This is a genomic window from Comamonas aquatica NBRC 14918, assembly GCF_000739875.1.
Taxonomy (GTDB): Bacteria; Pseudomonadota; Gammaproteobacteria; order Burkholderiales; family Burkholderiaceae_C; genus Comamonas; species Comamonas aquatica.
Window position 1 is genome coordinate 112,004 of record NZ_BBJR01000021.1, and the last position, 55,814, is coordinate 167,817.

A 55,814-nucleotide genomic window follows, 5' to 3' on the forward strand; every position below is an offset into this window, starting at 1 on the left:
AGCGCGGGGTGGACCGCTTTGCCGGCATCGCCTGGCAGCCCAACGCCCAGGGCGTGCCCGTGCTGGAGGGGGCGCTGGCCACCTTCGAATGCCGCGCGCGCAGCCAGTACCGCGAAGGCGACCACTTGATCCTGGTCGGCGAGGTGCTGGCCTGCCGCCACGCGGCCCACGCCACGCCGCTGCTGTACCACCGCGGCCGCATGCAGGACTGAGCGTCCCTGACCCCTCTCTATAAAAAAACCGCAGCACCCGGGACCGGGTCTGCGGTTTTTTTGCTGTGGGCTGGGCGGGGCGGGTCAGCGCACGGCTTCGGGCAGTTCGATCTTCACTTCCAGCACTTCCAGGTTGTCCTGGCGCTCCAGCTGGACCTTGATGTCCTCGGGGTTGATGGAGACGTACTTGGACACCACGGCCATCAGCTCGCGCTGCAGCGCGGGCAGGTAGTCGGGCTGCCCGCTGCCACCGCCCACGCGTTCGCGGGCCAGGATGATCTGCAGGCGTTCCTTGGCGACGGAGGCAGACTTTTTCTTCTCCCCCAGCAACATAGAAATGATGGACATGGCTGCTTACCTCCCGCCAAAGATGCGCTTGAAAAATCCGGGCTTTTGCGCATCGGTGAAGCGCATGGGGCGCTCCTCGCCCAGAAAACGCGCCACCACGTCCTTGTAGGCTTCCGACACGTCCGAGCCGTCCATGTGCACGGCGGGCACGCCCTGGTTGGAAGCCTGCAGCACGGTCTCCGATTCCGGAATCACGCCGATCAGCGGGATGCGCAAGATGTCTTCGATGTCCTGGATAGACAGCATCTGCCCATCTTCGACACGGTTGGGGTTGTAGCGTGTGATCAGCAGGTGCTCCTTCACGCCCTGGCCGCTGACCGCCTTCTCGGTCTTGGAGCTGAGCATGCCCAGGATGCGGTCCGAGTCGCGCACCGAGGAGACCTCGGGGTTGGTCACCACCAGCGCCTCGTCGGCGTAGTGCATGGCCATCAGCGCGCCGCTTTCGATGCCGGCGGGCGAGTCGCAGATGATGAACTCGAAGCCCATGCCCGCCAGATCGTCCAGCACCTTCTTCACGCCTTCCTGCGTCAGCGCTTCCTTGTCGCGGGTCTGCGACGCGGCCAGTACGAACAAGTTGTCGCACTGCTTGTCCTTGATCAGGGCCTGGTTCAGGTTGGCCTCGCCATGGATCACGTTGATCAGGTCATAGACCACGCGGCGCTCGCAGCCCATGATCAGGTCGAGGTTGCGCAGGCCGACGTCAAAGTCGATCACCGCCGTCTTGTGCCCGGACAGGGCCAAGCCGGACGCAAAGCTTGCACTCGTGGTGGTCTTGCCTACGCCACCTTTACCAGAGGTCACTACGACGATTTTGGCCATGTTCAAAGGGTTCCTTCGCGAAGAATCTTGTTCGGATAGACGTTCAACGGGCGTCCTGGGATGGTGCTCATGCTAAACGCATTGGCTCGATCACCAGCTTTTCACCCTCTAATCGGGCTTGGGCCGGCTTGCCGGCGATGTCTTTGGGCAGGTCGGTCTCCAGCGCCCGGTAGTTGCCGGCGATCGACAGCAGCTGCGGCTCCATGCAGGTGCTGAAGATGCGGGCCTCAGTGTTGCCGCGCGCACCCGCCACGGCGCGCCCCCGCAAGGGCGCATAGACGTGGACATTGCCGTCGGCGATGACTTCGGCGCCGTAGCTGACCACGGCCATGACCACCAGGTCGGTGCCGCGCGCATAGACCTGCTGGCCCGAGCGCAGCGGCTTGTCCACGATCAGCGCGTTCGGCGCGGGCGCCGGCACTTCGCGCACCACCTCGACCTCCACCGGCACCTCGCGGATGACTTCCACCTCGCGCACCTCCACCGCCGTGGGCTTGGCACGCGCCGGTTGGGCGTCCGGGGCCGGCATCAGGCCTGCCGCATGGGCGGCCGCCATCTGCGCGGGTGAGCCGCCGCAGACCGCCACCGGCAGGGTGCGGTGGCGCTTGAGCGCCTTGATCAGCTTGGGAAAGTCGATGTCCTCGGTGCTGTCGCGCACATGCTGCAGATCGATCAGCACCGGGTCGTTGTCGAAGAAATCGGGGTCGTCCGCCAGGCGCTGCGCCAGGTCCCGGGTCAGGACGGCCACTTCGGTGTCCCGCAGCGCCACGGCCATCACGGGCAACTGGGCACTTTTGAGGTCAAAGCTGGAGCGGGCGGTGCCCTGCGAGTCAACGGCCATGATGGGGAGTACGGTTAGGGGAAGGGGCGCGAACTCAAAACGCGCCAAGTGTACCCCGCCAGCCTGCGCCCAGACCGTGCCCCCGGGGGCACGGCCAGGCCGCGGCGGGGCGGCCGGCGTCTCAGACCGCGGCGCTGGCGGGCACTTGCTTGCGCTGCGCGTAGCGCACAAACCAGTCCAGGCTGCCCGGATTGGCCATGGTGTCCGGGTTCACCACCTTGGCCAGGGGCTGGCCCAGGAGCAGCTTCTTGATCGGCAACTCCTGCTTCTTGCCGGTCAGGGTGCGCGGGATCTCGGCCACCTGCAGGATCTCGTCGGGCACGAAGCGCGGTGACAGCGCCTGGCGGATGGCCGCGGCGATCCGGGCCTGCAGCGCATCGTCCAGCACCAGGCCGGCGCGCAGCACCACGAACATGGGCATGAAGCTCTCGCGCCCCAGGTACTCCAGGTCCACCACCAGGCTGTCCAGCACCTCGGGCAGGGCTTCGACGGCGCTGTAGATCTCGCTGGTGCCCATGCGCAGGCCGTGGCGGTTGATGGTGGCATCGCTGCGGCCATAGATGGTGCAGCCGCCGTGCGGCGAGACCTTGAGCCAGTCGCCGTGCCGCCAGACGCCGCCCATCGCGGCCGGGCCATCGCCGCCGCCGGGCTGGCGGCCGTGGCCGGCGGGGTACATGTCGAAGTAGCTGCCCAGGTAGCGCTGGTTGCCGTCGTCCCCCCAGAAATACAGCGGCATGGACGGAATCGGCTGGGTGCAAACCAGTTCGCCCACGGCGTCGGTCACGGGCTCGCCGGCCTCGTTCCAGGCCTCCACCGCCGCGCCCAGCATGCGGCACTGCATTTCGCCCGTGTACTGCGGCAGCTCGCGGTTGCCGCCGATGAAGGCGCCGCAAAAGTCGGTGCCGCCGGACAGGTTGTTCCACCAGATGTCCGGCGTGCCCAGGCGCGCGAACTGCTGCGTGCCCCAGGCCTGCACATCGGGCGCCAGGGGCGAGCCGGTGCTGCCCAGGCCGGTGATGCGCGACAGGTCACCGCACTGGGCCAGGTCCAGGCCGGCCTTCATGCAGTTGGCATAGAAGGCCGCGCCAGCCCCAAAGCTGGTGACACGGTGGCGGGCCGCAAAGCGCCACAGCACGCCCCAGTCCGGCTGGTCCTTGCTGCCGCCGGGGCTGCCGTCGAAGATCACGCAGGTGGTGCCGCCCAGCAGGCCGGCGACCTGGGAGTTCCACATCACCCAGCCGGTGGAGCTGTACCAGTGGAAGCGTTCGCCCCAGCTCTCGGGGTCGTAGCTGCAGCCCACATCGTTGTGCAGGGCCTTCATGGCCAGAGCCACCAGCATGATGCCGCCGTGCCCGTGGACGATGGGCTTGGGCAGGCCGGTGGTGCCGCTGGAGTAGACGATCCACAGCGGGTGGTCGAACGGCAGCCACAGCGGGGCAAACGCCTGCACCGCGGCATCGTCGCGCGCCAACACCTCATCCCATCTGCGGCTGTCGGCCACCGGCTGGGTGGCGTGCGGCGTGCGCAGCACCAGCAGGTGCTGCACGCTGGGCAGCTGGGCGCGCAGCTCGCTGGCGATCTGGCCCCGGTCCATGGACTTGCCGGCGTAGTGCACGCCGTCCACGGCGATCAGCACCTTGGGGGCGATCTGCTTGAAGCGGTCCAGCACGGCCGCCGTGCCCATGTCGGGGGCGCACACGCTCCACACGCCACCCACACTGGCCACGGCCAGGAAGGCCACGATGGCCTGCGGGATGTTGGGCAAGTAGGCGGCCACGCGGTCGCCGGGCTGCACGCCCTGGGCCTGCAGGTGCAGCGCCAGCGCGGCCACCTGGCGGCGCAGCTCGGGCCAGGACAGCTCGGTCACCTGACCCTGTTCGTTGTCGGCCACCACGGCCGGCATGCCGGCCGCGTGCGCGGCCTCCACATGGCGCAGCACCTGCTGGGCATAGTTCACCTGCGCGCCGGGAAACCATTGCGCCCCGGGCATCACGTTGCGCCCCAGGGCCGCGCTGTGCGGCGTGGGCGACTGCACCGCGAAGTAGTCCCACACGCTCTGCCAGAAGGCATCCAGGTCCGTGACCGACCAGCGCCACAGCGCGTCATAGCGGTCGAAGTGCAGGCCGCGGTGCTGGGCCAGCCAGTGCTGGTAGCGGCGGATCTGGGGCGTGCGCGGCACGGCGGCGGAAGGCGTCGATGTAAGCATGCGGTCAGCGTAGCGAGCGCCCCCCGGTCCCGCCATGCCAGCAGCCCGGATTGACAAACGGCGGGTGACGACCGTTGGTCAGGCCGCTGCAGAAGCCGCACCCACCCCATGCTATTGACGCAGTACAAGCTCGGGCCGCCCCAAACCGACGCACAATGGACGCTGCCCTTTGCCAGGGCACGCCCCAGACCGGGTCACAATTGGCCCACTTTCACCGTGATAGCACCCATGTCCATGCACACCGATGTCCTCATCGTCGGCGCAGGCCCTGCCGGCCTGTCGCTCGCCATCTCCCTGGCCCACGCAGGCTTGCAGGCCACGGTGCTGGAACTGCAGGGCGAATCCCAGCTGGCCCAGCCTTCCCCCGACGGTCGCGAGATCGCCCTGACCCACCCCAGCGTGCAGACCCTGCAGCGCCTGGGCACCTGGGCGCGGCTGGCCGACCACGAGATCGGCAGCATCCGCGAGGCCATCGTGCACGATGGCCCGGTGGGCCAGCGCTCCACCCTGGACATCGTGGCCGCCGGCAGCGGCACCGACTACCTGGGCCGCATCGTGCCCAACCACGCGCTGCGCCGCACCGCCTGGGAAGTCGCCAGCAGCACCGAAGGGGTGCGCATCATCACCGGCGCGCGCGTGACCCAGGTGCGCACCACGCCCACCCACGCCGAGGTGCACTACACCACCGAGGACCAGGGCGTGCGCGTCGACGCCGAGCCGCTGCAGGCCCCGCTGGTCGTGGCTGCGGACAGCCGCTATTCGGCCGTGCGCCGCATGCTGGGGGTGGGCGCGCAGATGACCGACTTCGGCCGCAGCGTCATCGTCTGCCGCCTGAGCCACACCCAGCCGCACGAGGACAAGGCGCACGAGTGCTTTGGCTACGACCGCACCCTGGCCATCCTGCCCGTGCAGCCCGACCCCGCCACCGGCGAGCTGCTGTGCTCGGCCGTGGTGACCACCGACTCCGCCGACGCGCAGCAGTTGATACAGCTGTCGCCCCAGGAGTTCGCCGCCCACGTGCAGCACCACTTCCAAAGCCGCCTGGGCGACATGCAGCTGGTGGGCGAGCGCCACATCTACCCGCTGGTGGCCACCTATGCCCACCGCTTCAGCGGCGACCGCTGGGCCCTGCTGGGCGATGCCGCCGTCGGCATGCACCCGGTGACGGCGCACGGCTTCAACCTGGGTCTGTCCGGCGTGGAACGCCTGACGGCCGCCATCGTCTCCGCGCGCGGCGCGGGCCACGACTGGGGCCAGGCCGGCGTGCTGGCCAGCTATGCCCAGGGCCACCACCGCCATGCCTGGCCCATCTTCCAGGGCACGAACACGGTGGTGAAGCTGTTCACCGACGCGCGCCCCATGCCGCGCCTGGTGCGCCAGGCGGTGATCCAGGCCTCGCGCCGCATCCCGCCGATCAAGGCCGCCATCGTGGCCCAGCTCACCGGACGCAGCCCCTGGACCCTGCTGGCCGATCAGCTGCGACGGCCACCGTTTTTTCCGCGCAACAGCCGTTGACGGGCGCCACTCAAAAACATGAGTGGCTTGCGCTGATGCTGGGCGGGTTTCGTGCCGAAAACACATTGAAACCCAGCTGCAACGAGCGCCAACAGCTCCTAAAAATAATGCCTTGCGCCGAGCGCCCTGGCACGCCGTCTGCTTGACCCCGGCAGACAGGCGCGCAGGGCTGCCTGGCGCGGGCATGTCGTGCGTGCGGGAAAGCCTCTAACATCGCGCCAGCAATTTTTACGGAGCAATACAAATGGGAATGTTTTCCTGGACTGAAAAGTCCCCCGCCGTGCTGCAAAACGGCGGCGTGATCGGCCCCGACGAGCGTCTGCCCTGGGCGCAGACCGGTCTGATGGGCATCCAGCACGTGATCGCCATGTTCGGCTCGACGGTGCTGGCCCCCATCCTGATGGGCTTTGACCCCAACGTCGCGGTGCTGATGAGCGGCATCGGCACGCTGATCTTCTTCCTCATCACCGGCGGCCGCGTGCCCAGCTACCTGGGCTCGTCCTTCGCCTTCATCGGCGTGGTGATTGCCGCCACGGCCTATGCGGGCCAGGGCGCCAACGCCAACATCGGCCTGGCCCTCGGCGGCATCATCGCCTGCGGCCTGGTCTACACCCTGGTGGGCGTGATCGTGCACCTGGTGGGCACCGGCTGGATCGAGCGCTTCATGCCCCCGGTGGTGACCGGCGCGGTGGTGGCCGTGATCGGCCTGAACCTGGCGGCCATCCCCGTCAAGAACATGGCGGCCAACAACTTCGAAGCCTGGATGCAGGCCGTGACCTTCGTGTCCGTGGCCCTGGTGGCCGTGTTCACCAAGGGCATGCTGCAGCGCCTGCTGATCCTGATCGGCCTGATCATCGCCAGCATCGTCTACGCCGTGCTGACCAACGGCCTGGGCCTGGGCAAGCCCGTGGACCTGGCCGGTGTGGCCAACGCCGCCTGGTTCGGCCTGCCCACCTTCCACGCCCCGGTGTTCAGCGCCAACGCGATGCTGCTGATCGTGCCCGTGGTCATCATCCTGGTGGCCGAGAACCTGGGCCACATCAAGGCCGTGACCGCCATGACCGGCAAGAACCTGGACCAGTACATGGGCCGGGCCTTCATCGGTGACGGCGTCGCCACCATGGTCTCCGGCGCGGCCGGCGGCACCGGCGTGACCACCTATGCCGAGAACATCGGCGTGATGGCCGCCACGCGCATCTACTCCACCGCCGTGTTCCTGCTGGCCGCCGTGCTGGCCGTGCTGCTGGGCTTCTCGCCCAAGTTCGGCGCACTGATCCAGGCCATCCCCCTGCCCGTGATGGGCGGTGTGTCCATCGTGGTGTTCGGCCTGATCGCGATTGCCGGCGCCAAGATCTGGGTCGACAACAAGGTGGACTTCTCCGACACCAAGAACCTGATCGTCGCCGCCATCACCCTGATCCTGGGCACGGGCGAATTCACGCTGAAGTTCGGCGAGTTCGCACTGGGCGGCATCGGGACCGCCACCTTCGGCGCCATCCTGCTGTACGCCCTGCTGGACCGCGCCCGCAAGTCCTAAGGCCTGGGCAGCCGGGGCGGCCCGCCCGCCCTGCATCCCCTGCACCGGTCTGCCCCTGGCAGACCGGTTTTTTTATGCCGATGCTGCACCGCAGCAACCGATAGGTGTTTACCCTAATCTTCGTTGTGCGTGCGCACACTCTCTTTGAAACTCAATAAAAACAAGGTGCTGCTCGCAGCTTTGACAAAGCGGGCCACGCTGCAACCAAGGGTTAACACTGATACCATCGACGCCGGAGATTCGGGCCCACGGAGATGTACGCAGGCCAAGAAGCCGGACACCCCCGCAGGCGATCCGGCCCGGACGCACGGCGCCCCCTGCACACCTCTGTCGCCCTCGAAAAGCCGCCTGCCCAGGCGGCTTGTTTTTGCAAAGTTGGAGAAACCTCGATGAGCCTGGCAGAGCGCGTGCGCTACCCCCAATTCCACAACCGCATCATGACGGCCGAGGCCGCCGCGGCCCTGATTCCGCACGGCGTGAACGTCGGCATGAGCGGCTTCACCGGGGCGGGCTACCCCAAGGCCCTGCCCCAGGCGATTGCGGCCCGCGCCAAGGCCGAGCATGCCGCCGGCAAGCCCTACAAGATCAACGTCTGGACCGGTGCGTCCACCGCCAGCGAATGCGACGGCGTGATGGCCGAAGCCCACGCCCTGGGCCAGCGCCTGCCCTTCAACACCGATCCGACCGCGCGCAAGGCCATCAACAGCGGCGAGATCGACTTCATCGACATGCATCTGTCCCACGTGGCGCAGCATGCCTGGTTCGGTTTCCTGGGCCACATGCACGTGGCCGTGGTGGAAGTGCTGGGCGTGACCGCCGACGGCCTGCTGATCCCGTCGACCGCCGTGGGCAACAACAAGACCTGGCTGGAGATCGCCGACCAGGTGATCCTGGAGGTCAACACCAAGCCACCGGCCAAGATGGAAGGCATGCACGACATCTACTACGGCACCGCCATCCCGCCGCGCCGCATGCCCATCAACATGACGCATGCCGACCAGCGCATCGGTGACCAGTACCTCAAGGTCGACCCCAACAAGGTCATCGCCGTGGTGGAAACCAACAAGGGCGACCGCGACAACGTGTTTGCCGCGCCCGACGCCAACTCCAACACGATTGCCGCCTCCATCATCGACTTCCTCGCGCACGAGATGCAGATGGGCCGCCTGCCCAAGGAGATGCTGCCCATCCAGTCGGGCGTGGGCAATGTGGCGAATGCCGTGCTGGCCGGCCTGCTGACCGGCCCGTTCGAGAACCTGCTGGGCTTCACCGAAGTGCTGCAGGACGGCATGCTGGACCTGCTGCGCGCGGGCAAGATGAGCAAGGCCTCGGCCACGTCCATCTCGCTGTCTGCGGCAGCCTACAAGGACTTCGAGGACCACATCGACTTCTACCGCGAGCGCATCATCCTGCGCCCGCAGGAAATCTCCAACCACCCCGAGCTGGTGCGCCGCCTGGGCATCATCGCCATGAACTCGATGATCGAGGCCGACATCTACGGCAACATCAACTCCACCCACGTCATGGGCACGGGCATGATGAACGGCATCGGCGGCTCGGGCGACTTCGCGCGCAACGGCTACCTGTCCTTCTTCGTCACGCCCTCGGTGGCCAAGGACGGCAAGATCAGCTGCATCGTGCCCATGTGCTCGCACGTGGACCACACCGAGCACGACACGCAGATCATCGTCACCGAACAAGGCCTGGCCGACCTGCGCGGCCTGTCGCCCAAGCAGCGTGCGCGCGTGATCATCGACAAGTGCGCGCACCCGGATTACCGCGACCAGCTCAACGACTACTTTGACCGCGCCCGCGCCCAGGGGGCCCAGCACACGCCGCACCTGCTGACCGAGGCGCTGAGCTGGCACCAGCGCTTCATGGACACCGGCGACATGCGCGTCTGAGCCACGCCGCGCCCACAAAAAAACCAGCTGCAATGCAGCTGGTTTTTTTAGGGATGTGCCCCGCTGAAAAACGCTTTTCAGCCTAGGCCATGGTGACCGCAATGAAGGCCAGCAGGAACATCATGGCCGCGCCCACCAGGGGCAGGACCACGGGAATCACGGGCACCACCGCTTCGACCGCATCTTCGGGCGGCTGGGGCGTGGCGGGATCATGGGACTCGTGCATGGGCGCAACCTCCTCACTGCAAAGCGTTGAACAAGGGCCGTCGCCGTCCAGGCGACCGGCACCGGTCCATTCTAGGCAGCCGGCCCGGTGCGCGCGCACTGGCTAACCCTGAGGCCGCGCCGCGCTGAAAAGGTCTTTACAGCCGCACGGCCTCCATGCCGGCCGCGCGCAGCGCCTGCAGCACCTGCTCCACATGCGCCTGGTTGCGCGTTTGCAGCACCAGGTCGATGTCCACGTTCTGCGCCGCCAGCAGGGTGAAGGCGCGCTGGTGGTGCACCTCCTCGATGTTGGCGCCGGCCTCCGCCACGGTGGCGGTGATCTGCGCCAGCACGCCGGGCACATCGCGCGCGCTGACGCGGATGCGCGCCAGCCGGCCCGAGCGGGCCATGCCCCGCTCGATGATGGCCGCCAGCAGCAGCGGGTCGATGTTGCCGCCCGACAGGATCAAGCCGATCTTGCGGCCCTTGAACTGCGCACCATGGCGCAGCAGGGCCGCCAGGCCGGCGGCGCCCGCGCCTTCGACCAGGGTTTTCTCGATCTCCAGCAGCATCAGCACGGCCTGCTCGATGTCGCCCTCGTCCACCAGCAGCAGCTCGTCGACCAGCTCGCGCACCACCTCGCGCGTGATGGCGCCGGCCGTCGCCACGGCAATGCCTTCGGCGATGGTGGAGGCGCCCATGGGCAGGTCGCGGCCCTGCACGGCGTTCAGCATGGACGGGAAGCGCTGCGTCTGCACCCCGACCACGCGGATGTCGGGCTTGAGCGCCTTGGCCGCCGTGGCCACCCCAGCGATCAGGCCGCCGCCGCCCACGGACACCACCAGGGTGTCCAGGTCGGGCTGCTCGGCCAGCATCTCCAGCGCCAGCGTGCCCTGGCCGGCGGCCACGCCTTCGTCGTCGAAGGGGTGCACAAAGGTCAGGTTCTGCGCATCGGCCAGCGCATAGGCGTGCTGGCGCGCGGCCTCCAGCGTGTCGCCGTGCAGCACCACCTCGGCGCCAAAGCCGCGCGTGCGCTCCACCTTCACGCCGGGCGTGAAGCGCGGCATGACGATCACCGCCCGCACCCCCATGCGCTGGGCGTGGTAGGCCAGGCCCTGGGCGTGGTTGCCCGCGCTCATGGCGATCACGCCGCGCGCCTTTTCCTCGGCGGTCAGCAGCTGCAGGCGGTTGCAGGCGCCACGCTCCTTGAACGAGGCCGTGAACTGCAGGTTCTCGAACTTCAGGAACACCTGGGCACCGACGATGTGCGAAAGCGTTTGCGACTCCACGCAGGGCGTGCGCAGGATGTGGTCGCGCAGGCGGGAGGATGCGGCTTGGATATCGGAATAGGTCAGCATGGTCTGCACATTCTGGCGCAAGCCCCGGCGGCATGGCGGCGTGGGGCGGGCAAAAAACTTTTCAGATTCAGGAGCATTTGGCGCGCGCATGGCCTGCACTTCAGGCATGAAACAGCCTGAAAGGCAGACTGCACGCGCGCCAGCCGCTGCATTCTTTTCAGTACGGCAGCGCGCGCTGCAGGATGGCGGCGCTGTCCAGCCCCTGGACCGGGCTGGCGCCCAGCACCCCGCCGCTGGCGCAAGGACCGCAGCGCGTGGCGATGAAGGCATCGGCCACCGCCGCCGGGGCATGGCGGCGCAGCAGGCAGGCCTGTGCCACCAGCACCAGCTGCTGCACCCAGTGGCGCGCCTGCGCCTCCATCGCGTCGGGCGCCTGGCGCAGGGCCCGCTGCAGCCCCTGCGCCAACGCATGCACGGCCGCGTGCAGCGGGGCATCGCCGGCCGCCTGCTGCTGCAGGTCGTGCAGCAGCAGCGCGGCGGCCTCCGGCTCGCGCGCCAGGGCGCGCAGCACGTCCAGGCACATGATGTTGCCCGCGCCTTCCCAGATCGAATTCACCGGCGCTTCGCGCAGCAGGCGCGGCATGACGCTGGTCTCCACATAGCCGTTGCCGCCCAGCACCTCCATGGCCTCGGCCACGCAGGGGATGGCCCGCTTGCAGACCCAGAACTTGGCCGCCGGCGTCAGGATGCGCTTCCACGCGCGCTCCAGCGGCTGGGCGTCATGCTCAAACGCCTGGGCCAGGCGCATGCCCAGCGTCATCGCGGCCTCGCTCTCCAGCGCCAGATCGACCAGCACGCTGCGCATCAGCCCGTGCGTGGCCAGCGACTGGCCGAACGCCTGGCGCTGGCGCGCATACGCCAGGGCCTGCACGGTGGCCGTGCGCAGCATGGCGGCACTGCCCAGCACGCAGTTCAGCCGCGTCTGGGACGCCATCTCGAGGATGGTGGGAATACCGCGCCCGACTTCGCCGATCAGCAGGCCCCAGGCATCCTGGAATTCCACCTCGCTGCTGGCATTGCTGCGGTTGCCCAGCTTGTCCTTGAGCTGCAGGATGCGGATGGCGTTGCGCGTGCCGTCGGGCCGCCAGCGCGGCACCCAGAAGCAGCCGATGCCGTCGTCCGGCGCCACGCGCGCCACCACCAGGTGGGCGTCGCTGGTCGGCGCCGAGAAGAACCACTTGTGCCCGCGCAACCGGTAGGCACCACCACGCCCGCCGGTGCCCAGGGGCGTGGCCATGGTGGTGTTGGCGCGCACGTCCGAGCCGCCCTGCTTTTCCGTCATGCCCATGCCCACCCACAGCGCCGTCTTCTCGGCCAGCGGCACATCGCGCGGGTCGTGGCTGCGGCTGAACAGCCCGGCCTGCACCTGGGCCCACAGCGCCGGTTCCCGGCGCAGCAGCGGGATGGCGGCCGTGGTCATGGTGGCCGGGCACAGCGTGCCCTGCTCCACCTGACCGTGCAGGTAAAAGCCCGCGGCCCAGGCGCTGAAGCGGCCGGGCTGCGCGGTGTCGAACGGCAGGCCGACCAGGCCCTGCTGCCGGTACAGCGCCAGCAGCCCATACCAGGCCGGGTGGAAGTCCACGCGCTCGTCCAGCCGGCCGCGCGCATCGAAGCGCTGCAACTGCGGGCCGTGGCGGTTGGCCTGCTCCGCCAGCGCCCAGGTGGCCGGCTGGCCCAGGGTCTGGGCATAGGCATCCAGCTGGGGCCACCAGGCCTGCGCCCCGGCGCGGCGCAGGGCGTCCTGCAGCGCCGGGTCGGACTGCAGCAGGTGGTAGTCGCGCAATTCATCCACCTGGTTGTGGATGTCGTGGGTGTCCCAAAGGTGCATGGCCGCTCCCGCGCTGTGGAGCGACCAGTCTAGAAGCTGCAAGGCCGGCGCAGCACCGGGTGAACACCAGCCCCGGGGGGCGCCGATCTTCAGCGGCTGGCGCCCACCACGCGCAGCACTTCCTGACCATAGGCTTCGAGCTTTTTCGCCCCGATGCCGCTGATGCCCTGCAGGGCTTCCAGCGTCTGCGGGTTGCGCTCGGCAATGCCGGCCAGCGTGGCGTCGTTGAAGATGACGTAGGCCGGCAGGTCGTGGGCCTTGGCCACTTCCGAGCGCCAAGCCTTGAGGTTGATGAAGCGCGCCTGCGCATCCGGCCCCAGGTGCATGGCCGCCGCGCTGGTGGTGGCCCCGCGCTTGCCGCCGCGGCTGCGCGTGGCGGCCACGGATTCGCGCAACAGCACCTGCACATCGCCGCGCAGCACGGCGCGCGACTGCGGCGTCAGCGTGAGCGTGTCGAAGACGTGGCCGCTGTTCTCGCTGGTCACCTTGTGCAGGCCGAGGGCGCCGGTGGCCAACAGCTGGCGCATCACGCCGCGCAGCTGCTGCTCGGAATAGTCCTTGCCGATGCCGAAGGTGGAGATCTTGTCGTGCAGGAACTGCGTGACCTTGTCCGTCACCTTGCCGCGCAGCACGTCCATGATGTGGCCCGCACCAAAGGTCAGCTGGCTCATCTCGTGCACGCGGAAGATGGTGGACAGCAGCTTGCGCGCGGCGTCCGTGCCGTCCCAGATGGCGGGCGGGTGCAGGCAGTTGTCGCAGTTGCCGCAGGGCTCGGACGCTTCCCCGAAGTACTGCAGCAAGCGCACGCGGCGGCAGTCCGTGGCCTCGGCCAGCGTCAGCAGGGCATCGAGCTTGCCGCGCAGCACGGCCTTGAAGGCCTCTTCGGCCCCGCCCTCGTCGATCATGCGGCGCTGGTTGACCACGTCCGAGATGCCATACGCCATCCAGGCCTGGGCCGGCAGCCCGTCGCGCCCGGCGCGGCCGGTTTCCTGGTAGTAGCCCTCGATGTTCTTGGGCATGTCGACGTGGGCCACAAAGCGCACATCGGGCTTGTCGATGCCCATGCCGAAGGCGATGGTCGCCACCATGACGATGCCCTCTTCGCGCAGGAAGCGGTTCTGGTGCAGCTGGCGCATCTCGGACGGCAAGCCCGCGTGGTAGGGCAGCGACTGGATGCCGTTGTCCTGCAGGGTCTGCGCCAGCTCTTCCACACGGCGGCGCGACTGGCAGTAGACGACGCCGGCCTCGCCCTCGTGCTCGTGCTTGATGAAGCGCATCAGCTGGTGCGTGACGTCCTTCTTCTCGACGATGGTGTAGCGGATGTTGGGCCGGTCGAAGCTGCTGACGAACTGGCGCGCGCCTTCCAGGTGCAGGCGCTCAACGATGTCGGCCCGCGTCAGCGCATCGGCCGTGGCCGTCAGCGCGATGCGCGGCACGCCGGCATAGCGTTCGTGCAGCACCGACAGGGCGCGGTATTCGGGCCGGAAATCGTGGCCCCACTGGCTCACGCAGTGCGCTTCGTCGATGGCGAACAGGCCCAGCTGGCCCTGGGCGAACAGGTCGTCCAGCAGGCCCAGAAAACGCGGCGTGACCAGGCGTTCGGGGGCCACGTACAGCAGGTTCAGCTTGCCGCACTGCAGCTGCCACTCGACCTCCTGGGCCTGGGCGTAGTCCAGCGAGGAATTCAGGTAGGCGGCCTCAACCCCGGCTTCGTGCAGCGCACCGACCTGGTCGTGCATCAACGCGATCAGCGGCGAGACCACGATGGCCACACCGTGGCCCTGCTGCTGGCGCACGATGGCCGGGATCTGGTAGCACAGGCTCTTGCCGCCGCCCGTGGGCATCAGCACCAGGGCATCGCCCCCGTCCGTCACATGTTCCACGATGGCCTGCTGCGGCCCGCGAAAGGCGGCATAGCCAAAGATATCGTGCAAGACAGTGTGAACGGCGGACACTAGACAATCCCAACAGGCGGTGAAACAAAACGGCGGCCAGGCAGGGGCCGGCCGCGTATTGTGCGCTGCACGACGCCCCGGCGGCGGCGCGCCTGGCTTTGACCTTCATCCACCCGCCGTGCGCTTTGGGGTCTTGACTGACAGCCTGGTACGGAGACTGTTCCGAAGAATGGAGCATCGGGATTGCACCCTTTGCGGAGGTCTGTATGGCACACATTCGACACTGGCTGGCCCTGGCATGCCTGGCGGGCGGCCTCCCCGTGCTGGCACAAACTGCCCCCAGCCCCCCATCCCCCACGATGTACCTGCAGGCAGGCGCTGGCGAGGACAGCAGCCAGGCCCTGGTGCTGGGCGTCACGCTGCCGTGGAAATCCTGGTCCTGGCCGCTTGGCGGGGGGCTGGTCCGCGGTCACTGGGACCTGTATGCCGGCGCCTGGTCCGGGCGGGATCTGGCCCAGGACCGTTTCCACACGGCCGTCATCGGCGCCGGGCCCAGCCTGCGCTGGCGCGGGCGGCAAGGAGCGTCGCCATGGTTCCTTGAGGTGGGCACCGGCCTCATGGTGTCCCACAAACACTTCTACGCCAGCGATGAGCGCATGGCCACGCGCTGGAACTTTGCCTCCCACCTCGGGCTGGGCATGAACTGGGGCCCGCGCCAGGAGCACGAACTCTCGCTGCGCCTGCAGCACGCCTCCAACGCCGGCGCCAAGGAACCCAACCCGGGGGTCAATTTCCTGCTGCTGCGCTACGCCCACGCGTTCTGAGCGCGGCCGGTCCACGGCGGCGGGCTGTCGCCTAGCCAACAGCACCGCCTTCCGCAACGCCGCATCATGCGGCGTTGTCTATTTGCAAGGATGTGAACATGGCCCTCTGGCTCAAACCCGCGATTCTGGAAGAGATCAACGCCCGCAGTGCCGACACCGCCGTGGCCCACCTGGGCATCGAGATCACCGAGGTCGGCGACGACTACCTGGTCGGCCGCGTGCCGGTGGACCACCGCACCAAGCAGCCTTTCGGGCTACTGCACGGCGGCGTCAGCGTGGTGCTGGCCGAAACCCTGGGCTCCATCGCCGCCTTCCACGCCAGCCCCGAGGGCCACCTGGCCGTGGGCCTGGACATCAATGCCAACCACCTGCGCTCTGTGCGCAGCGGCTGGGTGACTGGTACGGCACGGCCCGTGCACATCGGCAGGACCACCCAGGTCTGGCAGATCGACATGGTGGACGAGCGCGGCCAGATGAACTGCGTCTCGCGCATCACCATGGCCATCCTGCCGCCCAAGGACTAAGTCCGGGCCCAATCCTGCGGGCCCCTGCGCCAGCACAGACCGAGGCCCCGCCCGCCGCAGTGCTCCGTGCTCAATGCACGCCAACCGTCTCGGGGGCGTAGGCGCGCTGCACCAGGGCCTGGGCCAGCACCCAGGCGGGATCGACCAACGCCCGCCCCTGCGCCTGCGGGGCCTGCGGCAGGGCCAGCGGAATTTCCGTGCACCCCATGATGACCGGCACGTCCCCATGCCGCTGCAGCATCTGCCCCAGCACCGCGCCCAAACGCTGTTCGGCCAGGGCCATGTGGCCGCTCTTCACGCCCTGGTAGATGCCCTCCATGAGCTGGGCCACACCCTGGGCATCGGGCACCAGGGGCTGGACCCCGCAGGCACGCAGGGCCAGGTCGTACAGCCCCGTCTGGTAAGTGCCCGCCGTGGCCAGCACGATGGCCTGGCGCGCCCCCAGGGCCTGCACATGGCGCGCGGTCTCCTGCGCAATGTGCAGGATGTGCAGCTGCGGAAACAACGCCTGCAGTTGGGCATGCCAGGCATGGGCCGTGTTGCAGGCCATGGCGATGCTGGCCACGCCCAGGGCCGCCAGCCGCCCCACCCCCTGCTGCATGTGCAGGGCCGGCCCCGTCGGCGCCTGCGGATCGCCCAGCAGCGCCTGCGAGCGGTCCGGAATCGGCATCTGCACCAGCCAGTGCTCCGGAAAGGCCTGGTCGCGGACCTCCTGGCCCTGCGCCCGCAGATGGCTGCTGCAGGCCTGCACGAAGAGGCGCACGAAGTCGGCGCCTGCCGCCGGCCCCATGCCCCCCAGAATCCCCACCGCGCGCGGTGGGCTCCATCCCCCAGCGGCCATGGTCAGAACGCAGCCTTGTCGCTCAAGTCGCTCAGGTTCTGCTTGAGCTGCGTCGACATCGGCAGGCCCAGCGCGGCATTCACCGGCGGGATGGGCTGCATGAACCACTTGTCGTACAGCTGCGTGAACTGGCCGGACTTCATCAGATTGCTGATCACACCATCCACCAGCGCCTTGAACTTGGGGTCGTCCTTGCGCACCATGCAGGCATAGGGCTCCACCTGCAGGGCCTGGCCCACCACCTCGTAGTCGGCGGGGCTGCGCGAGTTGGAGATCAGGCCGAACAGCAGGATGTCATCCATGCCGAAGGCCGCAGCGCGGTCGTTCTGCACCAGCAGGAAAGCGTCGGCGTGGTCCTTGGGCGTGACCATCTCCAGCTCCCACTTGTGCTCGGCATTCGCCTTGCGCAGCACCTGCAGGTTGGTGGTGCCGGCGGTGACGGCCACGGTCTTGCCCTTGAGGTCGGCATAGTCCTTGATGCCGGCGCTCTTCTTCACCAGCAGGCGGGTGCCGGTGTAGAAATGGTTGATCGCGAAATCCACGTCCTTGGCGCGCGTGGTGTTGTTGGTGGTGGAGCCACACTCCAGGTCGACCGTGCCGTTCATCAGCAGGGGAATGCGGTTCTGCGACGTCACCGCCTGCCAGTTCACCTTCAGGTCGCTCTTGCCCGTGGCTTTCTTGACGGCCTCGACCACGGCGTTGCTGATGTCCACCGCCATGCCCACCGGCTTGCCCTTGTCCAGATAGCTGAACGGCACGGAGGATTCCCGGTAGGCCATGGTGATCTGGCCGCTCTGAGCCACCTTGGCCAGGGTGTCGGCGTGTGCGCCGGCAACAGCGGCCAGACCCAGGCTGGCGCAGAGCAATGTGGAGCGAAGTTTCATGCTGTTCCTCTCAAGTGGCGGAAGTGGCTGCGAATGTGCAGGGCCAGTGTAGGAACGCGCTGCCGCCTTGTGCGATGCCAATCGACGGTGCACCCATGCCGGATATTTATGCTTTCCTCAGGGTTTCCCCAAGACAGGGCGGACTGTGTGTCGCGGCGGTGCAGACCGCCCGTTTGCGGGCATCCGGTCACTGCCGGCACGTCGCACACCCATAACCTGGGCGCATACCCCAGAAACAAAACGCCATGGCCGCACTCCCGCCCCCGCCCCTACAGTCGGCACCACAGGGAGAACAAGACATGCATGTGTGTATCGTGGGGGCGGGCATTGTGGGTTTGACGACGGCGTACGCCCTGCAGCAGGCGGGCTACCAGGTCACGGTGCTGGAGCGTGCGGCGCAGCCGGCCATGGGCGCCAGCGGCGGCAATGGCGCGCAGTTGAGCTATTCGTACGTGCAACCCCTGGCCGACCCGGGCATCTGGGCCAGCCTGCCCAAGCTGCTGCTGGACCCCGATTCGCCGCTGCGCTTTCGCCTGCAGGCCGACCCGCGGCAGTGGGCCTGGGGCCTGCAGTTCCTGGGCGCCTGCAACCGCCGCACCTCGGCCGCCAGCACCCAGGCCTTGCTGCAGCTGGCCACCGAAAGCCGCCTCGCCTTCGAGGCGCTGCAGGCGCGCGAGCAACTGGACTGCGACCACGCCACGCCCGGCAAGCTGGTGCTCTACCCGACCCAGGCCAGCCTGGATGCTGCGGCGCGCCAGGTGGCGCTGCAGGCCCGCCTGGGCGGGGCCGCGCAGCACCTCGTCAGCGCCGCCGAGGCCGCACGCATCGAGCCCGCCCTGCACCACTACGCCGCGCACATCGCTGGGGCCGTGCACACGCCCAGCGAGAGCGTGGTCGATGCGCGTGCGCTGTGCGAGCAGCTGGCCCGCGTGCTGCAGGCGCGCGGCGCGCAGCTGCGCTGGAACACCGAGGTGCTGTCACTGGCGCGCACGCACGACCGCATCACCGCCGTGCACACCGCGCAGGGGCCGTTGCAGGCCGACCACGTGGTGCTGGCCAGCGGCTGGGAAAGCGCCGAGCAGGCGCGCCGCGTGGGCGTTCGTATCCCGGTCTATCCGCTCAAAGGCTACAGCATCACGCTGGATGCCTCGGCCCAACCCGAGGCCGCGCCCCGCGTCAGCGTGACCGACACGCGCCGCAAGGTGGTGTTTGCACGCCTGGGTGATCGCCTGCGCGTGGCTGGCATGGTGGAGATCGTGGGGGCCGACACCGCCGTGCACCCGGCCCGCATCCGCAGCCTGCAGCAGTCCACGCAGGCCGTGCTGCCGCAGTTGCGCCACGGCGACGCGGTGCAGCCCTGGACCGGCATGCGCCCGGCCACGCCCACGGGCCTGCCGATCACCGGCCGCGCCGCCGGCGGGCCGCGCCGCCGGCGGGCCGCGCAACCTGTGGCTGCAGACCGGCCACGGCGCCCTGGGGCTGACGCTGTCCTTCGGCTCGGCCCAGCGCCTGGTGGCCGCACTGGCCCAGGCCTGAGGGACGGTCCTAGAGCAGCTCGCGCAGGGCCTTGCGCATCTCCTGCGTCATGGCGCGGGCCAGCACCGAGCTGGGCCGCTGCGCCAGGTGCAAGGCGTTCACGCTGACGGTGATGCGCGGCAGCAGGGGCAGCACGTGCACCTTGCGCCGGTCGGCCGCCGAGGCCGTGCAGCCATCCACGATGGCAATCCCCAGGCCGTATTCCGCCATCGACAGGGCGGCGTGGTAGGTCTGCACCGTGACCACGGGCGACAGGCCCACGCCGTGCTCGCGGCAGGCCTGGTTGATGCGCATGCCCAGCGGGTCGCGGGCGTCCAGCGCCACCACCGGCAGGTCGGCCAGGTCCTGCAGCGCCATGCCCGCCGGCTTGATGCGCGAAGGCGGCAGCAGGCCCTTGGGCACGATGCAGTGCATGTCCACCTCGGCCAGGGATTCGCGCTCCAGCGCGTGCTGGCCGGCGGAGCTGATGACGAAGCCGACATCGGCCTCCTGCAGCAGCAGGCCGGACACCACCTGGGGCGTGTGCAGGGCCTGCACCGTGACCTGGACCTGGGGGTATCTCTGGCGGAAACCCGCGACGGCGTGCGGCAGCACCTCGCGGCTGAGGGCGAACACCGTCAACACCTGCAGGCGGTCGGTGACGGCGCCGTGGCGCAGGCCCGCAGCCAGGCGCTGCACCTCGTCCAGCTGCTCGTACAGCTTCTCGACATGCGGGAACAGGGCCATGGCCTCGTTGGTCGGCGTCAGCCGCCCGCGGGCGCGCTCAAACAGGGCGAAGCCCAGCTGCAGCTCGGCGTGCTGCAGGGTGCGGCTGACGGCGGGCTGGGTGACGTTGAGCAGCCGCGCGGCCGCGCTGACGCTGCCCGTCTGCATGACGGCATTGAACACCTCGATGTGACGTAAACGCATCCCCGGGCTCCTTGTTGCGGCCCTGTGATTCTTGTCGATCTGCGGCCTGCACCGCGCAACCGCTTCAACAAAAAGAGCAGCTGGCGATGGTCAGAATTGGTTTGCAAAGCTTTTTCAATTCACAACCCTCACTCAGACAGCGCCAGCAGCTCACTTTTTCAGTTCGAAGCTCACTCGCTATCGTCCCGCATCTGCGCCAGGCGCTCGCTCTTCCAGTACACATCGTCGCCGCCGTCCACGCGGTTGAGCACGCGCGCCAGCACGAACAGCAGGTCCGACAGGCGGTTCAGGTACTGGCGCGGCGCGGCGCGCATGGCCTCCTGCTCCTGCAGGGCCACCACATGGCGTTCGGCGCGGCGCGCCACGGTGCGGCAGACATGGGCCTGCGACGCGGCGCGCGTGCCGGCCGGCAGGATGAACTCCAGCAGCCGCGGCAGCTGCGCGTTGTAGTGCGCCAGGGCCGTGTCCAGGTGCAGCAGCGCGTCGTCCTTGAGCAGCTCGTAGCCGGGCATGGACAGCTCGCCGCCCAGGTTGAACAGCTGGTGCTGCACCTCGACCAGCAGCGCGCGCACGTCGTCAGGCAGCGGCTCGCACAGCAACAGGCCGATGTGGGAATTGAGCTCGTCCACATCGCCCATGGCATGCGGGCGTCCGCTGTGCTTGGACACCCGGGTGTTGTCGCCCAGACCCGTGCTGCCGTCATCCCCGGTGCGGGTGGCGATTTGTGTGAGGCGATTGCCCATCCGAAAAACTCCTGCATGAACGCCCCGGCCGGGGCCTTGCCGCGATTGTGCGTTACATAGCGCAGGCAGATGTTCACCCGGGAAACAGCCTGCAAAAAGCGTGGACATGCCCTGGCGCCCACGGTGCAATGCAAGCCTGTTGAACTTTCCCAGGAGCCTTGCCATGCCCACCAGCCGGCGCCAACTGCATGCTTTCGATGTGCGCAGCGTACTGCTGTTCGCCAGTCTGACCCTGGGCGGCACCGCCGCCGTGATGGCCCAGAACCAGGGCACGCCCCCCGCCAAAACCGCCAGCACCACAGCCACGACCACCACCACGGCCACGCTGGCCATCACCCCGACGGCCGTGTTCAAGCGCGCCGACCGCAACCGCGACGGCCAGCTCTCGCGCGAGGAGGCCGAGCACCTGCCCAGCGTGGCCGCGCAGTTCGACCAATGGGACCGCGACGGCAACGGCCAGCTGTCGCTGCAGGAGTTCCTGCAGCACACCCAACCTGCGCGCTGAGCGGCGCCTGCGGCCCGGCGCCCAGGCCGCCCCAGGGCCCCCGCTTGGCGAGTGCGGCCCCAGCCGATGGCGGGCGCAGCGCCTGCGGTGCCGGTGGTATTCTTTTGCCCCTGTCTTGGAGTCCGCCACATGAATGCCCCCACCGCCCCCGCCCACCTGCAACCCCGCGCCATTGCGCCCGCGTTTCTGGAGGCCCTGGCGGCCCGCTTCGGCAAGCAGTGCTCCACCGCCCAGGCCGTGTGCGAACAGCACGGCCGTGACGAAGGCTCCATCCAGGCCCCGCCGCCCGTCGCCGTGGTCTATGCCGAAAGCACGCAGGATGTGGCCGATGCCGTGCAGCTGGCCGACCAGCACACCGTGCCGGTGATCGCCTACGGCGCCGGCTCCTCGCTGGAAGGCCATCTGCTGGCCGTGCAGGGCGGCATCAGCATTGACGTCAGTCGCATGAACCGGGTGCTGCGCGTCAACGCCGAGGACATGACCGTCACCGTGCAGCCCGGCATCCTGCGCAAGCAGCTCAACGACGCCATCAAGGACCAGGGCCTGTTCTTCCCCATCGACCCCGGGGCCGACGCCTCCATCGGCGGCATGACCGCCACGCGCGCCAGCGGCACGAATGCCGTGCGCTACGGCACCATGCGCGAGAACGTGCTGGCGCTGGAGGTGGTGACCGCCAGCGGCGAGGTGATCCGCACCGGCAACCGCGCCAAGAAAAGCGCCGCCGGCTATGACCTGACGCGCCTGATGGTGGGCAGCGAAGGCACGCTGGGCATCTTCACCGAGATCACGCTGCGCCTGTTTCCGCTGCCTGAAGCGGTGAGCGCCGCCGTGTGCTCCTTCCCCACGATTGCCGACGCCGTGCACACCGTCATCCAAACCATCCAGATGGGCGTGCCGATCGCGCGCGTGGAGCTGGTGGACGCCGCCACCGTGGCCATGGTCAACAAGCACAGCCACCTCACGCTGCGCGAGGAACCGATGCTGCTGATGGAGTTCCACGGCTCGCCCAACGGGGTGAAGGAACAGGCCGAGCTGGTGCAGGACATTGCGGCCGAATTCAACGCCCAGGGCTTTGAATGGGCCGACACGCCCGAGGAGCGCACGCGCCTGTTCACCGCGCGCCACAACGCCTACTTTGCCGGCATCCAGAGCCGCCCCGGCTGCCGCTCCATCACCACCGACACCTGTGTGCCGATCAGCCGTTTGGCGGACTGTTTGCTCGAGTCGATTGATGAAGTCAACGCCAGCGGCATTCCTTACTTTTTGGTCGGCCACGTGGGTGACGGCAACTTCCACTTCGGCTACCTGATCGACCCCGACAGCGCCGACGAGCGCGCCCGCGCCGAAGACCTGAACCACCGCCTGGTGCGCCGCGCCATCGCCATGGAAGGCACCTGCACCGGCGAGCACGGCATCGGCATCCACAAGCAGGACTTCCTGCGCGAGGAATGCGGCGACGGCGCCATTGCCATGATGCGCGCCATCAAGCTGGCCCTGGACCCCAAGCAGATCCTGAACCCGGGCAAGATCTTCACGCTGTAAGCGCAGCCCACCGCCGCTTGGCGGTCGAGGCCCAGCGTGCAACCGCAGACCGGACACCCGGTACGGCAAGGCAACGACGTACCGCGGGTGGCGTGATCCGCTCCAAAAATCAAAGCGGCTCGCGCTGGTCATCGCTGGATTTCAAGTTGTTTTTCTTTTGAAATCCAGCAGGGACAAGCGCTAACCGCTACAAAAAAAGGCCGCGATTGCGGCCTTTTGTGTTGGTGGGGTGAAGCAATGGTGCTCAGGCTGTGGCCTGCGCCGCCATGCGCTTGTGGTGCAGTTGCACGCCGACCGCACTGGCGGCCAGGACGCTGACGGCCAGGGCCAGCGAGGCGCCAAAGAACACCTGGCTGTGCAACTGGTGGTCCATCATCCAGCCAAACATCGGCGCCGCCACGGCAAAGCCCGAGTCCAGGCCCGAATACACCGTGCCGTAGACGCGGCCCGTGGCCCCGGCCGGCGTGGCGCGCTTGATCAGCATGTCGCGCGAGGGGCCGGCCAGGCCGTGACCGAAGCCCGCCACCGAGGCCACCACCAGCGCCAGCGAGCCCGGCAGCCAGCCCGTGGCCACCAGGGCCAGGCAGGCAGCGGCCAGCAGCAGGAAGGTGGCGATGATCTTTTCCAGCCGCTGCGTGCGCTGCGCCAGAAAGCCGCCGCCAACCATGCCCACGGCACCGCACAGCATGAAGCCCGTGACCACCAGGGCGGTCTGCGTCAGCGGCAGGTCGTACATCAGGTGCAGGACGGTGCTGGCGAAGTTCTGAATGGCGCTCAGCGCCACGGTGCTGAAGAAGAAGAAGGCGAAGCACATCCACACGGCGGGCAGCTTCAGGTAGGCGAACGGGCTCTCGCCCGAGGCGGCCGCCGCCGCACGGGCCTTGGCGTTGCCTGCGGCGGTATCAAAGGCCCGGTCGTCCAGCCAGCGGCGGTTGCACCACATGGTGACCAGCACGCTGGCGGCAAACAGGGCGCCGCAGACGCAGGCGATGCGCCACGATCCGGTCCAGGTGGTGATGCCCATCATGAACACCGGGGCCATGGCCCAGCCGATGTTGCCGGAGATGCCATGCACCGAGAACGCATGGCCGATGTTCTGCGCCGTGACGCGCTTGTTGAGGATGGTGAAGTCCACGGGGTGGAAGGGTGCATTGCCCAGACCGGCGAAGAACGAGGCCGCCAGCAGCATGGCGTAGTTCTGCGCGGCCGCCGCCATCAGGCCGGCCACGACAAAGCTGCTCAGCGCCGCCAGCAGCACGCGCTGCGCACCCACCTTGTCGACCAGGAAGCCCGACAGCATCTGCCCCACGCCCGAGACCACGAAGAACAGCGACACCATCGCGCCCAGCTGCGAGTAGCTGGTGTCGAAGTCGGCGATCAGCCAGGGGAACAGCGGCGGCAGCAGCAGGTGGAAGAAGTGCGAAGAACCATGAGCCAGGCCCACCAGGCCAATGGTGCGCGCGTCGCGGCGCTCGGGGGCAGCTGTTGCAATCTCGGAAGCAGTCATGCGTCGCATCTTAGGCAGCAGGAGCGCGGCAGGTATGCGATAGTCGGCCAAAAGCTATCGCAAAACTGCCAACCACGCACCATGTCTGCCCACTTTGTGCTGCCACCGGCCGCCGCCGGCGTGAACCCCCACCGCCACGCGCGCACGCTGGCGCAGATTCCGCTGCTGGACCCGGTGCTCTACCAGCCGCATGCACAGCGCCCCGTGCGCTCCAAGATGCGCGAGCTGGACCGCGACACGCTGATCATGCCGCACGCCCACGCCTGGGCGCAGCTGGCCATTTCCACCGGCGGCGTGATCCGACTGTCGCTGGCCGACGCCACCTACATCGTGCCCCCACACCGCGCCGTGTGGGTGCCGCCCGGGGTGGAACACGCCGTGACCATGGTGGAGACCGCGCGCCTGTACACCCTGTACTTCCTGCCCGAAGCGCATGGCGGCGGCCCGCAGGCGCGCTGGATGGCGGCGCCGGACTGGCAACAGTGCCGCGTGCTGGAAGCCAGCCCCCTGCTGCGCGCCCTGGTGGTGGAAATGGACACCGGCAGCGACGAAGCCGCCCCGCTGTCGCCCGCCGTGGTGGCGCGTGAGCACCACCTCAGCGCCCTGATCTGCGAGGAACTGCGCCGCGCCCGCATCATGCACCTGGGGGTGCTGCTGCCCCAGGACAAGCGCCTGAAGAACCTGTGTGAGGCCGTGCTGCAAGACCCGACGCTGCACGAACGCCTGGAGGACTGGGTGCTGGACACCGGGGCCAGCCTGCGCACCGTGGCGCGCCTGTTCCGCAGCGAACTGGGCTGCACCTTCACCCAGTGGCGCCAGCAGGTGGTGCTGGCCCAGGCCGTGGCCCTGGCGGCGCGGCACTGGTCGATTGCCCAGATCGCCGCCGAGCTGGGCTACACCCCCAGCGCCTTCAGCGCCCTGGTGCGGCGCACCGTGGGCATGACCGCCGCCGCCTTCCTGGGCCAGGGCCTGGGTGCACCCTGAGGCACTGCAGCCAACGCCGCTAGCGCCTGAGAGCGCCCCCGAGGGCTTTGCACTAAGTGCGCTCAGTGCGCGCGCCGCCGCCCGCCCGGGCGGCCCTTGCGCGGATACAGGTTCTGCCCATTGACCTGGATGCCCGGGGTGCGCAGCGGCAGCATGCCGGCCACCTCGTCGTCCTCGACGCTGGCATGGTCCACCTCGGCCAGCGGCGCCTGGTAGGCATAGACCTCGCGGCCATCCGCCAGCGCGGCCACGTGGACCGGCGTCGCATCGGGGATGGGGAAGTTGAGGCTGACCAGCCAGCTGCCGGCAGGCATCTCGCCCAGCGATTTGACGGCGGCGCGGCTCATGCTCTCGGGCCGCTGGAACAGGTAGACCAGGGCGTAATCGCCCCAATCGACCTGCCACAGGTCCCCGCGCCGCACCGTGGCCCAGGGGCAGCGCAAGGCGCTGGCCCAGCGCAGCGGCCAGCTCCATTCCACGCCATGCACCCGGGCCTGCGGCCAGGCACGGTGCAAGGCCATCAGGCCATCGCCCAGGCCGCTGCCGGCATCCAGCACGCGCGCGCCCTCGGGCAAGGCAATGCGGTCCGACAGGCCATCCAGCGCGCCGGTCGGCGTCGGGAACACCGGCGCATCGCGCCAGGCATTCAGGGGATAGACCAGCAGCATCACGGCCAGTGGCAGCAGCCACAGCCAGGCGGGCACGGCCCCGGCCGACACCACCAGCCACGACAGCGGAAAGCCCAAGGCCATCATCAACCGCCGCCACCAGGTGGCCCCCAGCAAACTGCCGGCCAGCCCGACCAGCAAGGCCGCGCCCAGCGCCGCCCACCAGGGGGCCCAGGACTGGAGCACGCCAAAACTGAGCCATGCCAGGGCCCACACCAACAAGGCCGGCAGGGGCCAGATCAGCCGATTCATACACTTCATTCCAGCATGGTGCCCGATATCAGCACCTGCATGTCCGATGTGAAGCAACAAAAACTGTGTCTATGCAAGTGCCTTACGGCGGGAAAACGCACCAAAAAGTATCTAAAAGAAACCAAGTAAGCACTAACCGAAGAAAAACACAAAAATCTAAAAATACCTACAAACAAAAGAGCGGAGAGAGCATGTGGAAATTTTTGACGGTGTCTTTCAGCACCAGCTTTGTGCTGCTGGGCTGTGCGGCCCAGAGCCCATCAGATCAATTGGTGCGCACTCCAAATGTGCGGGTGTGTACCGGCTCCAGCTGTGTGAGCCAGGACCGCAACACTGTCACGTTCCAAAGCACGCCCACCGATCTGCAGGCCGAGCGCCGTTTGGCCGTGTTGACCCAAATGGCAGAAGGCAATCCCAAAGCGGCCTACGACCTGGCACTGCGCCTCTTGCGCGGGGATGGCGTTGAACGCAACAGTTACCAAGCACTGGAATGGATGCGCAAAGCCGGTGACCACGGTCTACCCGAAGCACAGATGGCCCTGGGCCGCCTGTACTTGGTGGGGTTTGAAGAAATGGGTGCCGATCCTGCTGAAGCAGCGGCATGGTTGAGCCGTGCCGCTGCGCAAGGCAATCGTGAGGCCCAACAACTGCTGCCACAAGCACAAGCTGCACAGCAAAGCGAACAGGCGCAGTACCAAGTGCGCGAGCTTGCGCGCAAATCGTGGGGCCACTGGTACGCATCTACGCCGTACTACTGGTACTGGAGCGACGCCGGCTGGATCTTGCGCTGATGCGCCGGCTTGCAACCCCATTTTTATTTTTTGATCCATTCCAAAGAGAGGACCCTTTTCCATGACCAAGACCCAGATCAGCCTGCCGCTACTGGCATTGACATCGGCACTCGCCCTGACGGGCTGCGTGACCCCCGGCGGCACGATCAGCACGGGCAGTGCCCCCACAGCCGCCAGCGGCGCAGCCGGTGGCGCCACCAGTGTGGATGCGAATGCTTCGTTGGAGCGTTGTGACGCACCGCTAGGCACCCTGGCCGTGGACGATGGCCGTGGCAAGGAGTGGTATGCCAGCTTTGGAGCAGCCACCCAAGTCACCTCTATCGAGCCTCTGATCCGCTTGGCCGTGCAACAGTCCAACTGCTTCGTGATTACGTCGATCGGCAACAACCGTACGGAAAGCAAACTTGGCGCCATCACCGACAAGCAGCGCAACTCTGGTGAATTCCGTGCGGGATCGAAGCAACAAAAGGGCCAGCGCGTTGCGGCCGACTACTTCCTGGAACCGGCCATCATCATCAACAATGAGTCTGTGGGTGGTCTGGCCTCCAATCTCGGAGGGCTGTTTGGTGGTGTAGCCGGTGCCTTGGCAGGTTCGCTACAAAGCAAACAGTCGGTCGTGACCATGACCATGTATGACATACGCTCCGGCGTACAGCTGTCTATTTCGGAAGGCAATGCCACGGCCACCAACTATGGTGCAGCCTTGGGTGCTTTTGGGGGCGGAGCAGGCGGCAGCTTGGGTGGCTTCTCACGCACCCCTGAGGGCAAAGCTTCCGTAGCAGCCTTCATGGATGCCTACAACAAGATGGTTGTATCGCTGCGCAACTACAAGGCCCAAGAAGTGAAGGGGGGACTCGGTCGCGGCGGACAGCTCAAAGTTGGCAAGTAAACTTTTGGGAACATCAAAAAGGCCTTCTAACGAAGGCCTTTTTACGTGGCACACCTGCGCTAGCCGCGCAGGCGTTCGATCAGGCCGTTGAGCTCGTCCAGCGAACCGAACTGGATGGAGACTTCGCCCATGTCCTGGACCTTGCCGTGGCGCTTGACGCGCTTTTTCACGCGCACCTCGACCTGGGCCATCAGCAGGTCGGACAGCTCTTCCTCCACCCGCTGCACGTCGCGCGACTTGGCGGGCTTGCGCGCTTTGGCCGCCGTGCCGTCGTCGGCCTCGGCGACCTTCTTGACCAGGGATTCGGCCTCGCGCACGGACAGTTTGCGCGCCGTGATCTGGTTGGCCGTGGTGATCTGTTCGGCCTTGTCCAGGGCCAGCAGCGCGCGCGCATGGCCCATGTCGATGTCGCCGGCCATGAGCATGGTCTGCACCGGCTCGGCCAGGTTCAGCAGGCGCAGCAGGTTGGACGCGGCCGAGCGCGAGCGCCCCACGGACTGCGCCGCCTGCTCGTGCGTGTAGTGGAATTCATGGACCAGCCGCGCCAGGCCCTGGGCCTCTTCCAGCGGGTTCAGGTCTTCGCGCTGGATGTTCTCGATCAGCGCCATGGCGGCGGCGGCCTCGTCGGGCACGTCGCGCACCAGCACCGGCACGCGGTCCAGCCCGGCCAGCTTGGAGGCGCGGAAGCGGCGCTCGCCGGCGATGATTTCGTACTTGCCGGCGTGTGCCCCTTGGGCCAGCTTGCGCACCAGGATGGGCTGCATGATGCCCTGGGCCTTGATGCTTTCGGCCAGCTCGTACAGCGCGCCTTCGTCCATGCGCGTGCGCGGCTGGTACTGGCCCGCTACCAGCTCGGTCACTGGCAGGCTGCTGGGCAGATCGCTGCCGCTGCCGGCGGCAGGGGTGTCGTCCACGGTGGGGCCGAGCAATGCTTCCAGACCTCGCCCCAGACCCTTGGGTTTCTTGGTTGCCATGCTTGTTCCTTATTCCTTGATCAGGCGGCGCAGCAGCGCATGCCCGGCATCCCAGCGGCCCAGGCCGCTGGCGGTGTTGATGTGGCCCGCAGGCCCGAGATCGACCAGCTCCGCCCCCCAGGCCTGGGCGAAATGCTGGCTGCGGTCCCAGCGGCAATACGGGTCGTCCTGGCTGGCGACCACGATGCTGGGAAACGGCAGCCGGGCCTGGGCCACGGGCTGCCAGCCGGGCAGCTGTGCCGCCACCGGCTCGGCCTCGGTATCGGCCGGGGCCACCAGCAGCGCGCCCAGCACCCGTGTGCGGGCCAGCGGCGAATGGGCGGCCCACCAGGCGGTCAGCACACAGCCCAGGCTGTGCGCCACCAGCACCACGGGCTGGGCACTGTCCACCACCGTCTCCTGCAGGCGCGCCGACCAGTCGCCGCGCAGCGGACGCTGCCAGTCGTGCTGCTGCAGGCGTTCATAGCCGTACAGGGCTTCCCACTGGCTTTGCCAGTGCAGCGCGTCCGAGTTCTGCCAGCCGGGCAGCAGCAGGACGCGGGCGGAGGGGGTCATGACTTCTTGATTCATAGCTGTCAGCGCTGGCTGCATCGGGGCTGTAGGCCTTTTTGGCTTTAAACCCCAACGCCCTCACATCTTCTGGATGCGTTGGACCATCTCTTCGGCAAACTCGATGAAGGCCTTGCTGCCCTTGGCCGCGGGGTCAAACACCACGCCCGGCACCCCGTAGCTGGGGGCTTCCGCCAGTCGCACATTGCGCGGTATGACGGTGTCGAACACCTTGTCGCCGAAGTGGGACTTGAGCTGGTCGCTGACCTGCTGCTGCAGCGTGGTGCGCGGATCGAACATGACGCGCAGCAGCCCGATGATCTGCAGGTGCTTGTTCATGTTGGCATGCACCTGCTTGATGGTGTTGACCAGGTCGGTCAGCCCTTCCAGCGCAAAGTATTCGCACTGCATGGGCACGATCACGCCGTGGGCCGAGCACAGGCCGTTGAGCGTCAGCATGGACAGGCTGGGCGGGCAGTCGATCAGCACAAAGTCGAAGTCGGACTGCACCACCTCCAGGGCCGCCTTCAAGCGCTCGTTGCGGCGCTCCAGCGCCACCAGCTCGATCTCGGCACCGCTGAGTTCACGGTTGGCGCCCAGCACGTGGTAGCCGCACTTTTCCGACAGCACGGTGGCTTCCTGGATCGACGACGACTCCAGCAGCACGTCGTACACGCTCTGCTCCATGGCCCGCTTGTCGATGCCGGAGCCCATGGTGGCATTGCCCTGGGGGTCCAGGTCCACCAACAGGACACGCTGACCAATCTTGGCCAGACCCGCCGCCAGATTCACTGCGGTAGTGGTTTTGCCGACGCCACCCTTTTGGTTGGCAATACAGAAAATTTTGGCCATGAGAGATTGCTGATGGAAAGTGACCGGGCACCCGGAGAACACACAAGGCGGGCCGCACACACTGGCCGCACAACGGAAAAAGGCCCAGCGCGGAGGCTGAGGCCTTTCAATACAGCCGGTGCGCGATGCGTTGCCGTCCTGCAGGCACCCGGTATTGAAAACCCGAGTTTATGCGAGCTGCACGCCGCATGCACTGTCAAAGTGTGTCGGCCACCGGCTTCATCCACACAATACAACGCTCGGCATCCAGGCCGGGGACGGTCAATGGTTCCACGTGAAACACCTGCACGCCGGCCCCCAGTGCGTCGATTTCGTCCTGCGGGTGCTTGCCCTTCATGGCCAGCCAGACCGCGTGCGGCGCCATCGCGGCACGCGACCAGGTGGTGAAATCCACCAGCGAGGCAAAGGCGCGGCAACTGACGATGTCATACGGACCAGACAGCGATTCCACACGTGCATGGATGCCGCGCAGATTGGGCAGCTTCAGTGCCACGGCGGCCTGCTGCAGGAAGGCGGCCTTCTTGGCCACGGTGTCCACGCAGTGGATGTCCACCTCGGGGCAGCACACAGCAAACACCACACCGGGCAGTCCCCCACCCGAGCCCACATCCAGCTGGGCCGTGCGCTCGCCCGCGGCTTTGCCCAGCGACTGCACATGGCGCCGCAGCGCCGGCACGGCGGCCAGGCTGTCCAGCAGGTGGTGGGTCATCATCTCCTGCGGGTCGCGCACGGCCGTCAGGTTGTAGACCTTGTTCCACTTCTGCAGCAGGTCCAGAAAAGCCATCAGCTGGTCCACCTGGGCCGTGGACAGATTCAGTTGCAGCGCCTGAGCGCCCTGTTCCAGCTGCTTGCGCAGATCGGCACTCATGCGGACTCCTTGGCAGCCGCAGTCGTGAACTCCTTGAAGCCGCCCTTCTTCAGGTGGATCATCAGCAGCGAGATGGCGGCCGGTGTCACCCCGGAAATGCGCGAAGCCTGGCCCAGGGTTTCGGGGCGGTGCTTCTGCAGCTTCTGACGCACCTCGATCGACAGGGCACTGACCTGCATGTAATCCAGCTCGGCCGGCAGCTTCAGGGTTTCATAGTGCGCGGCACGCTCCACCTCGTCCTTCTGGCGATCGATGTAGCCGGAGTACTTGGCGGCAATCTCCACCTGCTCGAGCACGGCCTCGTGCAGCTCGCCCAATGTTTCACGTGAAACCGCTTCCGACTGGTACTTGCCATCGTCCATGGACACCAGCGTGCCGTACTCCACGCCGGGGCGGCGCAGCAGGTCGAACAGGTTGTACTCGCGCTCGATGTTCTTGCCCAGCACGCGCTCAGCTTCCGCCGCAGGCAGGCTGCGCGGGTTCACCCAGGTGGCCTTCAGGCGTTCTGTTTCACGTGAAACAGCGTCGCGCTTGCGGTTGAACATGTCCCACTGCGCATCCCCCACCACGCCCAGCTGACGACCGATTTCGGTCAGGCGCATGTCGGCATTGTCTTCACGCAGCTGCAGACGGAACTCGGCCCGGCTGGTGAACATGCGATAGGGCTCGGTCACGCCCTTGGTGATCAGGTCGTCCACCAGCACGCCCAGGTAGGCCTCGTCGCGGCGTGGGGTCCAGGCGTCCTGGCCACGCGCCTGCAGCCCGGCATTGATGCCGGCGAACAGGCCCTGGGCGGCAGCTTCCTCGTAACCCGTCGTGCCATTGATCTGGCCGGCAAAGAACAGGCCCTGGATCTGGCGGGTCTCGAAGCTGGACTTCAGCGCCCGGGGATCGAAGTAGTCGTACTCGATGGCGTAGCCGGGGCGCAGGATGTGGGCGTTCTCCAGGCCCTTCATCGAACGCACCAGGGCGTACTGGATGTCGAAGGGCAGGCTGGTGGAAATGCCGTTGGGATAGAACTCGTGGGTCGTCAGCCCTTCGGGCTCCAGGAAGATCTGGTGGCTGTCCTTGTCGGCAAAGCGGTTGATCTTGTCTTCCACGCTGGGGCAGTAGCGTGGGCCCACGCCCTCGATCTTGCCGGTGAACATGGGGCTGCGGTCAAAGCCGCTGCGGATGATCTCGTGCGTGCGCTCGTTGGTGTGCGTGATCCAGCAAGGCATCTGGCGCGGGTGCATGTCGGCATGACCACGGAAGCTGAACACCGGCACATGGCCTTCGTTCACACCGCCGGGCATGCCGTCGCCGGGCTGCTCGGTGCACTGGCTGAAGTCGATGCTGCGCCCATCAATACGTGGTGGTGTGCCGGTCTTCAAGCGCCCCTGGGGCAGCTTCAGCTCCTTCAGGCGTGCCGACAGCGTCACGGCCGGGGGATCGCCGGCACGGCCCGCGGCGTAGTTGTCCAGACCCACATGGATCTTCCCGTCCAGAAAGGTGCCGGCCGTCAATACGACGGTCTTGGATTTGAACTGAATGCCCACCTGGGTGACGGCGCCCACCACGCGGTCGCCCTCCACCATCAGGTCGTCCACGGCCTGCTGGAACAGCCACAGGTTGGGCTGGTTCTCCAGCATCTCGCGGATCGCGGCCTTGTACAGGATGCGGTCCGCCTGGGCGCGCGTGGCGCGCACGGCCGGGCCCTTGGAGCTGTTCAGGATGCGGAACTGGATCCCGCCCATGTCGGTGGCCAGGGCCATGGCACCACCCAGGGCATCCACTTCCTTGACCAGGTGGCCCTTGCCAATGCCACCGATGGACGGGTTGCACGACATCTGGCCCAGGGTCTCAATGTTGTGGGTCAACAGCAATGTTTGGCAGCCCATGCGGGCAGCCGCCAGCGCCGCTTCGGTGCCAGCATGACCGCCGCCGACGACGATCACATCAAATTCTTGGGGGTACAGCATGTTCAAGCTCCATCGCGGTGGTGTGTTCATCCACCTGTGGCAGCCGGGGGCATTCCACGGCTGCGGCCCACGCGGTCGGGAGTGAGGCATGGGCAAACCCTTGATTTTCCCACCCTTTCCCAGGGATGTCTTTGACCCATTGAGCGAGCAGGACTTTCACCATCCGCCGCAAGGACGGGGCCACGGTCTTGGTCCGGCCTGCGCGACCTGGCAAGCCCCATCCAACACCGCCTTGCCCCGGTGGCATACCACTCTAGCCCGGCCATGAAAAAAGGCTTCCTGCGGGAAGCCTTTATCGCCGGAGACCACCCCGAAGGGTGACCGCACTCAGCCCAGCAGCGGCGCCTCGGCGCGCTGCGCGGTGGATGCCACAGGCACGGCGCCGCCGTCGCGTGGCAGGCTGTAGGGGCGTGTCGCAGCAGACAGCGCTGCGGGCTGGTTGCTCAGGATGAACTGGCTGACCACGTCCGACAGCTGGTGGGTCTGTTCCTTGAGCGACTCGGCGGCCGCGGTCGACTGCTCGACCAGCGCCGCATTCTGCTGGGTCATCTGGTCGATGTCACCCACGGCCTGGTTGACCTGCGAGATACCGGTGGACTGCTCGTTGGCCGCAGCGGTGATCTCACCGATGATGTCGCCAACCCGCTGGATGCTGCCCATGATTTCCTGCATGGTCTTGCCGGCCGACTCCACGTGGCGCACGCCGCCATCGACGGCGTTCACGCTGCTCTGGATCAGTCGCTTGATGTCGCTGGCCGCTTCGGCGCTGCGGCGTGCCAGCAGTCGCACTTCACCGGCCACCACGGCAAAGCCACGGCCTTGCTCGCCCGCACGCGCGGCTTCGACCGCAGCATTCAGCGCCAGGATGTTGGTCTGGAAGGCGATCGAATCGATCAGGCCGATGATGTCGCCGATCTTGCGGCTGGAGCTCGAGATCTCGTGCATGCTCTCCACGGCCTGCGACACCACCGAGCCACCTTGCGCTGCGGTTTGCGAGGCCGACGCCGCCAGCTGGTTGGCCATCTGCGCCGAGGAGGCGGTCTGCTGCACCGTCGCCGTCAACTGCATCAGCGACGCCACGGTCTGCTGCAGGTTGCTGGCGGTCTGTTCGGTGCGGGCCGACAGGTCGCCGTTGCCGACGGCAATTTCCTGGCTGGCGGTCGCGATGTTGCCGCTGGCGTCACGCACGCGGCCCACCATGCGGTTCAGGTTGTCCTGCATGGCCTTCAGCGCATTCTGCAGGTCGGACACTTCGTCCTTGCCCACCACGTCCAGCTGTTCCGTCAGATTGCCCTTGGCGATGGCATCGGCCAGGCGCTTGGCATCGGTCAGCGGACGGCAGATCGACACCATGTTCAGCAGGGTCAGCGGCGCCACCACCAAGGTGGTGATCACCAGCGCCAGCACAAACAGCCACTGGGTCTGCGACGCCACCTGGCTGCCGCGGGCCTCGGCGGCCTGGGCCTGGGCCTGCAGCAGCTGCTCCAGGGTCTGCAGCTGTTTCTCGGCCTCGACAAACTCGGCGCCGGCTCGGCGGCCCACGCGCTGCGCCACGGTGGCGCTGTCATAGCCGTTGTCCAGCAGTTGGCGGGCCACCGGTGCAAACAGGGTCTGGTACTGCTCCAGATGCTTGAGCAATTGCTGCACAACGGCCCCATCCTCGGCCGGGGCCACCTGGGCCAGGGCCGCACCCGCAGCCTGCACGGCCTGCAGGCTGGTCGTCCATTCGGCGTGCGTCTTCTTCAGCTGTTCGGGCTGCTCATACTGGATGATCATTTCCTTCTCCAGGTTGCGCACCTGGGTCAGGCTGCCCTGCAGCTTGGCCACCAGGCCCGCCTGCTGGAAAGGACCGTTCAGAAAACTCTGGTTGAGGTCGTAAATGCGGAACATGCCGAACATCCCGGCACCGCCCAACAGGCCCAACAACACCAGCACCACCGCAATGGCGCCGAGCATGCGCACCCTGATGGTGAACATTCGCATCAGTGCAAACAGACCCATGATCTGATTTCCTCTCTATCGCTTCACATCACCCAGGACAGCGCCAGGCGCCCTGTCCCAACCATCTCCGGCATGCAGACCGAAGCATGCAGGCGCGCAAGAACCACGCTCTGAGTTTGCCAGACAAGACTGACAACAAAGCTTAAAGAAAACCCCGTCTTATGGTTACTTCCCGAAACACTCTACGGCATGCATGTGTCCCCACCGTGTTCCACGTGGAACAGGCGGGCCGCAGCGCTACAGTCGTGCTTTTCCCCATCCACTGAAGGAGCCCCCATGGAACACGTTTTCCAAGTCCAAGGCATGACATGCAGCCACTGCGAACGCGCCGTGAAGCAGGCCGTCGCCCAGATCGATGCCCAGGCCACCACCACCGTGGAGCTGGCCACAGGCCGGGTCGTGGTGCAGAGCAGTTGCACGCGCGAGGCCCTGGCTCAGGCCATCCGGGAAGAAGGCTACACCGTCGCCTGATCGCCCTGCGCAAGGGCGGCGTGCCGTGTGCGGTGTACCGCACGAGACAGCCGCCCGTTGTGCCGTGGCGGCGGTGTCGGTCCAATCGGGCGGGCAGGCTTGGCGAGTTCATGTTGCAGTTGCACAATCTTTCCAGCCATGTTCGAAACAATTCTTGGAGACACCGCATGAGCACCCGCGAGATTTTTGTTGTCAGCGCCGCCCGCACCGCCATTGGCACTTTTGGCGGCAGCCTGAAAGACGTTGCCAACACCCAACTGGCGACCACCGCCGTCAAGGCGGCCATCGCACGTTCCGGCCTGGACCCCGCCGCCGTCGGCCATGTGGTGATGGGCAATGTGATTCCCACCGACACCAAGGACGCCTACCTGTCGCGCGTGGCGGCCATCGACGCGGGCTGCCCGATCGAGACTCCGGCCTTCAACGTCAACCGGCTGTGCGGCTCCGGCCTGCAGGCCATCGTCTCGGCGGCCCAGGCCATCGCCCTGGGGGACTGCGACGTGGCCATCGGTGGTGGTTCCGAATCCATGAGCCGCGGCCCCTACTTTGACCAGGCTGCGCGCTGGGGCGCGCGCATGGGCGATGCCAAGAGCATCGACTACATGCTGGGCATCCTGCACGATCCCTGGCAGAAGATGCACATGGGCATCACGGCCGAAAACGTGGCCGAGCGCTACAAGATCAGCCGCGAGATGCAGGACGCCCTGGCCCTGACCAGCCAGCAGCGCGCCGCAGCCGCCATCGCAGCCGGGCGCTTCCAGGAACAGATCGTGCCCGTGGAAATTGCCACGCGCAAAGGCACGGTGCTGTTCGACACCGACGAACACGTGCGCGCCAGCACCACGCTGGAGGTGCTGGCCGGCATGAAGCCGGCGTTCAAGAAGGACGGCGGCAGCGTCACCGCCGGCAATGCCTCGGGCATCAACGACGGGGCCGCGGCCGTCACCCTGGTGGCCGGCGACCGCCTGGCCGCCTTGGGGGTCCAGCCCCTGGCCCGCCTGGTGGGCTATGCCCACGCCGGGGTCGATCCGGCCTACATGGGCATCGGTCCCGTGCCGGCCACCCAGAAGGTGCTGGCACGCACCGGCCTGAAGGTCCAGGACATGGACGTGATCGAGGCCAACGAGGCCTTTGCCGCCCAGGCCTGCGCCGTCACCCAGGAGCTGGGCCTGGACCCCGCCAAGGTCAACCCCAACGGCTCGGGCATCTCCCTGGGCCACCCCGTGGGTGCCACCGGTGCCATCATCACCACCAAAGCCATCTATGAGCTGCAGCGCACCGGCGGCCGCTACGCCCTGGTGACCATGTGCATCGGCGGCGGCCAGGGGATTGCCGCCATTTTCGAGCGCGTCTAAGCGCCGCCACCCCGCTCCGGCAGGCGCACCTGCCGGCCGCGCACCGCCCGGTGTGCGGTGCAGGACGGGTCTGCGGCCCCGAGGCCGGCACATCCAGGCTGCCGGTGCGAGGCTGCATCATTCCACATCTTTTCAGGCGCTGGCCCGCAAGCAGCTCCTGTTTCTGAAAACTGCCCCCGCCCCCACGCGAAAACCCTACCAGTACGGCGGAAAGCATGGTCCAGACAGCGCGCGACAGCCACTATGCTTGGCGGTTCCGATGTCCCTTCCCCACGCCCCTGCGGCACGCTGACGGTTGTTTGCCATGGATCCCCTGCTGACTCGCCTCTCCCATTCCTTGCACCAGGCCCAGAGCCAGGAAGAACTGGTCCGCCCGCTGCTGGAAATGCTGGAGCAGGTCACCCAGCTGGAGTCCACCTACCTCACCCGCATCGATCTGGAGCAGGACTTGCAGCACGTGCTCTATGCGCGCAACACGCGGCAGATGCAGATCCCCGAAGGCCTGTCCGTGCCGTGGCAGGACACGCTGTGCCGGCGCGCCCTGAGCGAGGGGCGCATGTGCACCACGGATGTGGCCGCATGCTGGGTGACTCGCAGGCGGCACGGGCACTGGGGATCCAGACCTATGTCAGCGCGCCCGTGCGCATGTCGGACGGCCACCTGTACGGCACCTTGTGCGCAGCCAGCGCCCAGACCGCCCTGCTGCCGCCGGACACCGAAAGCGTGCTGCAGCTGTTTGCCAAGCTGATCGCCCAGCATGTGGAGCGCGAACAGCTGCTGCAACGCCTGCAGGCCCACAACGCGCAGCTGGCCCACCAGGCGTTCACCGACCCGCTGACCCAGCTGCCCAACCGCGCCGCGCTGCGCGAGGAGCTGCAGCGCCTGCTGGCGCGCGCCCAGCGCACGCACAGCAGCGTGCTGGTGGCCTTCATCGACCTGGACGGCTTCAAGGCCGTGAACGACCGCCATGGCCATGCGGCGGGCGACCTGTTGCTGCGCACGCTGGCGCAGCAACTGCAGCACAGCCTGCGCGCGGGCGACATGGTGGCCCGCATGGGCGGGGATGAGTTTGTGGTGGTCACGCCGGTCGACGGCACGGCGCGCGAGGTGGCCGTGGCGCAGCAGGGGCTGGAGCAGCGGTTGCGCGCCGCCTCGGTCTGCGACCTGGTGCTGCCCCAGGGGGGCACCCTGCACTACCCTGGCGCCAGCGTGGGCGTGGTGCCGGTGTCCGGCGACCTCAGCGTCGACCAGGCACTGCAGCAGGCCGACCACGCCATGTACCACGACAAGCAGCTGCGCCACCCCCGGGGTGGGCGCCCCGGCAGCGCACTGCACTGAACGCCCCCAGCCCCCGCTGCGGCCAGCCAGACCTGGGGTCTGGGACCTTCAACGGGCCCACACGACCCCGTCTCTCGGAGATGGGCGCTGGAGGCTAGGTGCGCAGCCACAGACCGGGCTTGCGTACGACCCGGCCCAGCCACCACGCCCCCAGGCTTGCGTGGGCTGCCCTTAGAACGGCGCCTCTTCCGGGGCCGTGTCCACCGGTGCGCTCGCGGCGCCGGTCACCACGCCCTTGCGGCCGGCAGGCACGGCCGTACCCACCGCCTCGCCCACGGCGGTGCGGCCTTCGCCGCCCAGGGCTGTGAACAGGTCGGGGATCAGCTTGCTCAGCTCGCCGGTGGCAATCGCCACATCGGTGTCAAAGCCGCCCTCGTCGCCGGCCTGGTCCAGCACGGCATCCAGCAGCGCAATCTTCTTGACCTGCAGGGCATCGGTCAGCACGAAGCTGACGCGCTCGTCCCAGGTCATGGCCAGCTTGGTGGGCAGCTTGCCGTGTTCCACGTGTTGCTTGACCTCGTCGATGTCCAGCGGATGGCGGGCATAGCGCACCACGGCCTTGGACTCGTCGGCGGCCTTGAGTTCGCATTCGCGGTCGATGGAAAAGCCCGCCGGCGCTTCCTGCGTCAGCAGCCAGTGCGCCATCGCCGCCTGGGCGCTGGTCTGGGTGTCCACCAGGGCCACGCCAAAGCCCTGCAGGCTTTCCACCAGCAGGCTCACCACCTCGTCGGCCTTGCCCTGGGCACCGGTGTCCAGCACCAGCAGTTGGGCCTGGGGGTCGATCCACACCCACATGCTGGACTGCTTGGTGAAGGCCATGGGCAGCAGATCCAGCTTGGCCTCGTCCTTGAGGTCGCGCTTTTCCTTCTTGCCCGGCTTGCGGCCAAACTCCAGCTCGATGGCATCGGCCTTTTCCTGCACCTTGCGGTTCAGCACGCTGGCCGGCAGCATCTTGGATTCGCTCATGAAGCGCAGGATCCACTGTCCGCCCACGCTTTCGGCCAGCAGGCCGTGGGCCTCGCCGCGTGGCGGCACCCAGCCCGACGACTGCTCCTGTGTGGCACCACAGGGCTGGAATGGCGCCTTCTGCAGCGCCGCTTCTACCTGCTCCAGCGAGCCCTGCCATTGCGCCGCAATGCGGTACACGATCATGTTCTTGAACACGCAGTCACCTTTTCCTGAATCTGCATCAAAGTCTGTGACGGGGCCCGGTCTGCGGGCCGTTCCGTCATGAAAATAAGAGCTGTCAGCGCCCGTTGTGCCTGGCTTGGGTGGCAAAAACACTTACAACCACCCACCGCCTGACCGCGGCGCGACAACCCAGCTTTGTATTACTTTACACAGCAGCAGCAAAGCCTCACCAACGGCTTACACAGAAACCGCACACTTGCAGCCATGCACTGCCGAACCTCTTGGCAGATCCGATGGAAACCACCTCACAGGAGTACACCATGGCCCTCTTCCAACGTAGCCTGACCGCCGCTGTAGCCGCCGCCGCCCTGGCCGGTGCGTTTGCACTGCCGGCTTCGGCCCAACCCGCCGCCCCCACGGCCGGCCCTGCCGCCACCGCACCGGCAGCGCGCCACCAGGCGCCCGACTTTGCCAAGCGGCACGCCGAACGCACCGAGCGCATGAAAACCCTTTTGCAACTGCAGCCCAACCAGCAAGCCGCCTGGGACAAGTATGTGCAGGCCACCACGCCACAGCCCCGCCCCGCTGCGGGCGAGCGCCCCGACCTGCGCAAGCTGACCACCCCCGAGCGCCTGGACCTGGCCCAGAAGATGCGCAAGGAACACACGGCCCACGCCGAACAGCGTGACCAAGCCACCCGCAGCTTCTACAACAGCCTGAATCCCAGCCAGCAAAAGGCCTTCGACGAACTGACGGCCCACCGCCCCGGCAAGTTCCACCGTGGCGGCCAGGGCGAGCGCATGGGCCACCAGCCCGGCCACCCCCACGGCCCCGCCGGCCAACCCATGGGCCGTGGCGCATAAGCCCCCTCCACTCCCACCCAGCAGGTCCCAGGACCTGCTTTTTTTTCGCCGGTTGCGCCCCGGACTGCAAAAGTTTTTTCAGTTGCGCACACCGCACGCGGGCCATGTCCAGGGTGTGCATGGCCTGCAGCACGCCGCTGGTCACCACCGCCGCGACCTCCGGAGGTCACGCCCTCCCCACCGGCACGCCACACCCCGGGCCGCCTGCCCGCACGGTCGACCGCGGATTTCGGCAACCTGATAAAACCCAATCAAAACAAGCACTTGCTGCATCCACTCAGGTTTTTTGGTAACTCCGGGTTTTCCCTGTAATTGGATTACAAGCCCGATATGCTCTCATTTTTGTAACGCGATTACGTGGTGCCACCAGCCGCTCGCCGCCTTGACCAGTGCCTGTGGATAAACATGGGTAGAAAAAAATAGCAACCTGCTGTTTATCCACAAGCGTTTCCAGTCACTGCAACTTGTACCCAAATCTGGTCGTCACCGTCCCTGGGTTCAGACACATGGTTTGGGCAGGGACAAGTCCTTGATCTGAAAAAAGTATTTCACCTTATCCACACCCACAACCCATCCCTACTATTACTACCAATTAAAAATAGAAGACATAGAGATAACTACCGCGCGAAAAAATTCGCGCTTTTTCCGTCGTTGCATTTTTTTCAGTGTTCCGTTTTTTTCCAGCATCCGGCCTGACGCGGGCGGATGCACTGTTCACAGTTGGGACGATTCTGCGTAAAACACCGTCCATTTCAGTTATTCACATCAAAAAAAATAGCAACAAGTGACGTATTGATAAGAAAAAACACCAAATAACAAAGTTACATCAGATACAAGCAGACCATGTGGATAAATCGTGTTGAAAAAATGAGATATCCACAAAAAAGCACGCCATCGGGAAGTTATCCCTGAAGGCAGTACAGCAGGAACAGGGCCTGCCCCACATGATTGGCAGGGACACAAGTGCTTGATTTCCGGATGAAAAGCACAGTTGTCCACAATCCCTGGGGATGCTTACTACTACCTACTATCCTTATTAAAAAAAACAAAGAACAAGTCAGAGGCAAGCACTGCAGGAGCAGGATCCCGATCGTCTCCAAAACGTAAGTGCTTGGTGGGACAGACAAAGACCGTCACGTCCAGTGTGCAGGACCACATTTCCGCGCGCATGGGCATGAAAATGGTTTTTCAGTCGGTTGCCGCGTTGGGAACGGGACTTATCCTGATCGGATCTTCTGTCCACAGGAAGTTATCCCGGCCTCTGGATAACTGGGGCGGTCATGCCACTGCACCGCGCCAAGGGCATTCAAAAAAATTCAATGCTGGTGGTGGGGCCTGCCCAGCGGGGGGCACCCAGGCCCTGCAGCCTGGGCACAGTGGCTGGCGCACACCCGCAAGCTGCCCTGGTGGGCGAGGCGGCCCGCGGCCACCACAGGCCCTCAGGCTCGGCGTGGCAGCTTGCGCTGGGGCATGGACGGGGCACTGGCCAGCATGGCCGCGCTGCGGGCCTGGGCCGCCTGGACCAGCGGGGTGATGAGCTGTGCCTCGGGCAGGTGGGCCCAGTAGTGGCGGGGCATCTCCCGGCACATGGTGGCCACCTTCAGGCGCGCGGGATTGAAGATGTGGGCGTAATAGGTCAGCCACAGGGCTTCGCCGGCATCGGCGGGCGGTGCGGCATCGGCACTCGCACCGGGCCCCCAACTGAGCACGCCCGGCCGCCCTGCCAGGGGTTGCAAGGCCTGCTGCGGGGCAATGCCGTGGTCGGCCAGCGCCGCCACGCTGGGCGCCTGGGGCCACCAGCGCAGGCAGGCCAGGGGCGTCAGGATGGCCCAGCGCATGTTGCTGAAGCGGCCGACAAAGAAGGGGGCCACGGCATGCACGATGTGGTGCTGGGGCTCGAACCAGGCCACGTGCAGCGGGCCGCTGCCGTCGTGCAGGGCATCGGCCAGGGCCACGGGGCGAAAGCGCACGAAGGCATGCATCTGGTGCACCTCCCGGCGCACGGCCTTGCACAGGTACTGCAGGTGCACGCGGTCGGCATCCAGGGGATCGTGGCGCACGCCGGGCGTGTGCTGCATGCGCCACAGCAGGCGGTACAGCAGGGCAAAGCGCTCGGGGCTGTGGTGCAGCAGCGCGTGCTCGGCCAGCTCCGGCCACCAGCGCGGCACGGTCAGCGGGCGCTGCTGCGCTGGCGGCAGATCCTCGCAGGGGGTGACCTGCGGCGTGGGCGTGAACAGGTCGGGGTGCTGGCCGTGGGCCGCTTCGGTCTGCCATTCCACCAACTGCGGTGGCACCTGCTGCGCCCACAGCCACCTGGCCAGGCGGCGCCAGTGCGCAAAATCGGTGCCGTCGCCGGGCAGGATGAGGTGCTGGCGGTCCATGGCTCAGAACAGGCTGGCTTGCTGCGGTGGCGGGGCCACGGGCTGGACCAGGCGGCGGGCCAGCCGGGGATCGTCCAGGCTGCGGCCGGGGTGCCAGTCCAGGCATTCCACGAACGGCAGGATCCGGGCGCAGGGCACGCGCAGGCGTTCCAGGTCGGCCCGGCGCAGCTGGCGCCAGCGCCGCGCGGCCAGCAGCTTGTCGACCGACAGCACGCCCAGGCCGGGTACGCGCAGCAGCAGCTCGCGCGCGGCGGTGTTGAGGTTGACGGGAAAGCGCTCGCGGTGGGCCAGGGCCCAGGCCAGCTTGGGGTCGTGCTCCAGCGACAGCATGCGCTGGCCGGGGGCACCTGCGGGCACCAGCTCGCCGGCCTCGAAGCCGTAGAAGCGCACCAGCCAGTCGGCCTGGTACAGCCGGTGCTCGCGCACCAGCGGCGGGGCGATCAGCGGCAGCTCGGCGCTGGCGTCAGGGATGGGGCTGAACGCCGAGTAGTAGACGCGGCGCAGGCCATAGCCGCTGTAGAGGCGGGCGCTGGTGAGGATGATGTCGCCATCGTCCGCCGCGTCGGCGCCGACGATCATCTGCGTGCTGTGCCCGCCGGGCGCAAAGGCTGGGGGCCGGGCCGGCCGCGTGCGGCGTGCCTGGGGGCGCGAGACGATGGCGCTGCGGGCCGCGGACTGGCGCTCGGCCTGGGCGCTGCGGATGTGCTGGTGCAGCTGGCCCATGCCGTGGTGGATGCTGGCGCTGCTTTTCTCGGGCGCCAGCTGTGCCAGGCCCTGTACCGTGGGCAGTTCGATGTTGATGCTCAGGCGGTCGGCGTACAGGCCGGCCTGGGCCAGCAGGGCCGGATCGGCGTCGGGAATGGTCTTGAGGTGGATGTAGCCGTGAAAGCCATGCTCCAGGCGCAGGCTGCGGGCCACGCCGACCAGCTGTTCCATGGTGTAGTCGGGGCTGCGGATGATGCCGCTGGACAGGAACAGGCCCTCGATGCAGTTGCGCCGGTAGAAGTCGAGCGTGAGCTGCACCACCTCTGCCACCGAGAAGCGGGCGCGCGGGATGTTGGAGCTGACACGGTTGACGCAGTACTTGCAGTCGTAGAGGCAGAAGTTGGTCAGCAGGATCTTGAGCAGCGACACGCAGCGCCCGTCGGGCGTCCAGCTGTGGCAGATGCCCATGCCGGCGGTCGAGCCGATGCCGCCCGCCTGGGCCGTGCGCTGGGCACTGCCGCTGGAGGCACAGGAAGCATCGTATTTGGCGGCGTCCGCCAGGATGGCGAGTTTGTTTTGCAGGTCCACTGTATAAATATACAGTTATCTGCCATGTTCTGCACCTGAAAATGCCAACGCCAGGCTGCAGTGGGTGGGCCGCAGGCCTGGCGTTGTCATCTGTTTTTGCCGGCCAGCGCTGATATAGCAAGCGCTGGCAGCTATGGTTTTTAAGGCCTGCTTCAGGCCTTTTTCAGGAATTCCGACTTGAGGATGAAAGGCCCCTGCTCGGTCTTGCAGTCCACGTCGTGGTCGCCGTTGTCGTAGACCAGCCGGATGCCCTTGATCTTGCTGCCCTTCTTGATCACGGTGGACGAGCCCTTGACCTTCAGGTCCTTCACCAGGATCACGCTGTCGCCATCGGCCAGGGGCGTGCCGTGGGCGTCCTTGATGACGCGCGGGCCGGCGTCGTCTTCGTCCGCGCTGGCCTGCGCCGACCATTCATGGGCGCAGTCGGGGCAGATGAACAGGTCCGCGTCGGGGTAGGTGTTGGGCTGGCCGCATTGGGGGCAGGCTGGAAACTCGGTGGCGCTCATGGCAATCCCTCTCTGGATCGGTGCAAGTGGTATGAAATGAATAGCTGCCAGCGTAGGTGATTTCTTGAATTCCAAGCGATTTAATCTTGAATGCAAGACATATCGAGCGAAAACAGCTCCTTTTTTAGCGATCTGGGCAGGCCGCAGTCCCAGGCCGGATTGCGGGCTGGCGCTGCAAGGCAGCACCGTGCGGGACCCCCTGCGGGCATGCCGGGTCGATGCCGGCCGTGCTGCGGGCCATGGCTGCTTCTGCGACAGCGTGGTGCCGCCGGGGGGCCCACGGCGCCGCATCGGCGGCCTCAGCGGCTTCAGGCCGGTGGCGGGTCACCGCCACGGCGGTGGGCACAGCGCCGGCTGCGCCTACGCGGCGCGCTTTTCCAGCGTGAACGGTGGCAAGCCGTTGAGCAGTTGCTGGCCGTAGCTGGTGGCCACCAGGCGACGGTCGTAGCAGTAGACGTGGGCCTGGTCCTCCTCGGTGCGGATGGCGCGGCCCACCCACTGCGCCAGGCGGATGGCGGTGGCGGGCACGACCAGTTCGTTGAACGGATTGCGCCCGCTGGTGCGCAGCCACTCGGCGCGCGATTCGCCCACCGGGTCGTCCGGTGGGGCAAACGGCAGCTTGGTGATGAACAGCGACTCGCACAGCGCGCCCGGCAGATCCAGCCCTTCGCCGAAGGACTGCATGCCGAAGATGATGCTGGGCAGGCCCTGTTCCACGCGCTGGCGGTGGTCGGCCAGCAGCATGGCGCGCGGCATGGCGGTTTGCACCAGCACCTGGCTGCGCATGGCCGTGGGCAGGGCATCGACGGCCTGGCGCATCTGGTCGCGGGAGGTGAACAGCACCAGCGCCCCGGCCTGGACCTGGCTCAGGTCGTGCAGCAGCCGCTCCACCATCTCCTGCGTGAAGGCGGCGGCTTCGCGCGGATCGGCCCGGGTCTGGTGCGCCACCAGCGTGCCCTGGGCCGCATAGTCGAAGGGGCTGGCCACCTCCAGCGTCTGCACGGCCGCATCGCCGTGCAGGCCGGCCTCGCGCAGGAAGAAGTCGAAGCTGCCGCAGCTGGTCAGCGTGGCGCTGGTCAGCACCGCGCCGCGCACCTGGCTCCACAGGTGGTGGCGCAGCGTGGCGCCGGGCAGGATGGGGCTGGCATGGGCCTTGACGACGATGTAGTCGCCCTCCAGCTCCACGGTGAACCATTTGGCGTTGGGCACGCTCTCGGAGCCGTCCTCGCGCGTCTCGGGCTGCTGGCTCAGCAACTGGGCCGTGTCGTGCACGGCCTCCAGGCGCGGCGCTAGGGTGCCGACCTGGGCGTACAGCTGGGACAGGCGCTGGGCCTCGTCAGGCTTGTCCTTGATCTCGGCCTTCAGGGCCTTGGCAATGGCCCGCAGCACGTCCAGAAAGCCGCTGGCGTGGTGCATGACCTGGGCCAGGGGGTCCAGCAGGGCCGGGGGCAGATCGCCGCGTGGCACGCGCACACGCGCCGGGCCAAAGCGATCGCGCTGGCCCTTGAGGGTGTCGCCATAGGTCTCCATCACCAGGCGTGCCAGCTCGCTCAGGTGCTCGCGCAGGCCGCTGCTGTGGCCGGCGATGTCGGCCAGCTCGTCCACCTCCATCAGCTGGCCCACGCGCAGGGCGCGGCTGGCCAGCTTGTCGATCCATTGCAGGCGGCTGAGGTCCATGTCGCAGGCGAACTGCGACAGCGCCGTCTGCGGCAGGTGGTGGGCCTCGTCCAGGATCAGCAGGCTATCGCTGAGCTCCGGCAGCAGGCGTGCGCCCAGACTGGAAAGCAGTAAATCATGATTGGCGACAATGACTTGCGCCGCCACCATGTCCTTGCGGCGCTCGTAGTAGGTGCAGCTGGAAAACACCGGGCAATGCTTGCCGGTGCAGGAGCTGCCCTCGGCCGCCACGGGGCCCCAGGCCTCGGCTTCGGGCGGATTGGGCAGGCTGTCGCGGTCGCCGTTCCATTCGCCGCTGGCCAGGGCATCGGCCATCGAGGCATAGAACTGCATGCGCGCCTCGGTCTCGGCGCGGGGCCGCGCCTTGCGCTGCTCGGCCGCCTCTTCGGCGAACAGATCGTCCGCGTCCTCGCTGTTTTCGCCCGAACTGGCCAGGCGCTCCAGCTTGAGCTTGCAGACAAAACGGCCCCGCCCTTTGGCCAGCGCAAATTTGAACGGCATAGGCAATTGCTGCGCCAGCGCCGGCAGGTCCTTGTTCACCAGCTGCTCCTGCAGCGCCACCGTGGCCGTGGAAATCACCACGCGCGTGCCACGCGCCAGGGCCATGGCGATGGCCGGGGCGGCATAGGCCAGCGACTTGCCCACCCCTGTGCCCGCCTGGACGACGGCGATGGATTTTTTCGGTTCCGGAGCCCCCTCTTCGACCTTGCCGAGCTGGGCGGCCGCCAGGGTCTGCGCGATCTGGGCCGCCATTTGGCGTTGGCCCTCGCGCACCCGGAACCCCGGGATGGCAGCGACGACGGCGTCAAAGGATTCCAGGGCCTCGGTGGCCCATTTTTTTTGGCTCATTGCGGGAATTTCAGACCGGGCAATCCGGCCAAGAAGACTGAAAAATTGTTTTCAATACAGATGCAGAGCACCACATGCATCTTTTTCTTTATCAACATCCTGTGCGATATCGGATGTTCTGCTGATTTATTCAGCACCAAAGAGGGTCTGCCAAGCGCATCATCAGGCAGATTTCTGCCAACTACTCTGCTGTGGACAATTGATTATAGGTTGTGGATGCTGAACCTGTCGGTGCCAGGGATGCCACCTGAGTCGCACCACACGCTGTGGCACAAACCCTGTGGAAAATTTCGAGATGCATGGCATGGAGAGGTTGAAAAAATATTTTCAATCAACACATCCTTGTGCACAGCCTGCTGAATGCATGAGGCTGTGGATAAGTAAAAAAGACAGTCCAGGTGGATTGAAAAATCTGTCCACATTTTGGCATGTGGAGTTATCCACAACCTGTGTGCAGATGGAAGCTGCATGCTGTGGTGCTGGCATACAAACGCACCACACAGAATTGACGGATTCAACGTTGCGGCGCGAGCGCTTGATTTGTTGTAAAAATTATTTTTTGACCGTGCGTCTGGTGGCGATGACTTGTAATTTTGTGTATTTTTTTTCAAAAACACCGACAAACATCGCTGATGCACCTGGATGCTTGTGCATTTTTTTATGAAAAAAAGATGATGAGATGGGTTTTGTATAAAAAATAACGGCTATGGCACGCAATGCGGCGGACTGAAGCCTGCAGGTGCAATGGCGGCGGCTGTCGATGGCGGTGGCGGTGCCCCAGCGCCGAGGTTTCGCAGGGCCCCTTGCCACTGCGGGGCCGGGAGTTGGCGCCGCCTGCGTGGCAGGCCCGGGCGCTACACTGCTCAGCGCTCCGTTTCCGCTTTTTTTCCACTGATTCCTATGAACGCCACTTTTGGCTGGCTGGACGCCCTCATCCTGGGCCTGGTCCAGGGTCTGACCGAATTCCTGCCCATCTCTTCCAGCGCCCACCTGCGCATCCTGGGTCCCTTGCTGCCCGGTGGCGCCGATCCGGGCGCGGCCTTCACCGCCATCACCCAGCTGGGGACCGAACTGGCGGTGCTGATCTACTTCCGCAAGGATGTGCTGCGCATGCTGGTGGCCTGGTTTGCCAGCCTGCCCGTGATTGGCAACCGCCGCCCGGGGGAAGCCCTGCACCCCGACGCCAAGCTGGCCTGGCTGGTGATCCTGGGCACCATCCCCATCTGTGTGCTGGGTCTGCTGCTGCGCAGCTGGATTGAAACCACCTTCCGCACGCTGGCGCTAACGGCCGTGATGCTGATCGTGTTCGGCCTGATCCTGGGCTGGGCCGAAAAGCGCAGCACCCAGACGCGCCAGATTGGCCAGTTGGGCTTGCGTGACGGCATCGTGCTGGGCTTTGCCCAGGCCATGGCGCTGATCCCGGGCGTGTCACGTTCCGGTGGCACGATTACTGCAGGCCTGCTGCTGGGCATGACCCGCGAGGCGGCTGCGCGCTTTTCCTTCCTGCTGGCCATTCCGGCGGTGCTGCTGTCGGGCTTTTACCAGTTGCTGTTCAAGCGCGATCCCATGAGTGGCGAGCAATGGATGCTGACCTTCATGGCGACCGCGATCGCCTTTGTCGTGGGCTATGCGGTCATCGTCTGGTTCATGCGGCTGATCTCCAACAAGGGCTTCGGCTTCTTCGTGATCTACCGCGTGCTTTTAGGGCTTGCCATCCTGGCTGGCCTGCATTTTGGATTTATCCAGTAACCTTGCAGTGTTTTTGTTACCCCGAGCGAGTTTGAAAGGACGCTCAACCACATCATGGAAATTCCTATACTTATCGCCCTCATCCTGCTCAATGGCGTGTTTGCCATGTCTGAAATCGCGCTGGTCACAGCACGCAAGGCAAGGCTTCAAAAATTGATCGATGAGGGCGATTCCGCCGCAGCTGCCGCCCTGAAGCTCGGCGAAGACCCCACCCGCTTCCTGTCCACCATCCAGATCGGCATCACCTCCATCGGTGTGCTGAACGGTATCTTTGGTGAGGCCGCCCTGGCCCAGCCGATGGCGGAATGGCTGGTGCAGCTGGGCATGGCGTCCAACTACGCCAGCACCTTGTCCACGGCCGTGGTGGTGGTCTTGATCACCTATGTCTCCATCGTGGTGGGTGAACTGGTGCCCAAGCGCCTGGGACAGACCAACCCCGAATCGATTGCCCGCCTGGTGGCCCGCCCCATCAACCTGCTGGCCAAGCTGACCAAGCCCTTTGTGCTGCTGCTGACGGGGTCGACCCTCGCCCTGCTTCGCCTGCTGGGCGTGCGCCAGACCAACGACAGCAGCGTGACGGAAGACGAGATCCACGCCGTGCTGGCCGAAGGCACCACCTCGGGTGCCATCGAGCAGAACGAGCACACCATGATCCGCAACCTGTTCCGCCTGGACGATCGCCAGATATCCTCGCTGATGGTGCCGCGCTCGGACGTGGTCTGCCTGGACGTGAGCCTGTCGTTCGAAGAGAACATGGCCATCCTGGAATCCCAGGACCATGCGCGCTATCCCGTGATCGATGGCAACTTCGAGAACCTGCTGGGTGTGATCAACTCGCGCCAGTGGCTGGCCCATGCCCTCAAGGGGCAGCGTGACCTCAAGGACGCCAAGGACCTGATCCACAAGCCCATCTACATCCCGGAAACCATCACCGGCATGGAGCTGCTAGAGAACTTCAAGCAATCCGGTGCGCCCATGGCGTTCGTCATCGACGAGTACGGCGAAGTGCAAGGCATCGTCACCGTGCGTGACCTGACCGAGGCCATCACCGGCGAGTTCGTGACCGAGGACCCCAGCGACGCCTGGGCCGTGGAGCGCGAGGATGGCAGCTGGCTGCTGGACGGTCACATCCCGGTCGTGGAACTCAAGGACCGTCTGGGCCTGAAGACCGTGCCCGAAGAGGAAAAAGGCCGCTACCAGACCCTGAGCGGCATGATGATGCTGCTGACCGGCAAGCTGCCCGCCGTGACCGACAAGGTGGTCTGGGAAGCCTGGGAGTTCGAGGTGGTGGACATGGACGGCAAGATCATCGACAAGATCCTGGCCACCAAGGTGGAAGTCCCCGAGATCGACCTCTCCGACGAGGCCTGATCCCCCGCCAGGGCACACCCTGAAAAAAAGCAGCCGCAAGGCTGCTTTTTTTATGCTGGTGCCGCAGTTGGAGGGGGCTCAGGCGCGAGGCTGACCCCGTGAATGCATGGTCTGCGCTTGGCAGCAGCACACTGCTCTGAGCCTCTTGCTTAGAGGCTAGCCCGGTAGGTCACGGGGTCCAGCGTGCAATGGCTGGCGATATTGCCTGGCAAAGCAAAGAATTTGGGCTGCCTGCGAAACTCGAAGACCCGATACAGCTGAAATTTTTCGGCTTCGGCCTGGGACGTCGCCAACTCGTTGTGCGTCACGTAGAACGGGGTGTTCTTGGCAAAGCTGGTGGTTTTCACCTCAATCCAGCATTCCTGGCCGTCCAGGTCAAAAGAGCGCACATCAAACCCCAACCCGTCGCCCAGGGTGACGGCCACATGCTCTACGCGGTCGGCCAGACCTGGCAGGCCATGGCGCTGCAGTTTCCAGCGCTCGTAACCCACAACAAATTCCTCCCCGGCCAAGCCCAGCGCCTGGTTGCGTGCCTCTTGCGCCAGATAGTCGTGGCGCGCAGGACTGCGCACGGCGTAGGCAGCGTTGGTTTCACTGACCTGGTGCGTCGCTTCGGGGGCTGCTTGCCATGCATGGTCAAACGCAGGATGCGGCAGTGTGTGTGCGGGCAAGGTCACTGCGGCTTGCACAGTGGCCGCCAGATGCGGGTGCTGCATCACCTGTTGCTCCACTTCTTGCAACAGGCTTTTTTGAAAGTTGTTGCGGGGCTTGTAGCCTTGGATGCTGGGGTATTGCAACAGCTGCATCACCGTACTGATGTTGCAGTACTTGAATTCGACGGCGCCGGCAGAGCGTTGACCGGACAGTTGTGCCAACACCTGCTCGCGGTAGGTGCTTTTGCGATAGCGCTGGCCCGCCAACTCCAGTGTCAACATGTCGAGGTAGCTGCGAACAACGACAGCAACTTCTTGATCGCTCCAGGCGGTGTGGGATGTTTCATGATCCATGTCGGCATCTTGCCAGGCATGGATGGCACGCGGTTGGCTCAGTCCGCCATCTGCTGCAGCGCGGGCAGCACCTGCTCGTGCAGCAGCGGGGCCAGGGTGGCGGGGTGGGGGCCGTCCAGCGCCAGCCAGTCCATGGCCTCAATCTCGGCGGCAATCTGCACGGCGGGCGTGTGCGCCAGCCGGGCGTAGAACACCTGGGCCTGCACGCGCGTATCGGCCTCGTTGGCGGCGCGGTTCTCGAAGTGGGCCAGGGGCAGCAGATGCTCCATGGGGGCCTGCCATTGCAGCTCTTCCTGCAGTTCGCGCTGCAGGGCCTGGAGTGCGGATTCGCCGGCGTCGATCTTCCCGCCGGGCAGCATCCAGAACGGGCTGCCGCGCTTGCGCACGACCAGCAATTGGCGTTCGGGGTTGATCAGGCAGGCGGTGGCCAGGTGCAGGGTGTGCATGGGGATCGGGGGTGGGAAGGCCTTCAGCGCATGCGTTTGTCGCCGTAGGCGCACCAGCCGGGCTTGGGGCCCTTCTTGGGGTGCAGGCGGCAGGTTTCGGGACGCCGCTCATAGACCGTGCAGCGGCGTGTGCTGGCGTCCAGAAAGTTGCAGTCCCCGCTGGCGCGGCGGGCCATGGTGAAGATGTTGTGCTTGGGGTTGTAGTGGTCGATCAGCCGGGCCTTGAGCAGGCGCTTGGCGATCAGTTTGTGGTCGACGTTGTCGACCTCGAAGGCATCCACCAGCCCCAGGCGCACCAGGTCGGGCAGCTGCACTTCCAGCAGCATGGTGCAGCAGTTGGCGGCGCAGCTGTCGCACAGGCCGGGCTTGTACTTGCTCCAGGTGTCGAGCCGGTCTACGTCCACGATGCGGATGGCGGGTTTCATGCGAAAAAGGGGGCGGGATGCGCTATCAGAAAGATGAGCAGGCAGCGCGCGTTTTGCAAGGTTTTCAAATAGAAAACTGGTTGGAAACCAGGTCCAGACTGCGCTGCCAGCTATGAATATATTGGGCTGCGTTGCCTGGCGGTGACCGGGCGGCAGCGCCTGCGGCAGGCACTATAGCGGTTGGGGGCGTGGCCCGGGGCGGCCTGCAAAAAAGCCTGCGCACCAGGCGCAGGCTTCGGGGGCAAGGTAGGCCCCGCGGGGACTCAGCGTGACTGGTGCACGCCCAGCAGGAACTGGCTGCACATGGACTGGGGCGAGGCTTCGCGCGCGCTGTGGTCCGAGATGCTGAGCTTGTCCGCCACCGCGCGGTGGTCGCGTTTGAGCGTGCTGCCCGTGACCATGCCCAGCTGGCGCACCTGCTCGGGCGCCAGCATCTGCAGGCGCACGGCCTCCTGCATGGCCACGCACACGCTGCTGACGGCGTCGTAGCGCGCCATGGTGTGGGCGTAGAAGAAGTAGCCGCCGGCAAAGCCGAGTAGGGCCGTGAGCGCAGCGATCAGTGCAGCTTGGGTGCGGTTCATGGGGTGGGATGGTGTTCAGTCACAAGGGGGTCAGTCGCGCTTGGCGCGCAGCACCTTGCCGTCGGCCGCATCCAGCTTGACCTCCATCAGGCGGTGGTCGGCCTGCAGCACATCGACCTGGTAGCTGATGGTACCCCAGTGGTTGTCCAGCTCGGCCTTCATGGCCTTGCCGGGCGTGTGCGCCGTGGCAGCGCGGATGGCCTGCAGGATGTCGATCTTGGCGGCCTGGCTGCGTTCCACATCCTTGCGCTTGGCCGCGCCGTCGTTCTCGTGCAGGCGGGCCTGGCCGGTCACCGCGTCCACCCAGACCTCCACGCTCTGCCGCTGCGGCGTGAGGATGTGGGCCTCGTAGCGCACGCCGGCCCCGTCGCCGTCATCCAGCTCGATCTCGATCACCTGGCCCGGCGTCATCTGCGTGGCGTTCTGCACGGCCTGCTCCAGGCTGATCTTCACGGGCGCGGTCAGCGCCTGCCACTGTGCCGGGGTCTTGGCATGGGCGCCCAGGGCCAGCGTGGCGGCGGCCAGGGGCAAGGCGATGCGGTGGGACAGCAGGTGGTGCCAATGCTTCATGAGCGTTCTCCTTGGTAACGATGCAGGACAGGTGCACACCCTAAGCCAGTCGGCCCCCGCCGGGCGTGGGACGGGGTTGCGTCGCGCGCCGCTGGCGGCGAGTCTGGTGCATGGCGCGGGGCATGCTGTGCACAAATGGTGCGCTTTTCACGATATGGGGGCTTTTGTCGGCGATTTCCAGAGTTTTGGCGCAAAAAACATCCATTCCCAAACTGGCACGCCACTTGCTGAACTGTGCCTGTGCCGGCTTGTGTACAAGGATGTATTCAAGTGCGGTCCGTCTGTCACAGCCCTTGTTTGATGAAGGAAACGCCATGCTGTCTCGCCGCCTCCTGCTTGCTTCTCTGACCTCTTCCGCCCTGGCCCTGGCCCTGTCCGTGGCCACACCCGCCCAGGCGGCGGACAAGGTGATCAAGGTGGGCACGCTTAAGCTCATCCACGGCATCACGCCCTACTTCTACGACAAGTTCACGCCGGCCGGCTACAAGATCGAGGTGATCCCCTTCGAGACCCCCACCGATGGCAAGAACGCCGTGGTGACCAAGTCGGTGGACTTTGGCACCTACGGCCTGGCTGCCGCCACGCTGGGTGCGGCGGCGGGCGAGCCCGTGGTCATCGTCGCGCCCACCTGCAATGGTGGCATGGCGATCGTGGTGGGCAAGCACAGCGGCATCGGCAGCTTCAAGGGCCTGCAGGGCAAGCGCATCGGCATCCTGCCGGGTTCCACCCAGGAAGCGGTGTTCAATGACCGCCTGAAGTCCGAAGGCATGACGCTCAAGGACATCAAGTCCGTGCGCGTGTCCTTCAGCGAAATGGCCGGCGCGCTGGAGCGCGGCGACATCGACGCCTACGTCGGCGCCGAGCCCGGCCCCTCCATCAGCGTGACCCGGGGCGTGGGCAAGGTGCTGGAGTTCCCGTACAGCACGCTCACCGGCAAGGTCAACATGGTCATGACCACGCACGCCGACACGGTCAAGAAGGACCCGGAACTGGTCAAGGTGTTCCTGGAGATCCACCGCAAGGCGTCGGAATACGCCATGGCCCACCGCGCCGAACTGGTGCAGATGGCCGGTGCCAAGCTGGGCTTTGCCCCTGACGTGGCCAACCTGGCGGCCGACAACGTGGAGCTGACCTGGAAGATCGACGAAGACTGGATCACGCGCAGCAAGTACTACGGCTCGCTGATGCTGGAGCGCAAGCAGATCCGCAAGCTGCCCGACTACAGCCGCTTCATCGTCACCGGCTTCAACCCCCAGTAAGCCCGCCCCGCCTGGCGGTGTGCTGCACCGCCGGGCTACCGGCCTCCCCTGCCCGCTTCCGGAATGCCTGCCATGTCGTCTTCGCCCCCCTCTTTCACACCCGCCACGTCCCCGGTGGCACTGGCCATGCCGCCCCAGCCCAGCGCGGCCCGTGTCTGGATGACCACCTGGCTGGTGCCCGCCGTGCTGCCCCTGTTGCTGCTGCTGGCCTGGGACGTGGCCGTGCGCGCCACGGGGACCATGCTGGTGCCTTCTCCCCAGGAGGTGGGCCTGATGCTCTGGGATTTCGCCTTTGGCGGCATCTATGACGACGCCTTCAGCGCCACCCTGCCCACGCACTGGCTGCAGTCCATGTCGCGCGTCTACGGGGCCTTTGCGCTGGCCGCGCTGGCCGGCATTCCGCTGGGCCTGGTGATCGGCAAGAACGCCGCCATCCGCCGCTTCGTGGACCCCACGCTGCAGATGCTGCGCCCGGTGCCGGTCACGGCTTGGTTGCCGCTGTCCATGATCTTCTTTGGCGTGGGCCCCAACGCCGCCATCTTTCTGGTGTTCCTGGGGGCGTTCTTCCCCATCGTCATCAACACCACCTTTGGCGTGAAGTCGGTCGAGCCGCGCCTGTTCGAAGCCGCCGCCATGCTGGGCTGCAAGGGCACCTCCATGTTCCGCCAGGTGGTGCTGCCAGCGGCCATGCCCTCCATCTTCAACGGCCTGCGCCTGGGCCACGGCATCGCTTGGTTCCTGATCGTGGTGGGCGAGATGACGGGCGTGCCCGAAGGCCTGGGCGCGGCCATCATGGACGGCCGCATGCTGTCGCGCACCGACGTGGTGATCGCCGGCATGGTGGTCATCGGCTTCACCGGCTTTGTCACCGACCGCCTGCTGGTCATCCTCAACAACCGTCTGCTCAAGTGGAGCCCGCAACACCATGTCTGAGATCCTTGCCCACCGCACCCCCGCGCCCATCCTGGACATTGCCAACGTCAGCAAGGTCTTCTCCCTGCATGGCCGCCCCATCCACGCGCTCAAGGACGTCAACCTGCAGATCCAGAAGGGCGAGTTCGTCTGCCTGATCGGTGCCTCGGGCTGCGGCAAGTCCACGCTGCTGCGCATCATGGGCGGCTTTGAAAGCGTGTCCACCGGCGTGGCCCGGATGTACCACACGCCCATCAGCGAGCCCGGGCCCGACCGCGGCATGGTGTTCCAGGACTATGGCCTGTTCCCCTGGCTGACCGTGCGCCAGAACATCGCCTTCGGGCCCAAGCAGCGCGGCC

The 55,814-nt window shown here is 66.5% G+C and carries 50 protein-coding genes and 2 pseudogenes (2 of these 52 running past the window's edge); 22 read left to right on the forward strand and 30 right to left on the reverse strand.

All coding sequences use genetic code 11. The features are described 5' to 3' along the window. Positions 1–212, forward strand: partial view of a flavin reductase family protein gene (locus CA2_RS01870; RefSeq protein WP_231499101.1) — the 3' portion only. 295 nt of this gene lie to the left of the window's left edge; the window shows 212 of its 507 coding nt (coding positions 296–507); the start codon falls outside the window, past its left edge; the stop codon is at positions 210–212. Positions 213–296: 84 nt separating this feature from the next. Here CA2_RS01870 and minE read toward each other — a convergent pair whose 3' ends face one another. The 4 genes from minE to CA2_RS01890 form a co-directional block, all read right to left on the reverse strand. Further along, positions 297–560: a cell division topological specificity factor MinE gene (gene minE / locus CA2_RS01875; protein ID WP_042412016.1), complete on the reverse strand. Its 264-nt coding sequence runs from the start codon at positions 558–560 to the stop codon at positions 297–299. Between the two features lie 6 nt (positions 561–566). Continuing rightward, the gene (gene minD, locus CA2_RS01880; RefSeq protein WP_042412144.1) at positions 567–1,379 is read right to left on the reverse strand and encodes a septum site-determining protein MinD; all 813 of its coding nucleotides are present in this window, start codon (positions 1,377–1,379) and stop codon (positions 567–569) included. Positions 1,380–1,446: 67 nt separating this feature from the next. Beyond that, positions 1,447–2,220 (reverse strand): septum site-determining protein MinC, encoded by a 774-nt coding sequence (gene minC / locus CA2_RS01885; protein WP_042412018.1) that lies wholly within the window; start codon positions 2,218–2,220, stop codon positions 1,447–1,449. Between the two features lie 121 nt (positions 2,221–2,341). Continuing rightward, positions 2,342–4,426 (reverse strand): acetoacetate--CoA ligase, encoded by a 2,085-nt coding sequence (locus tag CA2_RS01890; RefSeq protein ID WP_042412020.1) that lies wholly within the window; start codon positions 4,424–4,426, stop codon positions 2,342–2,344. A gap of 228 nt (positions 4,427–4,654) precedes the next feature. On the opposite strand from CA2_RS01890, the gene ubiM reads away from it, so the two are divergent. The 3 genes from ubiM to scpC all read left to right on the forward strand — a co-directional run bounded on the left by ubiM (position 4,655) and on the right by scpC (position 9,382). After that, on the forward strand, positions 4,655–5,941 hold the full coding sequence (gene ubiM, locus CA2_RS01895; RefSeq protein ID WP_042412022.1) for a 5-demethoxyubiquinol-8 5-hydroxylase UbiM: 1,287 nt from the start codon (positions 4,655–4,657) through the stop codon (positions 5,939–5,941). A 244-nt stretch (positions 5,942–6,185) separates the two neighbouring features. Beyond that, positions 6,186–7,478 (forward strand): solute carrier family 23 protein, encoded by a 1,293-nt coding sequence (locus CA2_RS01900; protein ID WP_042412024.1) that lies wholly within the window; start codon positions 6,186–6,188, stop codon positions 7,476–7,478. A gap of 389 nt (positions 7,479–7,867) precedes the next feature. Next, on the forward strand, positions 7,868–9,382 hold the full coding sequence (scpC, locus tag CA2_RS01905; protein ID WP_042412025.1) for a succinyl-CoA:acetate CoA-transferase ScpC: 1,515 nt from the start codon (positions 7,868–7,870) through the stop codon (positions 9,380–9,382). Between the two features lie 82 nt (positions 9,383–9,464). Here scpC and CA2_RS18215 read toward each other — a convergent pair whose 3' ends face one another. From CA2_RS18215 to recQ, 4 genes are all read right to left on the reverse strand, one after another. Beyond that, a complete protein-coding gene (locus tag CA2_RS18215; RefSeq protein ID WP_162858920.1) occupies positions 9,465–9,608 on the reverse strand; it encodes a hypothetical protein in 144 nt (47 codons plus the stop codon). Positions 9,609–9,744: 136 nt separating this feature from the next. Beyond that, on the reverse strand, positions 9,745–10,944 hold the full coding sequence (locus CA2_RS01910) for a threonine ammonia-lyase (RefSeq protein ID WP_042412145.1): 1,200 nt from the start codon (positions 10,942–10,944) through the stop codon (positions 9,745–9,747). Between the two features lie 157 nt (positions 10,945–11,101). Further along, positions 11,102–12,772: an acyl-CoA dehydrogenase family protein gene (locus CA2_RS01915; protein ID WP_042412026.1), complete on the reverse strand. Its 1,671-nt coding sequence runs from the start codon at positions 12,770–12,772 to the stop codon at positions 11,102–11,104. 89 nt (positions 12,773–12,861) lie between these two features. Further along, complete coding sequence (recQ, locus tag CA2_RS01920) at positions 12,862–14,727, reverse strand: DNA helicase RecQ (RefSeq protein WP_042412028.1); 1,866 nt, start codon at positions 14,725–14,727, stop codon at positions 12,862–12,864. 206 nt (positions 14,728–14,933) lie between these two features. Between recQ and CA2_RS01925 the strand changes: the two genes are divergently transcribed. Together CA2_RS01925 and CA2_RS01930 are read left to right on the forward strand one after the other, a co-directional pair. Then, positions 14,934–15,491, forward strand: a complete 558-nt coding sequence (locus tag CA2_RS01925) for an acyloxyacyl hydrolase (RefSeq protein WP_042412030.1) — start codon at positions 14,934–14,936, stop codon at positions 15,489–15,491. Between the two features lie 98 nt (positions 15,492–15,589). Beyond that, entirely contained in the window at positions 15,590–16,015 is a 426-nt protein-coding gene (locus tag CA2_RS01930) for a hotdog fold thioesterase (RefSeq protein ID WP_042412031.1), read from the forward strand. Between the two features lie 70 nt (positions 16,016–16,085). Here CA2_RS01930 and CA2_RS01935 read toward each other — a convergent pair whose 3' ends face one another. Continuing rightward, on the reverse strand, positions 16,086–16,856 hold the full coding sequence (locus CA2_RS01935) for an aspartate/glutamate racemase family protein (RefSeq protein ID WP_042412034.1): 771 nt from the start codon (positions 16,854–16,856) through the stop codon (positions 16,086–16,088). 2 nt (positions 16,857–16,858) lie between these two features. Then, entirely contained in the window at positions 16,859–17,740 is an 882-nt protein-coding gene (locus CA2_RS01940; protein WP_042412035.1) for an amino acid ABC transporter substrate-binding protein, read from the reverse strand. Positions 17,741–18,039: 299 nt separating this feature from the next. Here CA2_RS01940 and CA2_RS01945 point away from each other — a divergent pair. Next, a pseudogene (locus tag CA2_RS01945) lies at positions 18,040–19,276 on the forward strand (D-amino acid dehydrogenase). Positions 19,277–19,285: 9 nt separating this feature from the next. Here CA2_RS01945 and CA2_RS01950 read toward each other — a convergent pair. Further along, positions 19,286–20,185: a LysR substrate-binding domain-containing protein gene (locus tag CA2_RS01950; RefSeq protein WP_042412040.1), complete on the reverse strand. Its 900-nt coding sequence runs from the start codon at positions 20,183–20,185 to the stop codon at positions 19,286–19,288. 170 nt (positions 20,186–20,355) lie between these two features. Continuing rightward, positions 20,356–20,928: a cob(I)yrinic acid a,c-diamide adenosyltransferase gene (locus tag CA2_RS01955; protein ID WP_042412042.1), complete on the reverse strand. Its 573-nt coding sequence runs from the start codon at positions 20,926–20,928 to the stop codon at positions 20,356–20,358. A gap of 163 nt (positions 20,929–21,091) precedes the next feature. On the opposite strand from CA2_RS01955, the gene CA2_RS01960 reads away from it, so the two are divergent. Next, the gene (locus CA2_RS01960) at positions 21,092–21,433 is read left to right on the forward strand and encodes an EF-hand domain-containing protein (RefSeq protein ID WP_042412043.1); all 342 of its coding nucleotides are present in this window, start codon (positions 21,092–21,094) and stop codon (positions 21,431–21,433) included. Positions 21,434–21,562: 129 nt separating this feature from the next. Further along, positions 21,563–22,975 carry an FAD-binding oxidoreductase gene (locus tag CA2_RS01965; protein WP_042412044.1) on the forward strand — a complete coding sequence of 471 codons (1,413 nt, stop codon included), beginning with the start codon at positions 21,563–21,565 and terminating at the stop codon, positions 22,973–22,975. Positions 22,976–23,219: 244 nt separating this feature from the next. On the opposite strand, the gene CA2_RS01970 is transcribed toward CA2_RS01965, so the two are convergent. Then, on the reverse strand, positions 23,220–24,491 hold the full coding sequence (locus tag CA2_RS01970) for an MFS transporter (protein ID WP_042412046.1): 1,272 nt from the start codon (positions 24,489–24,491) through the stop codon (positions 23,220–23,222). Positions 24,492–24,563: 72 nt separating this feature from the next. Between CA2_RS01970 and CA2_RS01975 the strand changes: the two genes are divergently transcribed. Further along, positions 24,564–25,466, forward strand: a complete 903-nt coding sequence (locus CA2_RS01975) for a helix-turn-helix domain-containing protein (protein WP_042412049.1) — start codon at positions 24,564–24,566, stop codon at positions 25,464–25,466. Between the two features lie 62 nt (positions 25,467–25,528). Here CA2_RS01975 and CA2_RS01980 read toward each other — a convergent pair whose 3' ends face one another. Then, positions 25,529–26,386, reverse strand: a complete 858-nt coding sequence (locus CA2_RS01980) for a class I SAM-dependent methyltransferase (RefSeq protein WP_174435591.1) — start codon at positions 26,384–26,386, stop codon at positions 25,529–25,531. 71 nt (positions 26,387–26,457) lie between these two features. On the opposite strand from CA2_RS01980, the gene CA2_RS01985 reads away from it, so the two are divergent. Continuing rightward, positions 26,458–27,177 (forward strand): tetratricopeptide repeat protein, encoded by a 720-nt coding sequence (locus CA2_RS01985; protein ID WP_234687322.1) that lies wholly within the window; start codon positions 26,458–26,460, stop codon positions 27,175–27,177. 61 nt (positions 27,178–27,238) lie between these two features. Next, the gene (locus tag CA2_RS01990; RefSeq protein WP_042412053.1) at positions 27,239–28,066 is read left to right on the forward strand and encodes a hypothetical protein; all 828 of its coding nucleotides are present in this window, start codon (positions 27,239–27,241) and stop codon (positions 28,064–28,066) included. Between the two features lie 59 nt (positions 28,067–28,125). Here CA2_RS01990 and CA2_RS01995 read toward each other — a convergent pair whose 3' ends face one another. The 6 genes from CA2_RS01995 to CA2_RS02020 all read right to left on the reverse strand — a co-directional run bounded on the left by CA2_RS01995 (position 28,126) and on the right by CA2_RS02020 (position 35,271). Next, a complete protein-coding gene (locus CA2_RS01995) occupies positions 28,126–29,040 on the reverse strand; it encodes a ParB/RepB/Spo0J family partition protein (RefSeq protein WP_042412055.1) in 915 nt (304 codons plus the stop codon). A 9-nt stretch (positions 29,041–29,049) separates the two neighbouring features. Further along, positions 29,050–29,595, reverse strand: coding sequence for an RBBP9/YdeN family alpha/beta hydrolase (locus CA2_RS02000; RefSeq protein WP_042412149.1), 546 nt, complete (start codon positions 29,593–29,595; stop codon positions 29,050–29,052). A gap of 75 nt (positions 29,596–29,670) precedes the next feature. Continuing rightward, positions 29,671–30,441, reverse strand: a complete 771-nt coding sequence (locus CA2_RS02005) for a ParA family protein (protein ID WP_042412057.1) — start codon at positions 30,439–30,441, stop codon at positions 29,671–29,673. Positions 30,442–30,637: 196 nt separating this feature from the next. Continuing rightward, positions 30,638–31,309 carry a 16S rRNA (guanine(527)-N(7))-methyltransferase RsmG gene (gene rsmG / locus CA2_RS02010; RefSeq protein ID WP_042412058.1) on the reverse strand — a complete coding sequence of 224 codons (672 nt, stop codon included), beginning with the start codon at positions 31,307–31,309 and terminating at the stop codon, positions 30,638–30,640. After that, complete coding sequence (gene mnmG / locus CA2_RS02015) at positions 31,306–33,270, reverse strand: tRNA uridine-5-carboxymethylaminomethyl(34) synthesis enzyme MnmG (RefSeq protein WP_042412060.1); 1,965 nt, start codon at positions 33,268–33,270, stop codon at positions 31,306–31,308. The genes rsmG and mnmG overlap by 4 nt, the downstream gene beginning before the upstream one ends. A gap of 327 nt (positions 33,271–33,597) precedes the next feature. After that, positions 33,598–35,271, reverse strand: a complete 1,674-nt coding sequence (locus CA2_RS02020) for a methyl-accepting chemotaxis protein (RefSeq protein WP_042412062.1) — start codon at positions 35,269–35,271, stop codon at positions 33,598–33,600. Positions 35,272–35,547: 276 nt separating this feature from the next. Here CA2_RS02020 and CA2_RS02025 point away from each other — a divergent pair, with 276 nt between their 5' ends. The 3 genes and pseudogenes from CA2_RS02025 to CA2_RS02035 all read left to right on the forward strand — a co-directional run bounded on the left by CA2_RS02025 (position 35,548) and on the right by CA2_RS02035 (position 38,435). Then, positions 35,548–35,742, forward strand: a complete 195-nt coding sequence (locus CA2_RS02025; protein WP_042412064.1) for a heavy-metal-associated domain-containing protein — start codon at positions 35,548–35,550, stop codon at positions 35,740–35,742. A gap of 167 nt (positions 35,743–35,909) precedes the next feature. After that, complete coding sequence (locus tag CA2_RS02030; RefSeq protein WP_042412066.1) at positions 35,910–37,097, forward strand: acetyl-CoA C-acyltransferase family protein; 1,188 nt, start codon at positions 35,910–35,912, stop codon at positions 37,095–37,097. A gap of 304 nt (positions 37,098–37,401) precedes the next feature. Beyond that, positions 37,402–38,435: pseudogene (locus CA2_RS02035) on the forward strand (sensor domain-containing diguanylate cyclase). A 171-nt stretch (positions 38,436–38,606) separates the two neighbouring features. Here the strand turns inward: CA2_RS02035 and CA2_RS02040 are convergent. Beyond that, on the reverse strand, positions 38,607–39,599 hold the full coding sequence (locus tag CA2_RS02040; RefSeq protein ID WP_042412068.1) for a recombination-associated protein RdgC: 993 nt from the start codon (positions 39,597–39,599) through the stop codon (positions 38,607–38,609). Between the two features lie 287 nt (positions 39,600–39,886). On the opposite strand from CA2_RS02040, the gene CA2_RS02045 reads away from it, so the two are divergent. Beyond that, positions 39,887–40,429, forward strand: a complete 543-nt coding sequence (locus CA2_RS02045; protein WP_042412150.1) for a Spy/CpxP family protein refolding chaperone — start codon at positions 39,887–39,889, stop codon at positions 40,427–40,429. 1,439 nt (positions 40,430–41,868) lie between these two features. On the opposite strand, the gene CA2_RS02050 is transcribed toward CA2_RS02045, so the two are convergent. The 4 genes from CA2_RS02050 to dinG all read right to left on the reverse strand — a co-directional run bounded on the left by CA2_RS02050 (position 41,869) and on the right by dinG (position 47,135). Beyond that, positions 41,869–42,810 (reverse strand): TIGR03915 family putative DNA repair protein, encoded by a 942-nt coding sequence (locus CA2_RS02050; protein ID WP_042412070.1) that lies wholly within the window; start codon positions 42,808–42,810, stop codon positions 41,869–41,871. Between the two features lie 3 nt (positions 42,811–42,813). Then, entirely contained in the window at positions 42,814–44,103 is a 1,290-nt protein-coding gene (locus CA2_RS02055; protein WP_042412072.1) for a putative DNA modification/repair radical SAM protein, read from the reverse strand. Positions 44,104–44,255: 152 nt separating this feature from the next. Beyond that, positions 44,256–44,609 (reverse strand): zinc ribbon domain-containing protein YjdM, encoded by a 354-nt coding sequence (locus tag CA2_RS02060; protein ID WP_042412073.1) that lies wholly within the window; start codon positions 44,607–44,609, stop codon positions 44,256–44,258. Positions 44,610–44,969: 360 nt separating this feature from the next. Then, positions 44,970–47,135: an ATP-dependent DNA helicase DinG gene (gene dinG, locus CA2_RS02065; protein ID WP_081888827.1), complete on the reverse strand. Its 2,166-nt coding sequence runs from the start codon at positions 47,133–47,135 to the stop codon at positions 44,970–44,972. A gap of 295 nt (positions 47,136–47,430) precedes the next feature. Here dinG and CA2_RS17880 point away from each other — a divergent pair, with 295 nt between their 5' ends. The 3 genes from CA2_RS17880 (at position 47,431) to CA2_RS02075 (ending at position 50,255) form a co-directional block, all read left to right on the forward strand. Next, positions 47,431–47,799, forward strand: coding sequence for a hypothetical protein (locus CA2_RS17880; RefSeq protein WP_217997616.1), 369 nt, complete (start codon positions 47,431–47,433; stop codon positions 47,797–47,799). A 236-nt stretch (positions 47,800–48,035) separates the two neighbouring features. Then, positions 48,036–48,884, forward strand: coding sequence for an undecaprenyl-diphosphate phosphatase (locus CA2_RS02070; RefSeq protein ID WP_042412074.1), 849 nt, complete (start codon positions 48,036–48,038; stop codon positions 48,882–48,884). A gap of 54 nt (positions 48,885–48,938) precedes the next feature. After that, entirely contained in the window at positions 48,939–50,255 is a 1,317-nt protein-coding gene (locus CA2_RS02075; RefSeq protein WP_042412076.1) for a hemolysin family protein, read from the forward strand. Between the two features lie 149 nt (positions 50,256–50,404). On the opposite strand, the gene CA2_RS02080 is transcribed toward CA2_RS02075, so the two are convergent. From CA2_RS02080 to CA2_RS02100, 5 genes are all read right to left on the reverse strand, one after another. Next, positions 50,405–51,262 (reverse strand): protein NO VEIN domain-containing protein, encoded by an 858-nt coding sequence (locus tag CA2_RS02080; protein ID WP_245620858.1) that lies wholly within the window; start codon positions 51,260–51,262, stop codon positions 50,405–50,407. A 38-nt stretch (positions 51,263–51,300) separates the two neighbouring features. Then, positions 51,301–51,708, reverse strand: coding sequence for an NUDIX hydrolase (locus CA2_RS02085; RefSeq protein WP_042412079.1), 408 nt, complete (start codon positions 51,706–51,708; stop codon positions 51,301–51,303). 23 nt (positions 51,709–51,731) lie between these two features. After that, complete coding sequence (locus CA2_RS02090) at positions 51,732–52,133, reverse strand: YkgJ family cysteine cluster protein (RefSeq protein ID WP_042412081.1); 402 nt, start codon at positions 52,131–52,133, stop codon at positions 51,732–51,734. A 263-nt stretch (positions 52,134–52,396) separates the two neighbouring features. Continuing rightward, the gene (locus CA2_RS02095; RefSeq protein ID WP_042412082.1) at positions 52,397–52,714 is read right to left on the reverse strand and encodes a hypothetical protein; all 318 of its coding nucleotides are present in this window, start codon (positions 52,712–52,714) and stop codon (positions 52,397–52,399) included. Positions 52,715–52,744: 30 nt separating this feature from the next. Continuing rightward, a complete protein-coding gene (locus CA2_RS02100) occupies positions 52,745–53,284 on the reverse strand; it encodes a PepSY domain-containing protein (RefSeq protein WP_042412084.1) in 540 nt (179 codons plus the stop codon). Between the two features lie 314 nt (positions 53,285–53,598). Between CA2_RS02100 and CA2_RS02105 the strand changes: the two genes are divergently transcribed. From CA2_RS02105 to CA2_RS02115, 3 genes are all read left to right on the forward strand, one after another. Beyond that, positions 53,599–54,543, forward strand: coding sequence for an ABC transporter substrate-binding protein (locus CA2_RS02105; protein WP_042412086.1), 945 nt, complete (start codon positions 53,599–53,601; stop codon positions 54,541–54,543). Positions 54,544–54,615: 72 nt separating this feature from the next. Further along, the gene (locus CA2_RS02110) at positions 54,616–55,476 is read left to right on the forward strand and encodes an ABC transporter permease (RefSeq protein WP_225890651.1); all 861 of its coding nucleotides are present in this window, start codon (positions 54,616–54,618) and stop codon (positions 55,474–55,476) included. Further along, positions 55,469–55,814: the 5' end (the start) of an ABC transporter ATP-binding protein gene (locus tag CA2_RS02115; RefSeq protein WP_042412090.1), read on the forward strand. Its footprint extends 455 nt past the window's final position; only the first 346 of its 801 coding nucleotides appear in the window; the start codon lies at positions 55,469–55,471; its stop codon lies beyond the right edge, outside the window. The genes CA2_RS02110 and CA2_RS02115 overlap by 8 nt, the downstream gene beginning before the upstream one ends.

Bases quoted from the DNA above. Each gene is read 5' to 3' on its own strand.
- CA2_RS02075 (WP_042412076.1), top strand. From the start codon at position 48,939: ATGGAAATTCCTATACTTATCGCCCTCATCCTGCTCAATGGCGTGTTT.
- CA2_RS01990 (WP_042412053.1), top strand. From the start codon at position 27,239: ATGACCAAGACCCAGATCAGCCTGCCGCTACTGGCATTGACATCGGCA.
- CA2_RS01940 (WP_042412035.1), bottom strand. From the start codon at position 17,740: ATGAAACTTCGCTCCACATTGCTCTGCGCCAGCCTGGGTCTGGCCGCT.
- CA2_RS02070 (WP_042412074.1), top strand. From the start codon at position 48,036: ATGAACGCCACTTTTGGCTGGCTGGACGCCCTCATCCTGGGCCTGGTC.
- CA2_RS17880 (WP_217997616.1), top strand. From the start codon at position 47,431: ATGCATGGCATGGAGAGGTTGAAAAAATATTTTCAATCAACACATCCT.
- CA2_RS01925 (WP_042412030.1), top strand. From the start codon at position 14,934: ATGGCACACATTCGACACTGGCTGGCCCTGGCATGCCTGGCGGGCGGC.
- CA2_RS01935 (WP_042412034.1), bottom strand. From the start codon at position 16,856: ATGGCCGCTGGGGGATGGAGCCCACCGCGCGCGGTGGGGATTCTGGGG.
- dinG (WP_081888827.1), bottom strand. From the start codon at position 47,135: ATGAGCCAAAAAAAATGGGCCACCGAGGCCCTGGAATCCTTTGACGCC.
- mnmG (WP_042412060.1), bottom strand. From the start codon at position 33,270: ATGCTGTACCCCCAAGAATTTGATGTGATCGTCGTCGGCGGCGGTCAT.
- CA2_RS01970 (WP_042412046.1), bottom strand. From the start codon at position 24,491: ATGCGACGCATGACTGCTTCCGAGATTGCAACAGCTGCCCCCGAGCGC.
- CA2_RS18215 (WP_162858920.1), bottom strand. From the start codon at position 9,608: ATGCACGAGTCCCATGATCCCGCCACGCCCCAGCCGCCCGAAGATGCG.
- CA2_RS02100 (WP_042412084.1), bottom strand. From the start codon at position 53,284: ATGAAGCATTGGCACCACCTGCTGTCCCACCGCATCGCCTTGCCCCTG.
- CA2_RS01975 (WP_042412049.1), top strand. From the start codon at position 24,564: ATGTCTGCCCACTTTGTGCTGCCACCGGCCGCCGCCGGCGTGAACCCC.
- ubiM (WP_042412022.1), top strand. From the start codon at position 4,655: ATGTCCATGCACACCGATGTCCTCATCGTCGGCGCAGGCCCTGCCGGC.
- CA2_RS02095 (WP_042412082.1), bottom strand. From the start codon at position 52,714: ATGAACCGCACCCAAGCTGCACTGATCGCTGCGCTCACGGCCCTACTC.
- CA2_RS02030 (WP_042412066.1), top strand. From the start codon at position 35,910: ATGAGCACCCGCGAGATTTTTGTTGTCAGCGCCGCCCGCACCGCCATT.
- CA2_RS01950 (WP_042412040.1), bottom strand. From the start codon at position 20,185: ATGCGTTTACGTCACATCGAGGTGTTCAATGCCGTCATGCAGACGGGC.
- rsmG (WP_042412058.1), bottom strand. From the start codon at position 31,309: ATGAGTGCCGATCTGCGCAAGCAGCTGGAACAGGGCGCTCAGGCGCTG.
- CA2_RS02080 (WP_245620858.1), bottom strand. From the start codon at position 51,262: ATGGATCATGAAACATCCCACACCGCCTGGAGCGATCAAGAAGTTGCT.
- CA2_RS01955 (WP_042412042.1), bottom strand. From the start codon at position 20,928: ATGGGCAATCGCCTCACACAAATCGCCACCCGCACCGGGGATGACGGC.
- CA2_RS02085 (WP_042412079.1), bottom strand. From the start codon at position 51,708: ATGCACACCCTGCACCTGGCCACCGCCTGCCTGATCAACCCCGAACGC.
- CA2_RS01960 (WP_042412043.1), top strand. From the start codon at position 21,092: ATGCCCACCAGCCGGCGCCAACTGCATGCTTTCGATGTGCGCAGCGTA.
- scpC (WP_042412025.1), top strand. From the start codon at position 7,868: ATGAGCCTGGCAGAGCGCGTGCGCTACCCCCAATTCCACAACCGCATC.
- CA2_RS01965 (WP_042412044.1), top strand. From the start codon at position 21,563: ATGAATGCCCCCACCGCCCCCGCCCACCTGCAACCCCGCGCCATTGCG.
- minD (WP_042412144.1), bottom strand. From the start codon at position 1,379: ATGGCCAAAATCGTCGTAGTGACCTCTGGTAAAGGTGGCGTAGGCAAG.
- minE (WP_042412016.1), bottom strand. From the start codon at position 560: ATGTCCATCATTTCTATGTTGCTGGGGGAGAAGAAAAAGTCTGCCTCC.
- CA2_RS02105 (WP_042412086.1), top strand. From the start codon at position 53,599: ATGCTGTCTCGCCGCCTCCTGCTTGCTTCTCTGACCTCTTCCGCCCTG.
- CA2_RS01980 (WP_174435591.1), bottom strand. From the start codon at position 26,386: ATGAATCGGCTGATCTGGCCCCTGCCGGCCTTGTTGGTGTGGGCCCTG.
- CA2_RS01890 (WP_042412020.1), bottom strand. From the start codon at position 4,426: ATGCTTACATCGACGCCTTCCGCCGCCGTGCCGCGCACGCCCCAGATC.
- CA2_RS02060 (WP_042412073.1), bottom strand. From the start codon at position 44,609: ATGAGCGCCACCGAGTTTCCAGCCTGCCCCCAATGCGGCCAGCCCAAC.
- CA2_RS01910 (WP_042412145.1), bottom strand. From the start codon at position 10,944: ATGCTGACCTATTCCGATATCCAAGCCGCATCCTCCCGCCTGCGCGAC.
- CA2_RS01930 (WP_042412031.1), top strand. From the start codon at position 15,590: ATGGCCCTCTGGCTCAAACCCGCGATTCTGGAAGAGATCAACGCCCGC.
- CA2_RS01915 (WP_042412026.1), bottom strand. From the start codon at position 12,772: ATGCACCTTTGGGACACCCACGACATCCACAACCAGGTGGATGAATTG.
- CA2_RS01985 (WP_234687322.1), top strand. From the start codon at position 26,458: ATGCAAGTGCCTTACGGCGGGAAAACGCACCAAAAAGTATCTAAAAGA.
- CA2_RS02090 (WP_042412081.1), bottom strand. From the start codon at position 52,133: ATGAAACCCGCCATCCGCATCGTGGACGTAGACCGGCTCGACACCTGG.
- CA2_RS02045 (WP_042412150.1), top strand. From the start codon at position 39,887: ATGGCCCTCTTCCAACGTAGCCTGACCGCCGCTGTAGCCGCCGCCGCC.
- CA2_RS02000 (WP_042412149.1), bottom strand. From the start codon at position 29,595: ATGACCCCCTCCGCCCGCGTCCTGCTGCTGCCCGGCTGGCAGAACTCG.
- CA2_RS02110 (WP_225890651.1), top strand. From the start codon at position 54,616: ATGTCGTCTTCGCCCCCCTCTTTCACACCCGCCACGTCCCCGGTGGCA.
- CA2_RS02005 (WP_042412057.1), bottom strand. From the start codon at position 30,441: ATGGCCAAAATTTTCTGTATTGCCAACCAAAAGGGTGGCGTCGGCAAA.
- CA2_RS02050 (WP_042412070.1), bottom strand. From the start codon at position 42,810: ATGGACCGCCAGCACCTCATCCTGCCCGGCGACGGCACCGATTTTGCG.
- CA2_RS01900 (WP_042412024.1), top strand. From the start codon at position 6,186: ATGGGAATGTTTTCCTGGACTGAAAAGTCCCCCGCCGTGCTGCAAAAC.
- minC (WP_042412018.1), bottom strand. From the start codon at position 2,220: ATGGCCGTTGACTCGCAGGGCACCGCCCGCTCCAGCTTTGACCTCAAA.
- CA2_RS02025 (WP_042412064.1), top strand. From the start codon at position 35,548: ATGGAACACGTTTTCCAAGTCCAAGGCATGACATGCAGCCACTGCGAA.
- CA2_RS02020 (WP_042412062.1), bottom strand. From the start codon at position 35,271: ATGGGTCTGTTTGCACTGATGCGAATGTTCACCATCAGGGTGCGCATG.
- CA2_RS01995 (WP_042412055.1), bottom strand. From the start codon at position 29,040: ATGGCAACCAAGAAACCCAAGGGTCTGGGGCGAGGTCTGGAAGCATTG.